We start from the raw sequence: 56,303 nt of genomic DNA on the forward strand, positions 1-56,303 counted from the left end.
AGCCCCCGCCCTTGTTCATCCCGACTCCTGCGATGTCCAGATGCACCCACGGGATGCGGGGTGCGTCCTGGTCATCCGACACCTTCCCGACGAAATGCTGCAGGAACAGGCCGGCGAACAGCGACCCGCCCGCGGGATCGCCCATCTTGGCGTTCTGGAGGTCGGCGATCGGCGAGTCGAGGTCGTCCTGCATGTGCGCGGGAAGCGGTAGCTGCCACGCGAGTTCGCCGACGCGTTCCGACGACTCGAGGTAGGCGCGGACGGCATCGTCGTCGCCCATCACGCCGGCGTGGCGCGTGCCCAGTGCGACGGTGATGGCACCGGTCAGCGTGGCGACGTCGACGATGACATCGGGATGCTCCCTGCTCGCCGCGACGAGTCCGTCGCCGAGCACGAGCCTGCCCTCCGCATCGGTGTTCAGCACCTCGACGGTCGTGCCGTCCAGCATCCGCAGCACATCCCCGGGGCGCGTGGCGCGCCCGGACGGCATGTTGTCGGCGATGCACAGCCATGCCGTGACGCGCACCGGCAGGGCGAGCGTCGCGATGGCTCTCGTGACCGCCAACACGGTGGCCGCCCCGCACATGTCGTACTTCATGCCGACCATGCCGGCAGGCGGTTTGAGCGACAGACCGCCGGTGTCGAACGTGATGCCTTTCCCGACGAGCGCGACGTGACGCTCGGCGCCGGCGGGGGAGTACGAGAGTCGCACGAGTCGCGGCGGGCGGTCCGACCCTTGACCGACACCCAGGATGCCGCCATAGCCGCCCGCTGCGAGCTGGTTCTCATCCAGCACCTCGACCTCGACGGGGAGGCCGGCCACGGCCTCGATCGCGCGCTCGGCGAAATCGGCAGGCCCCAGCCACTCGGCAGGGATCGACACCAGGTCTTTGACCAGCGCGACCGCGGCGGCGGCGGCGGTGACGGCGTCGAGCTCGGCGGGGTCGACGCTCTCCGCGGCGCCGTGCACGGTGACGCGCACCGCGCGTTCTTTCGGAGCCGAGGTCTTGTAACCCTCGAACCGGTAGCCGCCGAGCGTGGCGCCCTCGGCGAGCGCGCGCCACGACGAGGGTTCGGTCGCGGGGGCGGCGACGGCGATATTCGCGAACCCTGTGAGGGTGCGGATGCCGGTGCCCACCGCGGCGCGCAGGGTCGCAGCATCCGGTGCCGGTCCTGTCCCGACCACCGCGAGCGGAAGCGAGGTGCTCTCGGGAGCGAACACGCGGTGGAAGGACGACGCCGCACCGGTGAAGCCGATTCCGAGGAGTGCCTCACGCAGCCCGGGCCAGTCGCCGAGTTCGGCGGCATCGGCGGCGTCGAACGGCGGGAGGGCGAGGACGATCGCGTCGTCCTCCGTCTCTCGAATGGGCAGCGGGCTGTAGACGAGGTCGGGGAACGACATGGTCTCCATCCTAGGTACGCGTGTGTTCGCTGTGAGCGGGATCGTCGCAGCGCCCATGGCGGACGCTGCTCGTAGAGTGGAGGCATGCCGTTGTCCGAGCCACTGTTCGAACGCGTCGCCTCGGCGCCGCCCGTTCCGCGCGGGCTGCCTCTCGTGATCGCGCTCACGGGGTTCACCGACGCCGGCAACGCCGTGGCCCGTCTCGTCGAGTATTTCCGCGACGACCTGTCGCCGTCGACTCTGGCGATCTTCACGAACGATGTGCTGCTGGACTACCGCGCGCGACGCCCCATGGTCTCGTTCGATCAGGACCACCTCACCGACTACCGCCCGCCGCGACTAGAGCTCTCGCTCGCGCACGATGCGCTGGGCCAGCCCTTCGTGCTCCTCGCCGGGTTCGAGCCCGACTTCGCATGGGACGCGTTCGCCCAGACGGTGCTGAGCTTCGCCGATTCGCTCGCCGTGTCATCCGTCACCTGGGTCCACGCCATCCCGATGCCCGTTCCGCACACCCGACCGATCGGCACCACGGTCAGCGGGACGCGCAGCGACCTGACGAGGGCGCACAGCGTCTGGCAGCCGCACACCCAGGTCCCGGCCACCGTGGGCCATCTTCTGGAGTACCGCTTCGCCGAGGCGGGTGCGCAGATCGCCGGCTTCGTGTTGCTCGTCCCGCACTACCTCGGCGACACCGAGTTTCCTGCCACGACGCTGGCCGCGCTGGACGCGCTCACCGTCGCGACCGGTCTCGTCTTCACCGGTGAGGATCTGCGTGAAGAGAATCGCGAGTACCTCGCGAAGGTGCAAGACCAGGTCAGCGGCAGCGAGGAGTTGTCGCGAATGCTTCAGGGCCTCGAAGAACGGTACGACGCGTACATGGCGGGTTCGACGCTCGCGACGCCCATCATCCACACAGGAGATCTGCCGAGCGCCGACGAGCTCGCGGCAGAGCTCGAGCGGTTCCTCGCGAGCCGGCCGTCCGGCGAGGACGACAAGCGCGGCTGAGCGGAATACCCGGTCGCCGTATACCGTTCCATTCATCGTGTCCGTGCGCGGCACGTGTTGTCGTGCGCAGAACCTATGAGATACTGGAAGACCTGACCCGTTGTCAACCTGTTTCGCGAGAGCCCTCGTGGAGCGGGGACTTGACAAGGGTCTTACTAGTGTCCGAACACGACTGATGGGCGTCGACACTCGCCCGCCGGTGAAAGGCGAACCGTGACCGCAGGCACGAAGACGACCACCCGCTCCCGCAGCACCGCAGACGTCGAGACCGTTGAGGTCGTCGATGAGGCGGCCACGACGAAGACGTCGACCAAGAAGGCGCCGGCAAAGACCGCCGCCGCGAAGGCTCCCGCCAAGACCGGCGTTTCGAAGACGGGTACAGCGAAGGCGCCGGCCAAGACCGCCGCTTCGAAGGCAGGCACCGCCAAGGCGCCCGCCGCAAAGGTCACCGCCAAGGGGGCTCCCGCGAAGGGCGCCTCGGCGAAGGCGGACGGCGACGACGTCGACGCGATCGACGACGAGAGCGAGCTCGAAGACGTCGAGGTGGAAGACCTCGAGGTCGAGATCGAGGACGAGGCGCCCGCCGCCCCGGCCGCCCGCGGACGCAAGGCCGCCGAGCCCGAGACTGCCGAGCCCGAGGCCGAGGCATCCGATGATGACGACGACGACGATGACGAGAAGAAGCCGACGTTCTCCGAGCCGCTGCCGACCGGCGCGATCGTCATCTCCTCGAGCGACGACGAAGACGTCCCGGTGTACTCGACGCAGATCACCGGCGCCACGGCCGACCCGGTCAAGGACTACCTGAAGCAGATCGGCAAGGTGCCGCTGCTGAACGCGGCCGAAGAGGTCGAGCTCGCGATGCGTATCGAGGCGGGCCTGTTCGCCGAAGAGAAGCTGTCGCACATGTCGACCGCCGAGAAGGCGAGCCAGATCGGTCTCGACCTGCAGTGGGTCGCCCGCGACGGTCAGCGTGCCAAGTCGCACCTGCTCGGCGCGAACCTCCGCCTCGTCGTCTCTCTCGCCAAGCGCTACACCGGCCGCGGCATGCAGTTCCTGGATCTCATCCAGGAGGGAAACCTGGGTCTCATCCGTGCCGTCGAGAAGTTCGACTACACCAAGGGCTTCAAGTTCTCGACGTACGCGACGTGGTGGATCCGCCAGGCGATCACGCGCGCCATGGCAGACCAGGCGCGCACGATCCGCATCCCGGTGCACATGGTCGAGGTCATCAACAAGCTCGCGCGCGTCCAGCGGCAGATGCTCCAGGACCTGGGCCGCGAGCCCACGCCCGAAGAGCTCAGCCGCGAACTGGACATGACCCCCGAGAAGGTCATCGAGGTCCAGAAGTACGGCCGCGAGCCCATCTCGCTGCACACCCCCCTCGGCGAGGACGGCGACAGCGAGTTCGGCGACCTGATCGAAGACACCGAGGCCGTGGTTCCCGCCGACGCGGTCGGTTTCACGATGCTGCAGCGTCAGCTCGAGTCGCTCCTGGACTCGCTCTCCGAGCGTGAGGCGGGCGTCATCCGCATGCGCTTCGGCCTGGGCGACGGCCAGCCCAAGACGCTCGATCAGATCGGCGACACGTTCGGGGTCACGCGCGAGCGGATCCGTCAGATCGAGTCGAAGACGATGGCCAAGCTCCGGCATCCGTCTCGCTCGCAGTCCCTCCGGGACTATCTCGAGTGATGGCTGAGGCCAACGCAGGCAAAGCTCTCACGATCGAGGTCGACGGCGCGTCGTTCTCGCGCATCCCGATCCGCACGCGGGTCGTGCTGCACGGCGACGAGCTCGATCCGTTCATCACCGAGTACGCGGAGGGCGTCGTCCAGCCGGGCGACATTCTCTTCGTGACGGAGAAGATCGTCGCGATCACACAGGGGCGTTCGTACCCGATCGAGTCGATCCAGCCTCGGCGACTCGCGCGGTTCCTGTCGCGGTTCGTCGTGCGCACGCCGCACGGCATCGGGCTCGGCATGCCCGAGACGATGGAGATGGCGCTCCGCGAGTGCGGGACGCTGCGCATCCTGCTCGCCGCCGCGGTCTCGGCCGTGACGAAGCTGTTCGGGCGCAAGGGCGACTTCTACCGCGTCGCCGGCGACAAGGCGCGTGCGATCGACGGGCCCACGGAGGGCACCATACCGCCCTACGACCGCTCCGTCGTCCTCGGGCCCGATCGCCCACGCGAGGTCGCCGCGCACCTGCAGAGCCTGCTCGGCGTTCAGGCGGAGGTCGCCGTCGTCGACATCAACGACCTCGGCGGCAACATCCTCGGCTCGACCCTCGACCGCGCGGGGGAGCAGCGTCTCGTCCGCATCCTGGGCGACAACCCACTCGGCCAGGGTCGCGAGTCGACCCCACTCGGGATCGTTCGACCCGTCTGATCCGCCGAAAGGCTCGATGATTTTCTTCCGGGTAATCATGTTCTGGGCGTGACCGCTCCACGATCGTTCTGCGGATCGGTTTGCGGGAGCAGCTGTCTCGGGAGTCAGTAGTGGTCGCGGGCTTGCAGGATGATGACGTGGCCGTCGGTGACGTAGTAGACGAGGCGGTTCTTGTCATCGATTCGGCGTGACCACGCCCCGGAGAGAACGTGCTTGAGCGGTTCGGGTTTGCCGATTCCTGAGAAGGGATCGCGCATGACGTCTGCGATCAGTTGATTGATGCGCTTCAAAGTCGTGCGATCCTGCGTCTGCCAGTAGACGTAGTCCTCCCACCCGTTCGGGTCGAAGCCGATCGTTCGCGTCACGCGTCGAGGAGATCGTGCTTTTCGAACTCTCCGCGGCGGGCGCGCTCAATTGAGGCGAGCAGCCGGTCAGCGTTGGCGGGGTTGCGGAGCAGGTACGCAGTTTCGGTCATCGCGTCGTAGTCGTCCTTGGACAGAAGAACGGCGTTTCCATGGCGGGAGACGACCTCGACGGCAGTGTGATCCTCGTTGACCTGCTGGATGAGGCCAAACAGAGTCTTGCGCGCCTCAGTCGCGGTAATTGCAGACATCGAAGCCTCCCTAAGTAGTACGTGAAAGCGTACCATCTCATCCGTCGAGTTCGGCCGACCCAAGTAAGGATCAAGTCGCGCAGGACGATGGCGGACTGCGTCGTCGCGACTATGACTTCACAGGTGTCGAGTTTTGTGACCTCGTCGACCGGCATCCGTCTGCCCAGGACGGTGCTCAAGTTTCTCGAACACCTGGTCTGCCTGTCGGCGGCGCTTGAGAACTCGCCGCTGCGGTGTCGGCCGTGACCAAGCTGTTCGGGCGCAAGGGCGACTTCTACCGCGTCGCCGCCGAGCGACGAGGTGCTGCGGCACGCAGTACCGTCACGATTGCCGACCGGCATCTGACGATTCGCAAATCCGAGGAAGTTGACGGTTCGTGTCGAATTCGGGCTTGCCCGTTCGCTGTAGGGATGAAACGGTTCCCATGACGAAAGGACACGACCGTGAAGTACGTCATCATGTTCACAACCACGCCCGAACTCGAAGCAGCGGTGTCGCCTGAGCACGCCGAGCAGGTCTATCGCCGCACCTACGATTGGTTCGGCACGAACCGCGAGGTGATGACAGAGTCCGGCGCCCAGCTGCAGCCGGTCACCACCGCGACCACGGTCACCCACGGGGCCGACGCGCCGGTCGTGGTCGACGGGCCGTTCTCCGAGGCGAAGGAGGTCATCGGCGGATTCCAGGTGATCGACGTGCCCGACCTCGACGCGGCGATAGCCATTGTCAAGACGTGGCCGCTGCTCGAGCTGCCTGGCGTTTCGGTCGAGATCCGCCCGATCATCGTCTACTGAAGCCACATCGAGCCGTGAACGAAACGGATGCCGCGGCAGCGGAGTCGGAGCGGGCCCGCGCCGCGGCATCCGATCGACTTCTCGCGAGGGTGATCCGCGAGGAGTCCGGGCGGATCGTCGCGGCGCTCACGGGTTGGCTCGGGAGCCTCGACCTTGCAGAGGAGGCGGCCGCCGAGGCGATCGAGGAGGCGGTCCGCCAGTGGCGCACGCGCGGGGTGCCCCCCAATCCCGGGGGATGGCTGACGCAGGCGGCCCGCCACAATGCCCTCGACCGCCTGCGGCGCGAGAAGCGGTACCGCGAGAAGCTGGCCCTGCTCGCCGATCTGGCCGAGGCCGCAGCACTTCGCGGCACCGGTGAGCCCGACGAGCGACTGCCGCTCCTGTTCGGCTGCTGCCACCCCGCTATCTCGACGGACGCGCAGCTCGCTCTGACGCTCCGTGCGATCTGCGGCCTCACGACCGCGCAGATCGCGCGTGCCACCCTGGTTCCGGAATCGACGGTCGCGCAGCGGATCGTGCGGGCCAAGCGAAAGATCGGTGCCGCCGGCATCCCCTTGCGGATCCCCGAGGGATCCGAGCGGGCCGCGCGCCTGGATATCGTCCTGACCGTCGTTTCCGTGATGTACAGCGAGGCCCACCTGGTCGCAGGCGGAGGCGCGGCCGCGGACCGCGACCTCGCCGACGACGCCCTATGGCTCGCGCGCGTCGTCGCACACCAACTGCCGCGCGAGGCGGAGGCGCAGGGACTGCTCGCACTGCTGCTGTTCCACCGAGCACGCGAAGGGGCACGCGCCGTCGATGGAGAGCTTATCCTGCTTGCCGACCAGGACCGGGCGCGGTGGGATCGCCGACTGATCGCCGAGGGACAGGCCGTGCTCGAGAAGGCGGCGATGCTACGACGCCCGGGGCGGTGGCAGCTGCACGCGGCGATCGCCGCATGCCACTCCGACACGGGCGACGGCGGCGACACCGACTGGCTCCAGGTGCTCACGCTCTACGACATGCTGCTGACATACGACCGCTCGCCGATCGTACGGCTGAACCGCACGGTGGCGCTCGCTGAGGTCGACGGACCGCAGGCGGCACTGGAGGAGGTGGACGCGCTCCGACACGCCCTCACGGGCTACCACCTCTGGCACGCCGTGCGCGCGCGGATGCTCCGGCACCTCGGCCGTCGGGACGAGGCGATGGCCGAAGACCTGTGCGCGCTGGAACTCACGGCGAACGCCGCCGAACGGCGCCTGCTGGAGGCGCGGGTCGCTCGCTGAGGCGGGCTCGCCCCGCCGTCGCGGCGCCCGCGCCACTCGGAGGACGTCAGGCCTCGACCCGCGACGGGGCCGCCGATAGCAATCGTTCCCGCATCGTCATGCCATCGCGCGAGCACCCTCGAGGCCAAGGACTTCTGACTGCTCGGCCGCTCAATCCGGTGTTGAAGTTCGGGCGCTTCGAGTCCTTCATGAAAGGCAAATTCGGGCCTGGATGTCGATCTGCCGGCATTTTGTTCGCTGTCACTATGACGGAGTCGGACAGGCCGGCCCGCGACCCAGTACGGGAGGCACTTCCATGACCCAGTACGCGATCCTCATCTACGAAGACCCGGCCTTTTACGAGACCATGGCGCCCGAGGGGTGGGGCGCGGTGGTCGACGCGCACAACACGTTCACCAAGCGAGTATCCGAGCTCGGTGGGTCCCTGACGGGCGGGGGGCGCTCGCGCCCGTGACGACGGCCACCAAGATCGAGGGTGGCACGGTGACGAACGGCCCGTTCGTCGAGAGCAAGGAGGCCCTCCTCGGCTACTAAGTCGTCGAGGCGCGTGACCTCGACCACGCCGTCGAGATCGGCAGCCTGTGCCCGGCCACCGGCGGCGGCATCGAGGTTCGCCCGCTCGTTGACACGGCGACGAACCCGTTCTGATCGCTCCCAGCGACGAGCCGACCGTCGTGCTGTCCGCCACGGGGGCGTAGACCGGGAGCGGTCGCGTTAGCGTGAACGCGTGAATAATGCATTGGATGACGGCCCGTTCTTTCACGGCACGGCAGCTGCCCTGCAGCCCGGGGAGCTTCTCAGTGCCGGGTACCGATCGAACTACCGGCCGGATGTCGTGATGAACCACGTGTACTTCACGGCGCTTCGCGACGGTGCCGGACTCGCTGCCGAGCTCGCAGTCGAGTTGCTCGGCGGTACCGGTGTTCCTCACGTGTACGAGGTCGAACCGACTGGTTCGTTCGAGAATGATCCGAACGTGACCGACAAGAAGTTTCCCGGCAATCCGACGCGGTCCTTCCGAAGCGCAGGGCCGCTTCGAGTAGTGCGCGAGGTCACCGACTGGGTCCGTCTCACGCCGGAGGCGCTGCAGGGGTGGCGCGACCGGCTGATCGCAAAAGCGCCACACGACCGCGGCGACATCGTCAATTAGCGCTCAACGGTCCGCCGGCGGGAACGTCCGGGGCGCAACGTCGGCTGGGCCGGCGACCTCATCAATCGACGACCCGACAAAGGACCGGCTTGCGGGCGCGGTCAGATGTCGTTGAACCCGGGAAGCGTCAGGCGCCGTTGAGGTGCGGCGTGGCCGCTGAATCAGGCCGAATTCCGGGGGGTGGAAATCGGGCTTTGATCAAGTTTTTCGAGCAGATCGGCGACGTCGTCGTAGACAGCCGACGCGCCGGCGCTGAGGAGTTCATCCTCGCTGTAACCACCGGCGAGAACGCCGATGCTTTTCACGCCCGCACGATTGGCCGCCTCGACATCCCACACCGAGTCCCCGATCATCACTGCCTGCTCGGCGGACACGGATGCTCGCTCAAGCGCGATTTGGATAGGACCCGGGTCCGGCTTCGCGGCGCTGACGTCTTCGCCTGATGTCACCTTATCGACCGCCCCGCCTACATCGAGAACACTCAGCAGAACTGCGAGTTCGTCCTTTGGCGCGGAAGTCGCCAGAACCACCGCGTGTCCCCTTCGCGATAACTCCTGAATCAGCTCGCGAGCGCCCTTGATCACTCGAAGACGATCGGTCATCTCCATATACAAACGGCCTTGCTCTGCTTTCACTGCCTCACCCACTGCGGCTGCGTCGTCGCCCAGAAGGCGTTCGATCAGCTTGCCGGAGTCCATCCCGATCGCACGATGAATCCGCCACATCTCGACAGGATGCTCAGCTGCCACGAACGCTCGGTCCCACGCATCGACGTGCAGATAGTTGGAATCCACCAAGGTTCCGTCGATGTCCAGAAGGACGGCACCACGGCGTTCATCACTCGTCATCATGTCCGCCATCAAACCGCATCCTTCCGCGAACGCGATGACCTAGACATCGGGGCCAAATGTGCGTACAGCCCTTCGCAATCATCGTCCCGCGCCGAGCGCTGCTGGGTCCGATGTGTGCTTGCGCGTTCTGAACTGCTCGTCGCCCTCACCTCCGTTGGGCGTGGCACGCTTGAAGAATGACTCGGCTCCCCTTGCGCGCGCGACTGCTGACGGCGTTGGCGGGCGATCCGGATGGCACGCCCTCATGGGTGCGAGTTCTGGCTGAGGGTGATGATCTCGGGTACTTCGCCGACGGCGGAGCTGTCTGGACGGTGCATGCTGGCACGGCGACGTTCGTCGCGGGCATACGGGCTCTTCTCATCCAAGCGCTGCACCCGGGCGCGATGGCAGGCGTCCATGACTTCTCCCGCTACCGCGAGGACCCCATTGGACGCCTCACGGGGACAGTGCGCTGGATCATCTGCGTCACCTACGGGTCAACCGAGCAAGCCCACGCTGAGACGGCCCGCGTGGGTCGCCTTCATCAGAGGGTTGCCGGCACCTACGCGACCGATACCGGATCCCGCACATATTCGGCGTCGGACGCCTCGCTCGTGGAATGGGTCCATCTTGCGTTCACCGAGGCATTCCTCGGCGCCCACCAGCGCTGGGGTGGCCCGATCCCAGGCGGGGCCGACGCGTATGTGCACGAATGGGCGCAGGCTGGTCGACTTATGCGAGTGTCCAATCCCCCCGAGACCGAAGCCGACCTGAGGTCGCGGATGAATGCGTACCTCGACCGCAATGAGCTCCGACATGACGCGCGCGTAACTGAGGTCGTGCAGTTCCTCCGCGACGTCCCCTTCACCGGTTCGATGCGGCTGGCCTACCGCGTTCTGTTCGCCGCTGCCGTCGCGAGCCTCCCCCCGCAATATCGCAAGCTGCTCGGTCTCCGACGAACCATCCTCCCGGTCGTCACCGCGACCCGAATCGTGCTCGCCATCTCATCCCGGGCCCTCGGATCAGGCCTACGCGCCCAAGACTTCGCTCGCCAGCGACATCAACGCCTACAGCACGAAACAGCCGAACCCCTTGCGACAAGCGAGTCGGCAATCCCGTCCGGAGCGGCCCTCGCGATCGATACCGTCGCGGTAGAGCTGCCGTTCATAGACGGCGAGCTGCTCGACACGAGTACGCGAGCGCGCGGCCTCGAGGGCGATGACAGCGCCGGAGCTGAGCCCGACGAGGCGGGTCGCACCCGTGGCGGTCATCGCATCTCTTAAGACGTAAGCGTGAGGGATTGGGCAGATCTCATATGGCGAATTGCCGAGCCGACGGCGACTTCGCGGGGTTGAGCGCACGGACCTGGGCAATGCTCGCCCTCATGGTGGGCGTGTTCTGCGCCGTCATCGCTATCGTGTTAGCGCTACAGCCAGGAACCCAATGGGGCGCAAACCTGCTCCTCGGCTTGGTTTCCATAACTGCGCTAGCGACCGGAATCCGGCAACTAGTCCGGCTGCGACGCGACCGCATAACTCCTCACGACCCCACAGATTGAGCCTTGAGCTCACGCCGACTGGAACGCGATCATGGCGGCGGCCATTCGCACGCTCATCGAATTCAGTGCTCGCCCCGTCTGACTGCTCGGGTTCATAGAGTGCGTTGCCGGGATCGTACGAAACGAAGCGCAAGAGGTAGAGGATCGTCGCCATAAAGCCGCCGGCGATTAGGGCGACGGAAGCCTACACAAACGGGTACCGCTGGGCGAGAACAGCCAACAGCAATCCGGCTACCGCGAGGACGACAAGCAGATCTGGCGCCGAAGCGGGGAAAGCGATGACTACGCATCAGCACGGTCCCGTGGATGACCTGCGGCACCTCGTTACGGAGGGGCTGGTCTCGGAAGACGCGTTCGAGTCCACGACGGGTGTCGATCCCGAAGATTTGTCGTCGTTCCTGACCGGAGCACCGCGGCAGCATTCGGTGATTTCAGTCGCACCAGGGTGCGCTTGCTCGCACGCTGGCGAATAGCCGGAGTTTCAACCAATCGCAGAGTAGCGTCGCCGTGTGTCAGGTGCATGGCGGTCGACGGGTTCATCTACCGACAACCGGCTGAACAGCCAAGGGAGGTCCTTCGCTGCCGTCGCATTCGCACTCTGGATGGCGATGGTCGTCATTGCGCTCGTCGGGTACTGGTGTGTCGGCGGACTGCAGTAATCGTGTCTTCGTGCTGATGTAGTCGCGGGAGATCGTTCTGAATCTGAGAGCCTTCGAGCAGATTGACGACACCGCTCTAGCTCCATGAGCTTGAGAAGCGCTATCACTCGTCGCGCAGCACCTAGGTGAAACGCCGCGCGTTCTCTTCGCGGACCATCGACGGAAGGATGAACAGGTCGACAAGGAGCCAAATACCCCCGGCGATGATGAGCGGGATGCCGATGAGGAATGCTGCGAGGAGCCAGCCGCCCATCCAGAGGCACAGAAGCAGAATCGCCGACCCAGTGCGGCCAAGGTAGAAGCGGTGCGCACCAACTCCGCCGAGAAGGAGGAAGAAGAGGTATGCAATGCCCACTTCCTTGGTTGGGCGGGCAGATTGCGGAGCGTACGGACCCCACGCTCGACCATCCCACCACTGCACCATGCCGCTTGGCCCGGGATACCAGCCGGGGCCGGGTGTCTGAGGGATGCCGTAGCCCGCGATCTGCGCTGGTTGAGCCACAGGGGGATGCGGTCTTGGTGCGATCACCAGTTGACTAGGCGGCGGCAAGTCGGGGGCGAGCGCCATGTACTCAGCCTGCGCATTCGGCGCGCCGATCACGTCGGTAGTCCACTCGAACCCGTTCCAGAACCTCTTTCCGCCACCCGGGACGGAATACCAACCGGCTATCGCGGCGGGAGGGTTGTCCGTCATCGTGATCCTCTTCTCGGAGACGCTTGTGGATCAACCTAGCGCGCTCGTCGACAGCCACATGCGCGTATCGAATAGGGGATGGGACCACCACCAGGACGCCGTGTCTCGCGTGTTCTCAGACGGTGGCGCCTTCGCGCCAGGCTTTGTTACCGTGACGTCATGATCATCGTCACAACGAACGACATTCCCGGATACCGCATCACGAACGTGTTCGGCGAGGTGTTCGGCTTGACCGTCCGCTCGCGCCACCTCGGGTCCAACATCGGGGCGTCATTCAAGTCTCTCGCGGGCGGGGAGCTGAAAGGCATCACGAAACTCTTGCAGGAGACAAGGGAAGAAGCGCTGGCACGACTCTCGGCGGAGGCTTCGCAACGAGGGGGAAATGCTGTCGTCGCATTCCGCTTCGAGACCAACGACTACGGCGACTCCGGCGGTGTCGAAGTGTGCGCGTACGGCACCGCCGTCACGATCGAAGCCGCGGCGTAGCAGTCCGGCCCTGATGTCCCGCAGTTGATCCGCTTCAGGGTCTTACTGTCGTGCGTGTGCCAGGAGGCGTCCGCCACGCTCTGGCAACTGTGCGCCCCCGTGTATCAGAACCCGATCGCCTCGCGATAGCGAGGCTTGTGACCGGTGCGGATGCCGGTGACGCTGGGCTTGTTCTCGTACACGCCCGCGCCCCAGTTTCCCTCGACCAGCACAGGGCCGGTCGGCGTGACGACGATGTCCCAGCCGACGTACTGCACCTGCGGCACGACGCGGGCGACCTGATCGACGAACGACTTCACGTCGTCGATCATCGGCAGCTGGAAGTCACCGATGACGAACCCCGAGTCGGGGTGTGTGCGGTGCACATGACCGTGCGAGTCGTAGCCGGGGCCGACGGCGTGGCCTTCGTCGTCGAGCATCGTGTAGAAGCCGCCGAAGGTCATCTGGTCGCTCACGGCGCCCCGCCCGAACTTCTGCGCCATCGCGAGGATGTGGGTGCGCTCGCCGTCGAAGAACGCCGTCACGCGCGTGGTGTTCACTGTGCCGGGGCACACCGCCGCGAGATCGGGATGCTGGACGATGACCTCTTCGACGAGTAGCTCGCCGCGCGAGAGCAGGTCGGCATGGAATTGCGTCCAGTCGGCGATCTCGGCCGCGTGGTAGCGGTGAACGCCGGTGCCGGCCTGGCCGACCGGCTCCTTCGTCACGATCGTTCCCTGACGCTCCGTGAACGCCCGCAGCTCATCGGCATTGCCGTCCGCGACGACCATCCACTCGCGCTTGAGGAAGTCGGAGAACTCGTGATCGAACTCCACCTTGTCCTGGAACAGGTGGCGGAAATCGGGGTGGTCGTACTTCTGCGACAGCTGGTTCGAGACCGGGTGGGTCATGTACGTCGCCCGCTCAGCGCTGCGCAGGATCGCGAAGTCGTAGTCGATGTAATCCTGGAACCCGACATTGCGCACGCCTGCCTGCCACAGCATGTCGACGACGATTGCCGGCATCCACTTGCCGTGGTCTGCGGATGCTTCACGCGCACGTTCCAGCACCGAACCGACGTTGATGTTCCGGGCGCGGTCGGCGAGGTAATGAAGGCGAGGCGCGAGGCCGAGACCGTTCTGAGGCATGCGTGCTCCGGGGTAGGCAGCGGGGACCCGGATAGTCTAGATGGCGTGATCGAGGCGGAACGCGGGCAGGGTGCGCCCGCCGACGGCATCCGTCCGCGCAGCACTCCGGTCGCCCGCATCGCACTCGACGTGCTCGCCGCCAACGCGTCGGCGCTCGGCGGCACCGGATCCGTGGCCGATCTGCGCGCGGACGCGTGGGGTCACGGTGTCGCCCACGCGGCGCGCGTGATCCTGGACGCCGGTGTTGATTCCGTGATCGTCGACTCCGCCGATCGCGCCGGTGTGCTCGTGTCGGGCATCGATTCGGGCCGCGTGCTGGTCGAAGGGCGAGGCACGATCGACCAGGCCGTCTTGTTCGGGCTCCCCGGCGGGGGAACCGCGCCGGTGATGCGGCTCCGCGGCTCTGTGCTGGGCGTGAAGCCCCTGCGGGCGGGGGAGGGCGTCTCGTACGGGTACGCCCATCGCGCGCCCTCAGACACGCACGCAGCCCTGGTCGCGGGCGGCTACGCGCAGGGGATCGTGCGCGAGCTCGGCGGACTCGTGGATGTCGCGATCCGCGGGGCGCAGCATCCGATCATCGGTCGGATCGCGATGGACGCCTGCGTCATCGATGTCGGCGACGCCGACGTCGACCGCGGCGATGCCGTGTGGTTCTTCGGCGACACAACGGCCGGCGAACCGTCGCTCGCAGACTGGGTCGCTGCGACGGGGTGGACCGCTGCAGAACTCGTGACGGCCGTGGGCCGGCTCACGATGCGGGAGCACACCTCGTGACCGCGCGGCTCGAGGTCGACCTCGACGCCCTGTCTGCGAACCTCGCCCGCGTGCAGGCCGTCGCCGCACCCGCATCGGTGATGCTCGTCGTGAAAGATGACGCCTACGGGCACGGATTGGCACCGGTCGTGCTGCGAGCGTGGGCGGCCGGCATTCGCTGGATCGGTGCGTTCGACGCCCGCACCGGGCTCGCAGTCCGCGCCCTGCTGGGCCCCGACGCGCGCATCTTCGTGTGGATCGCCGCGTCACCCGGCGACGCCCTCGCCGCCGTGGCCGCCGACCTCGACATCGGAGTGGGCGACGCGCAGGTCCTGGAAGAGGTCGCTGCGGCGGCCTTCACCCTCGATGCGCGCGCACGCGTGCACCTGAAGATCGACACCGGCTTGCACCGCAACGGCGTGCGCCCGGAATCGTGGCCGGCGTTCGTCGGTCGGGCGCGGACCCTTCAGGACCAGGGCCGGATCGATGTCGTCGGCATCTGGAGCCACATCGCTGAAGCCTCCGACGCCGACGACGACGCCGCACGCGACGCATTCGAGGATGCTGTCGCCGCGGCGGGTCGCGCAGGCCTCAGCCCCCGGCTGCGGCACCTCGCCGCCAGCGCCGCGTCCTTCGCGCGGCCTGAGTTCCGCTACGACCTCGTGCGCGTCGGCGCGTTCGCGTACGGGATCGCGCCGGCGGGCGGCCCATCGGCCGACGAGCTCGGCATCCGTCCGCTTGCGACCCTTCGCGCAGAGGTGCTCGATACCCAGGGCGAGATCGCGCGCATCGGGGTGGGCGCGCTCGATGGTCTGCCCTCCGTGCTCGCGGGTCGCATCGTGGTCGGCACGCCATCCGGTGCGCGGCCGCTCATCGACATCGGCGAACGTGAGAGCACCGTCGGCAGCTGGCCCGGCGCTGCGATGGGCGACACCGTCACGATCTATGGTCCGGCAGATGCGGCGCCGTACTCCGCCACCGCCCTCGCGGAAAAGATCGGCACGATCGGCGAGGAGATCGCCGTGCGGATCAGCCCGGGCGTGACCCGCGTGTACCGCGGGCTCTGAGGCTACGCCGGCTCGCTCAGTCGGGGCGTCTCGTCGTGCCAGCTGGTGGCCACGCTCCGGAGCTTCTCTTCGTACTTGCGCCCGTGGTGGGCGCAGAAGAGCAGCTCGCTGCCGTTGACCTCGGCGGCGATGTAGGCCTGAGCGCCACAGGAATCGCAGCGATCGGCGGCCGTGAGACGGTAGGTGAAGGGGGCGGCGGTCTCGTCGGGTGTCGTCAGTGTGTTCATGTCAGGTGCCTCCTCGGTCATCGCGTCCACGTCCGGATGCATCACATACAACCACGCAGATGTTTCGTGAATGCCGCGAATCCATGACATTTCGCTGTGCGCGTACGTTGCGATGAGCCGCCGAGTGTCTTCCGCCGTCGTGTATGTGCCCGCGGTTACTGTTGAGGATTGTGACCTCCGAGTATTCCGCCCATCACCTGCAGGTGCTCGAAGGGCTCGAGGCGGTCCGCAAGCGGCCCGGCATGTACATCGGCTCGACCGACTCGCGCGGCCTGATGCACTGCCTGTGGGAGATCATCGACAACTCCGTGGACGAGGCTCTCGGCGGCTTCGGTTCGCGCATCGACATCGTCCTGCACCCCGACGGCAGTGTGGAGGTCCGCGACCGCGCGCGCGGCATCCCCGTCGACATCGAGCCTCGCACAGGGCTTTCGGGCGTCGAGGTGGTCTTCACCAAGCTGCACGCCGGCGGCAAGTTCGGCGGGGGGTCGTACGCGGCCTCGGGCGGACTCCACGGAGTCGGCGCATCCGTGGTCAACGCGCTCTCGGAGCGGTTGGATGTCGAGGTCGACCGCGGCGGGAAGACCTGGGCGATGTCGTTCCACCGTGGCGAACCCGGCACGTTTGCAAACGGCGCGCCCGATTCGACGTTCACGCCGTTCGACAAGAGCTCCGAGCTGCGTGTCACCGGTCGGGCGGCGAAGGGCGTGACAGGCACCCGCATCCGCTACTGGGCCGACCCGCAGATCTTCACCAAGGATGCGGCGTTCAACCTCGAGGAGCTCGAGCAGCGCGCCCGTCAGACGGCGTTCCTCGTTCCCGGCCTCGAGATCGTCGTCCGCGACGAGCGCACTTCGCGGGGGTCGTCTGCCGAGGGGCCGATCGAGACCACCTACCGCTTCGACGGCGGCATATCGGAGTACGCCGACTTCCTCGCCCCTGATGCCGCGATCACCGACACCTGGCGTCTCACCGGCGCGGGAACGTTCACTGAGACGGTGCCGGTACTTCAGCCCACCGGTGCCATGGTTCCCACCGCTGTCGAGCGCGAGTGCGTCGTCGACGTCGCGCTGCGGTGGGGGACCGGGTACGACACCGTGACGCGCTCCTACGTCAACATCATCGCGACGCCCAAGGGCGGTACGCACCAGCAGGGCTTCGATGCCGGTCTGATGAAGGTGGTCCGCACCCAGGTCGAGCAGAATGCGCGGCGACTGAAGGTCGGGAACGACAAGCTCGAGAAGGATGACATCCTCGCAGGTCTCACCGCCGTGCTCACCGTGCGCGTGCCCGAGCCGCAGTTCGAAGGCCAGACCAAAGAGGTCCTCGGCACTCCGGCAGTCCGCCAGATCGTCGCCAACGTCGTCACGCGCGAGCTGACGGCGCGGTTCGCCTCGTCCAAGCGCGACGACAAGTCGCAGACCGCCCTCCTCCTCGACAAAGTCGTCTCCGAGATGAAGGCGCGCATCTCGGCGCGCACCCACAAAGAGACCCAGCGTCGCAAGAACGCGCTCGAATCGTCGTCGCTGCCGACCAAGCTCGCCGACTGCCGCACCAACGACGTCGCCGACTCGGAGCTGTTCATCGTCGAGGGCGACTCGGCGCTCGGCACCGCCAAGCTCGCGCGCAGCAGCGAGTATCAGGCGCTGCTGCCCATCCGCGGCAAGATCCTCAACGTGCAGAAGGCGTCGATCAGCGACATGCTGTCGAATCTCGAGTGCGCCTCGATCATCCAGGTGATCGGCGCGGGTTCGGGTCGCTCGTTCGACCTCGACGCCGCGCGCTACGGCAAGATCATCCTGATGAGCGACGCCGATGTCGATGGTGCGCACATCCGCACGCTCCTGCTGACGCTCTTCTTCCGCTACATGCGTCCCCTCATCGAAGACGGCCGGGTGTATGCGGCCGTCCCCCCGCTGCACCGGGTGATCGCGATCAACGCCGGCAGCAAGCCGAACGACACGATCTACACCTACAGCGAGCAGGAGCTGCACGCCCTGCTGGCCAAGCTCACGAAGGCCGGCAAGCGCTGGCACGAGCCCATCCAGCGCTACAAGGGGCTCGGCGAGATGGATGCCGAGCAGCTCGCGGTCACCACCATGGACCGGGCGGGGCGGGCCCTGCGCCGCGTGCGTGTCGCAGACGCCGAGTCGGCGTCCGCGGTGTTCGAGCTATTGATGGGCAATGAGGTCGCGCCGCGCCGCGAGTTCATCGTCGACTCGTCGGCCCACCTGTCCCGAGAGAGCATCGACGCCTGAGCCAGACGGCGTTCGGTCGGCTCAGCGGACGGGCTCGCCGATCGCGCCGATGACCCCGTCGAGGGGCTGACCCGAGGCATCCCGCTTCGCACCGCTCTCGGGCAGCGCGCGCACCGCGCCATCCGGACCGACGGCACGCGCAGGACCCTGGCCGACCCATGCGGCGGTGAGCGTGTCTTCGCCCTTGAGAAACCGCTGGGCGCGCACGCCACCCGTTCCGCGTCCCTTGGGCGGGAACTCGTCGTAGGGCGACACCTTCGCCGAGCCGGGATCTGCCCCGGCGATCGCCTGTGTGCGTCCGGCGACCGTGACCACGAGGGCATCGGATGCCTCGGCTCCGACGACCCCGAAGAACACCGTGCTCTCGCCGGGCGCGAGCCGCATGCCCGCCATGCCGCCGGCCGACCGGCCCTGGGGGCGCACCGACGACGCATCGAAGCGCAGCAGCTGAGCGTCGGAGGCGACGAACACGAGCTCCGCACCATCGGGGGTGGGCGCGGCGCCGACCACCCGGTCGCCCGGTTTGAGGGTGATCAGCTCGATGTCGTGCTTCGGCCCGAGCTCGGTCGCCGCCACGCGCTTCACGACACCCTGAGCGGTGCCCAGGGCCACGGGCGGCTCTGCGACGAGCGGCACGATCGCCAGCACGTGCTCGCCGCTGGGGAGACCCAGATACTGGTCGGCCCGCGCCCCCGCCGACAGCTGCACCGAGTTGCCCGGCACCGACGGCAGATCGACGGGTGAGAAACGGACGATCCGGCCGGCGCTGGTCACCGCACCCAGATCCGCCCGGGTCGTCGTGTCGACGGACGAGCGCACCGCGTCGTGCTTCGAGCGGCGCGTGGGCGTGATGACGCCGCCGTTCGCCGCATCCGCACTCAATTCCGCACGCACCATCCGACCGGTCGCCGAGAGGTAGACGCGGCAGGGCGAATCGGCGATCTGCAGGTCGGCCGGAGCGGCGCCGGACCGGGAGGGGCGGGCGGTGACGGGGCCCCCGTTCAACAGGAGCGTCCGCCGGGGAGTGCCGTACGTGTCGGCAGCCGCCTCCAGTTCACGGGCCACCTGCGCGTGCAGGAGCGACTCGCTGCCCAGGAGTTCTTCGAGCTGCGCGATCTCGGTCATCAGCGCATCGCGCTCGGACTCGAGCTCTACGCGCGAGAACCTGGTCAAGCGGCGCAGTCGCAGCTCGAGGATGTACTCGGCCTGCGCGTGCGACAGGTCGAACACGTCGATCAGCCGCGCGCGTGCCTGCTCGGCGTCATCGGAGGTGCGGATCACCTGGATGACTTCGTCGATGTCGACGATCGCGATCAGCAGACCCTCCACGAGGTGCAGTCGCTCCCGGCGGCGCGCCAGCCGGAACTCGCTCCGCCGCGTGACGACACGGATGCGGTGATCGATGTAGACCCGCAGGAGCTCCTTCAGCCCGAGAGTCTGCGGCTGCCCTGCGACCAGCGCGACGTTGTTGATGCTGAACGAGTCTTCGAGCGGGGTGAGGCGATAGAGCTGCTCCAGCACGGCCTGCGGGTCGAAGCCGGTCTTGATGGCGATCACGAGCCGAAGTCCATGATGGCGATCGGTCAGATCGTTGACATCGGCGATGCCCGTCAGCTTCTTCGCGTTGACGGCATCCTTGATCTTCTCGATGATGCGTTCCGGACCGACGAGGTACGGCAGCTCGGTGACGACGAGGCCGGTGCGCCGCGGACCCAGCGATTCGACGGCGACCTTGGCGCGGGTGCGGAAGCTGCCGCGCCCGACCGAGTACGCGTCCTTCACACCGTCGAGCCCCACGATGACGCCGCCGGAGGGCAGGTCGGGGCCGGGGACGAATTCCATGAGGTCTTCGACCGTCGCGGCCGGATTCTGCAAGAGGTGAATCGCGGCGGCAACGACCTCGATGAGGTTGTGCGGGGCCATGTTCGTGGCCATGCCGACCGCGATGCCGGTCGCGCCGTTCACCAGCAGGTTCGGATATGCCGCGGGCAGCACTTCGGGCTGCTGGAACTGTCCGTCGTAGTTCGGGATGAAGTCCACGACGTCTTCGTCGAGGTTCTCGGTGAGCGCGAGCGCCGCCGGGGCGAGCCGCGCCTCGGTATAGCGGGGGGCGGCGGGGCCGTCATCGAGCGAACCGAAATTGCCGTGCCCGTCGACCAGCGGAACACGCAACGAGAACGGCTGCGCGAGACGCACGAGCGCGTCGTAGATCGGCGCGTCGCCGTGGGGATGGAGCTTGCCCATCACCTCGCCGACGACGCGGGCGCTCTTGACGTGTCCGCGGTCGGGCCGCAGGCCCATCTCGGCCATCTGGTAGAGGATGCGGCGCTGGACCGGCTTCAGACCGTCACGTGCATCGGGGAGCGCACGGGAGTAGATCACCGAGTAGGCGTACTCGAGGAACGAGCCCTGCATCTCGGTGGCGACGTCGACGTCTTCGATGCGCTCCTCTGCACGCGCGGAGCCGGGAGTCTGAGGGGGAGTTGCGGGCATGCGGCTTCCGTGCGTCGGGTGAACAGAAGGGCCCGCCCGCCATATGCGAGACTGGCCCCGATGTCGCTCAGCCTACCGGCGGACCCTCCGCGCGCCCGGAGCCTCACCGGTGTGCTCCCAGAGCTCATCGCCGCTCTGGACGGGTCTTCGTCTTGGTTTCCGCCGGCCTCCAGCGCCATCGCGGTCGTCGTCGACGGCCTCGGTGCGCGCAATCTCGCGGCGCGCTCCGGTCACGCCAGGTTCCTCGCGCCGCGGATGACGAAGAATCACGTGGCGCGAACGGTCTTCCCCTCGACGACTGCCGCGGCCCTCACCAGCCTGCTGACCGGAGCCTCGCCTGGTACGCACGGCATCGTCGGCTACCGCATACGCGTCCCAGGCACCGACCTCGTGCCCAATCAGCTGCACGGCTGGGAGACGGACGGGCTCGATCCGCACACCTGGCAACGCGCGCAGCCGCTGATCGAGCGCGAGGCAGCCGCCGGGCGGCCCTGCTTCGTCGTCTCTCGCGCGGATTACGTGGGTTCGGGTTTCACCGAGGCGACCCTTCGAGGTGCGACGTTCCTGAGCGCGACCGGATTCGAAGAACGGGCGATCATCGCCGCCGACCTGGCGGCCCAGCATCCCGGCGCCCTGATCTACCTCTACGCGCCCGAACTGGACGGTGTGGGCCACCGGCACGGGTGGGAGTCGGACGAATGGTCGGCTGCCCTCGAGAGCACGGATGCCGCGATCGCCGCGCTGTCGGCGCGCCTGCCACCCGCCGTGGGGGCCGTGGTCACCGCCGACCACGGGATGGTCGACGTGGCGCGGCACCGCCAGCTGCTGCTCGGCGAGGGCGACGCACTCGTGGACGGCGTGCGTCTCATCGGCGGAGAGCCGCGGATGCTGCACCTCTACGCCGAAGACGGTGCGGCCGCGCAGGTGCTCGAGGTGTGGCGGCGTTCCGAGGCGGGGCGCTCGTGGGTGATGTCACGCGACGAAGCCCTTCACGCGGGTCTCTTCGGTCCGGAGGTCGATGCGGCCGTCCTCCCGAGGATCGGCGATGTCGTGGTCGGTGCGCGGGCCGCGGTCGCCTACTACGACGATCGACTCGCCGATAAGGGCTCGCAGCGCATGGTCGGGCAGCACGGATCGCTGACCGACGAAGAGCGCACCGTGCCGCTCATCCCGCTGGGCGCGTTCGCCTGAAGACGCTCAGTTCTCGGGGTACTCAGTTCTCATCGGTGCGAGCACCGAACACGATCTCGTCCCACGAGGGCATGGAGCTGCGGCCCTTACGGCGATTGCCCGAGTCGTTCGCGGCGACCTGATCCATCGAGGCACGCTCGATGGGCACGGGGCCGGACTCGTAGCCCGACTCGCCCTCGTACCCGGGCTCGAGGGCGTCGAACAGCGCCATGGGCGACTGACCGCGCGACGGCTCTCGTGTAGACAGTTCTCGTGAAGACGGTTCCCGCGAAGATTCCGTGGCATCGAGTCCGGGAAGCGGCTCGCGCTGGCCCCTACGACGGCGCAGCGCCTCCAGGAGGTCGGCGGTCTCGGTCGAGGTCACCGCGGCGTCGGGTGCGCGTTTGATCGCAGCCTGGGAAACAGCGGGGGCGGTCGGCGCCGGCACCTCGGGGCTCGCGAGATCCGCTTCCGGATCGGGCACTCGACGCGGGCCGAAGGCACCGCTGTCGAATCGGCTGTCGTCCTTGGCGGTCGGCGTGTCCAGTGCACGGAGGCGGGGGATGAGCCCCTCGGGCAGCGACCCCTGCCGGGAAAGCTGGGTCGCATCACCGTTGAGGGGCGACAGGATCGTGCGCCGCGGGTCGAACCCCCACCGGGCGTCGTGCTCCACGTCGGCCGCAGAGAACTCGAGCTTGACGATCCAGCCCGATGCTTCCTTCCAGCTCGTCCAGCGCTCCGCGGTCGCCCCTGCCTCTGCGAGCTTCGCGCGAACCGCCGCGCCGAAGGTGGGGAGGGCGTCGTGCTCGAAGTCGCCCCCGAGCAGAACGGGTACGGACAGCGCCTGGCTCACGATGTGCTCGCGCTCCGCAAGCACCGGGCCCTCGAAACGTGCGACGTCCTCGACCCGCGCGTTCAGGAGCGCAGCGACCTCGGCGGTCGTGAGGCCGGAGCGGATGTGCGCCTGTATCTCACGAGGACTCGGGTGGGCGGCCCGCTGGTCGTCGTCGCGGTCGTGGCGGGCGCGGCGCAGTTCGCCGCGCAGCACGTCATCGACGGCGAGCGAAAAACGCTCTCCCGATTCGGTCACCAGGACGAGCACATCGTCTTCGGTGCCGACGACTTTGAGCTGTTCCATGCGAAACGCCTCTCCGATCCTGCGGTGTGCGGCCATGTTCGCACAGCGCGGGCCAACCTCCGGGAATATCGCGGGCGTGCCGTGAGTTTCACGCATCGCAGACCGGGAAATCCGCCGCAGCGAGTGGCGCATTTGCGAAATGGACGAAGGTCATGCAAACTATCGCCGCCCGCAGGGGCGGACGCACACGCACTTTGGGAAGTTGAGACGTTTACGCAATGGCCACCGATTACGATGCCCCACGCAAGACCGAGGACGACAGCGAGTCGATCGAGGCCCTGAAAGAGCGTGTTCCTGACAAGCTCTCGGGCTCGGTCGACGTCGAAGACGCCGACAACCCCTCGGGATTCGAGCTGCCGGGCGCCGATCTGTCGGACCTCGAGCTCGACGTGGTGGTTCTGCCCGCCCAGGAGGACGAGTTCACGTGCGTCAACTGCTTCCTCGTGAAGCACCGCTCGCAGCTCGACCACGAAACCTCGGATGGGCCTATCTGCGTGGAGTGCTCGGCCTGAGCTGAGCTCCGCTGATCGCCGCCGCCAGACGGTCGGGGGTCCGCGTGGACAGCGCCCAGAAGGGCACGGGGTCGTCGGGGTCATCCACCGCGACGACCACCACCCCGTCGATTCCGCCACGGAACAGGTGCCACGCTCGCGGGTGGAGTCCGGGTCCGCGCGCATTCCGCGCATCGTCTCCTACGAAGGTCTGGGTCTCACCCAGGAACGACAGTTCGATGCGAGCGCGGCCCGCGCGAAGCCAGCCGTCCGAGACCTCGACGGTGGGTGAAGCCGCGACCATCAGCACGACCACGCCGATCCCGGCGATAGCGCCGAAGATGAGCGCGAGCGTCGTGTCGATGGGGGTGAACACGAGCGCCACCATGGGTCCGCACAGCGCGGCGCTGACCAGCGCCCACAGCGAAGGGCTCAATCGCTCACGGAACACGACGCCCGTCTCACTCCGAATGCTGCTCACTGTCTTCTGCATTACCCTCGTTGCGTGACCGAAACCGTGGACGTCCTCATTATCGCCCCCGAAGTTCCGGCTTACGCCCACCCCGGCGATGCGGGGGCCGACCTCGTGTCGGCGGAAGCGCTGACGCTTCCCCCTGGCGGAAGAGCGCTGGTGGGTACCGGAGTGCGCATCGCGCTGCCGGACGGATACGTCGGCTTCATCGTTCCGCGCAGCGGACTGGCCACCAGACACGGGATCACGATCGTGAACTCACCGGGAACCGTGGATGCCGGATACCGCGGCGAACTCAAGGTCACGCTGCTGAACACCGACACCGAATCCGCCTACGACATCGCGGTCGGCGATCGCATCGCCCAGCTGATCGTCATGCCCGTCCCGAGGGCGCGATTCATCCCGGTCGAGGTGCTCCCGGACAGTGTCCGGGGCGAGGCGGGCTTCGGCTCCACCGGCTATCAGACAGACAGAGGAAGCAACGCATGACAGACGCAACACCCGCCGACGACGAGGCCGTCATCGCCGCGTCCTCCGCTGACCGCGCCACCACCGGGCCGTTCGACGAGACCGAGGCCAATCCGGTGCGCCCCTACATCGATCTCGGCGGAATCAAGATCCTGCCCCGCGAGGGGCTCAACCTGCGCCTCGAGGTCGAGGAGCAGACCAAGCGGATCGTGGCGGTGGGCCTTGACTACGCCGACTCCACACTTCAGGTGCAGCCCTTCGCGGCGCCGCGATCCTCAGGTCTGTGGGAGGAGACCCGCGATCAGATCCGCGGCCAGATCCGCCAGCAGGGCGGCCGCGTCGAAGAGCGCCAGGGCCCCCTGGGGCCTGAGCTGCTCGCCGAGGTTCCGGTGTCCGGCACCGACGGCACGGCCGGTAAGCGCCTGGCGCGCTTCATCGGCGTCGACGGACCACGGTGGTTCCTGCGCGGAGTCATCGGCGGCGCAGCCGCGGGCGACGTGGATGCTGCGGCCAAGGTCGAAGACCTGTTCCGCTCGATCGTGGTGGTGCGGGGGACGACCCCGATGCCGCCCCGCGACCTGATCCCGCTGCGGATGCCGGCCACGCCGGGCGTCGCGTGAGCGATCCGGTTCCGCAGGACGCGGATCGCAGCGCAGCGCCCGAGCCCGCGGAGACATCGACCGCCGACGTGCTCGGCGCGGCGCTGGGCAGCGCCGCCCGACGAGCAGGGCTCGACCCGGCGGACGGCCGCGGCACGGGGCACGTGGTGTGGCGTGCGATGGGCGGCTGGCGCGGCATCCTGGAATCGGTCCTCCCCAGCCTCATCTTCGTCGTCGTGTTCACCGTCACCTACGATCCGGCGACCGGTGCAGGCAACCTCCCCCTCTCGCTGGGTCTCTCAGTGGGGCTCGCGGCCGTATTCACCGTGGTGCGTCTCGCGACCCGCTCACCCGTGTCGGCCGCGCTCGGCGGGCTGATCGCCACGGTCGGCGCGGCGCTGCTGTCGCTGTGGACCGGCCGCGGTCAGGACAACTTCCTCTGGGGCTTCGTCACGAATGCGGCCTACGGCACGGCGTTCCTGGTGTCTGCCCTGATCGGGTGGTCACTCATCGGCCTCGCCGCCGGCTATCTCATGGGCGAGGGAACCGCGTGGCGCACCGATAAGCGCAAGCGGCGCGCGTTCTTCTGGCTCGCGATCGCCTGGGCGGGGCTGTTCGCTGCGCGACTCATCGTCCAGCTTCCGCTGTACTTCGCGGGCGACGTCACGGCCCTCGGCACGTTCAAGCTCATCATGGGGCTACCGCTGTTCGCGCCGCTCGTCGCGGTCACGTGGCTGGCGGTCCGCGCCCTCTATCCGCGCCCCGATGCCCGGCCATCCAAGTGATACATTTATCTTGACGTCAAGATAAATTTGGCCGTCGTCGCGGTTAGGTGAACCTCACTGGCCCGCGCGCGCCGGTACGGGAAAGATGGGGATGCCGAGCCTCGCGGCCGGTACCCGCCGTCGAAGAAGGAGACGCACGTGTCCACGGTTGACAGCTTCGGTGCCAAGAGCACCCTGACGGTCGGCAGCACCGACTACGAGATCTTCCGCATCGACAAGGTCGCCGGGTACGAGAAGCTCCCGTTCAGCCTCAAAGTGCTGCTGGAGAACCTGTTGCGCACCGAAGACGGTGCCAATGTGACCAAGGCGCAGATCGAGGCGCTCGGGTCATGGATCCCCGAGTCCGAGCCCGACACCGAGATCCAGTTCACCCCTGCGCGCGTGGTCATGCAGGACTTCACCGGCGTCCCCTGCATCGTCGACCTGGCCACGATGCGCGAGGCCGTCGAGGCGCTGGGCGGCGACGCGAAGAAGATCAACCCGCTGTCGCCGGCCGAGATGGTCATCGACCACTCCGTCATCGCCGACCTGTTCGGCACCGAGAGCGCTCTCGAGCGCAACGTCGAGATCGAGTACGAACGCAACGGCGAGCGATACCAGTTCCTCCGATGGGGCCAGACCGCGTTCGACGACTTCAAGGTCGTCCCGCCGGGGACGGGCATCGTCCACCAGGTCAACATCGAACACCTCGCAAAGGTGATCTACGACCGGGTCTCGACAAGCTCTGCCACCGGAGAATCCGTCCTGCGCGCGTACCCCGACACGTGCGTGGGCACCGACTCGCACACCACCATGGTGAACGGGCTCGGAGTGCTCGGCTGGGGCGTCGGCGGAATCGAGGCCGAGGCCGCGATGCTCGGCCAGCCCGTCTCGATGCTGATCCCGAAGGTTGTCGGCTTCAAGCTCGCCGGCGCCATCCCGACCGGCGTCACCGCGACCGACGTGGTGCTCACGATCACCGAGATGCTGCGCCAGCACGGCGTCGTCGGCAAGTTCGTGGAGTTCTACGGCGAGGGCGTCGCCTCAGTGCCACTGGCCAACCGCGCCACGATCGGCAACATGAGCCCCGAGTTCGGTTCCACCGCCGCGATCTTCCCGATCGACGATGTGACGATCGACTACCTGCGCCTCACGGGTCGGAGTGACCAGCAGCTGGCACTGGTCGAGGCGTACGCGAAGGAGCAGTCGCTGTGGCACGACGCCGCACGCGAGCCCGTGTTCAGCGAATACATGGAGCTCGACCTGTCGACGGTCGTCCCCTCCATCGCCGGTCCGAAGCGGCCCCAGGACCGCATCGAGCTCTCGCGCTCGAAGGAGCAGTTCGAAGTGGACCTGGTGGACTACGCCGGGGTCGATCACGACCTCGTCGACCTCGAGGGCGCGGAGTCGTTCCCGGCATCCGATCCGCCGAACAACTCGCCGGAAGAGGAATACAGCCACCACACTCACCATCACCACAGCCACGCGCCGCGGACGGTTTCCAAGCCCTCGCCCGTCACTCTCGCCGACGGGCAGGAGTTCGTCCTCGACCACGGTGCGGTCACCATCGCGGCCATCACCTCGTGCACGAACACATCGAACCCCTCCGTGATGCTCGCCGCGGGTCTCCTCGCGCGCAATGCCGTCAAGAAGGGCCTGAAGGCCAAGCCGTGGGTCAAGACCACCCTCGCGCCCGGCTCGAAGGTCGTCACCGACTACTACGAGAAGGCCGGACTCACCAAAGACCTCGAAGACCTCGGCTTCTTCACCGTCGGCTACGGCTGCACGACGTGCATCGGAAACTCCGGGCCCCTCATCGAGGAGGTCTCGGCCGCGATCAACGAGAACGATCTGGCCGTCACCGCCGTCCTCTCGGGCAACCGCAACTTCGAGGGTCGCATCAACCCCGACGTCAAGATGAACTACCTCGCCAGCCCGCCACTGGTGATCGCGTACTCCCTGGCCGGTTCGATGAACTTCGATTTCGAGACCGACGCCCTCGGCAAGGACACCGATGGCAACGATGTGTTCCTGAAGGACATCTGGCCCGACGCCGCCGAGGTGCAGTCGACGATCGACTCGTCGATCAACAAGGAGATGTTCACGCACCAGTACGCCAGTGTCTTCGAGGGCGACGAGCGCTGGCAGACGCTGCCCACGCCGACCGGCGCCGTGTTCGAGTGGGACGACGCCTCGACCTACGTCCGCAAGCCCCCGTACTTCGATGGCATGACCATGGAGTTGACGCCGGTGGCCGACATCGAGGGCGCACGCGTGATGGCGACGCTCCTGGATTCGGTGACCACCGACCACATCAGCCCGGCCGGCAACATCAAGGCCGACAGCCCCGCGGGTCACTACCTCGCCGAGCACGGCGTCGACCGCAAGGACTTCAACTCCTACGGCTCGCGCCGAGGCAACCACGAGGTCATGATCCGCGGGACATTCGCGAACATCCGCCTGAAGAACCAGATCGTCCGCTCGGTCAACGACGGCGCAGAGGTCGAGGGCGGCTTCACTCGGGACTTCACCCGAGAGGGCGGCCCCCAGGCGTTCATCTACGACGCGAGCCGGAACTACCAGGCCGAAGGCACTCCGCTCGTGATCTTCGGCGGCAAGGAGTACGGGTCCGGATCGTCGCGCGACTGGGCGGCCAAGGGCACGAGCCTGCTGGGCGTGAAGGCCGTCATCACCGAGAGCTTCGAGCGCATCCACCGCTCGAACCTCATCGGAATGGGCGTCGTTCCCCTGCAGTTCCCGGCGGGCGAGAGCTGGGGTTCGCTCGGACTCGACGGCACCGAGATCGTCTCGATCACCGGCCTCGAACAGCTCAACGAGGGCCTCACCCCGAAGACCGTGCACGTCACCGCCGCACCGAGCGAATTCTCGGCCGAGGGCAAGCCGACCGTCGAGTTCGATGCGATCGTCCGCATCGACACGCCCGGTGAAGCCGACTACTACCGCAACGGCGGCATCCTGCAGTACGTGCTGCGTTCGCTGGTCTAGCCGGCGGCAGGAGTGAGAGGCTTCGGATGCCGCGCCAGCGGATCCGGAGCCTCTCTCGTTCGTCCACACGGGTTTCCGAGGTGTGCGACCGGTAGAATCGAAAGACTCTCGGAAAGGGGTGCGGATGTCGCGACTGCCGTCGATCAGCGGACCCCGCGACCTCGATGCTCTCAGCATCCGTGAACTCCACGAGCTCGCCGAGGAGATCCGCGGTTTCCTCATCGAGAACGTGTCCAAGACGGGCGGCCATCTCGGCCCGAACCTCGGCGTCGTGGAGCTGACCATCGCCCTGCACCGGGTCTTCGACTCGCCGAACGACCCGGTGATCTTCGACACCGGCCACCAGTCCTACGTGCACAAGCTGCTCACCGGCCGGCAGGATTTCTCGGGGCTCCGCACGCGCGATGGCCTGGCCGGCTACCCGCAGCGGTCCGAGAGCATCCACGACGTGGTCGAGTCCTCGCACGCGTCGAGCTCGCTGAGCTGGGCCGACGGCGTCTCCAGGGCCCTCGCCCGCACGGGCCGCGCCGACCGGCACGTCGTCGCCGTCGTCGGCGACGGCGCCCTCACGGGTGGCATGACGTGGGAAGCCCTGAACAACATCTCCGACGACAACGACCGCAAGCTGGTCATCATCGTCAACGACAACGGCCGCTCCTATGCTCCGACGATCGGCGGGATGGCCCGGTACCTCAACCGTGTGCGCACCGGCGAGGCATACCGCACCCTCTACGAGAGCTCCGGCACGCTGTTCGCTCGCCTCGGTCCGGCTGCGCGCGCGGTGTACCGCGGCGTCCGCGGTGGCACCCACGGATTCCTCTCCAGATTCACGAACAACGCCGCGCTGTATTCCAACCTCGACATCAAATACCTCGGGCCGGTCGACGGACACGACCTGGAGGCGATGATCGAGACGCTCGCCCTGGCCAAGAGCTACGGCGCACCCGTGATCGTCCACGCGATCACCGAGAAGGGCCGCGGTTACGCGCCCGCACGCGAAGACGAAGCCGACCAGTTCCACGCGGTCGGCAAGATCGACCCGATCACCGGCGAGACGATCGGCGGCTCGACCAGCGCGGCATGGACCGACGTGTTCGCGCAGTCGCTCGTGCAGATCGGCGAGGAGCGCGACGAGGTCATCGCCATGACCGCTGCGATGCTCCGACCGACCGGGCTGCTCCCGTTCGCACAGCGGTTCCCCGATCGCGTCTATGACGTCGGCATCGCCGAGCAGCACGCTGTCGCGTCGGCCGCGGGCATGGCCTTCGGGGGCGTCCACCCTGTGGTGGCGATCTACGCGACCTTCATGAACCGCGCGTTCGATCAGGTGATGATGGATGTCGGACTCCACCGCGCCGGCGTCACCTTCGTCCTTGACCGGGCCGGCGTCACGGGGCCCGACGGTCCGAGCCATCACGGCATCTGGGACCTGGCGATGCTGCAGCTCGTGCCCCACATCCGGATCGCCGCCCCCCGGGATGCGATCCGGCTGGATGAGGCCCTCCGCGAGGCCGTCGCCGTGGACGATGCTCCGACGGTGATCCGCTTCCCCAAGGGTCCGGTAGGAGCGGAGCTTCCCGCACTCGAGCGCCTGCACGACGGCACCGACGTGCTGTGGCGCAGCGAATCCGAAGACGTGCTGCTCGTCGGCATAGGTCCGATGGCTCACCTCGCGGTCGATGTGGCGGGGCGCCTCCGCGATCAGGGCATCGGTGCCACGGTCGTCGACCCTCGGTGGGCGGTGCCGGTCAATCCGTCGATCGTCGCCCTCGCCGCGCGCCATCGCCTGGTGATCACGATCGAGGACGGCATCCGCGTCGGGGGAGTGGGCACCCGCGTGCGTCAGGTGCTGCGCGAGGCGGGCGTCGACACGGCCGTCGACGAACTCGGTCTCCCCGACGAGTTCATCGCCCACGCGACCCGCGAGCAGATCCTGGAGGATGCCGGGCTGACCGCCGCCAAGATCGCACAGGACGTCGTCGCCCAGGTGCTCGGCACCCGCATCCCGGTGGCCCGCCCGGCCAAGGACGACAACCCCTGGCTGGTGTCCGACATAACACCCTCGCACGGCGTCGAGCGCGCCGGCGACTGAGACTCCGCAGCGCCTGCCGAGACGAAGCCGCCGCGGGCGCTGCGGGTGGGATGCACGAGGGGCGGATGCCGCAGCATCCGCCCCTCTTTTCGTCACCGGATCTCGGTACGCTCGCTGGCGCTCGCTACTCGATCACCGAATCGCGCTACCGCGCGAAGAACTCAACGGATGCCCAGGATCTCGGGGGTATGGAACGTGCCGCCGAACACGCGCTCGGATGCACCCTCGCGATCGAGGTAGGGCGAGGCCCCGCCGTCGATGAACGGCCAGCCGGCACCGAGGATCAGGCACAGGTCGATGTCTTCGACTTCCGGCACCACACCCTCGTCGAGCATGAGCTTGATCTCGTGCGCCAAGCCGTCCTGCACGCGCGCCAGGATGTCGGCTTCGCTCGTAGGGGTCGATCCGACCTCGCCCTTCAGCACTTTCTCCGCGGCCTTCGACCAGCCGGTGACTCTGCCGCTCTTGTCCTTTTCCACGACGTCGGGCAGCTCGGCGAGCTTGTGGAAGTTCTCGGACGCGAAGAAGCGGTCGGGGAAGGCGTGGGCCATCGTGTCCTGCACGTGGGCTGCGACCTTCCAGCCGACCAGGTCGATCAGCTGGAACGGCGTCATCGGCAGCCCGAGCGGCCCGAACGCCTTCTCGACGGTCAGCAACGGGGTGCCCTCGTAGACCGCGCGCGCCGCCTCGCCCATGACCTTGGCCAGCAGGCGATTGACGACGAAGCCCGGCGCGTCGGCCGTGAGCACCGCGTTCTTGCCCAGGCCCTTCGCGACGACGAACGCCGTCGATAGCGCGGCGTCGTTCGTGACCGGTGTCTTGACGATCTCGATCAGCGGCATCACGGCGACCGGGTTGAAGAAGTGGAAGCCCACCAGACGCTCGGGATGCTCGAGCCGGGACCCGATCTCCTCGACCGACAGCGACGAGGTGTTGGTCGCGAGGATCGCGTCTGACGCGATGATCTTCTCGATGTCGCCGAACACCTGCTGCTTGACGCCCACCTCTTCGAAGACGGCCTCGATGACGAAGTCGCAGTCCGCGTACTCCGACCGGTCGGTCGTCCCGTGGATGAGGCCGCGGAGCTTGTTCGCCTGATCACCGTCGATGCGACCCTTGGCCTCGAGCTTGCCGATCTCGTCACGGATGTACGCGAGGCCCTTGTCGACCCGCTCCTGGTCGAGATCCGTGATCAGCACCGGCACCTGCAGGCGGCGCACGAACAGCAGGGCGAACTGGCTCGCCATGAGGCCCGCTCCGATGATGCCGACCTTGGTCACCCGCTTCGCGAGCGCTTTGTCGGGGGCGCCGACCGGTCGCTTTGCGCGCTTCTGCACCAGATCGAACGCATACATCGAGGCGGCGAACTGGTCGCCCGTGACGAGGTCGGCCAGAGCCTCATCCTCACGCGCGAAGCCCTCTTCTTTGGTGCCCGACTTCGCCTTGTCGAGAAGCTCGAGCGCGGCGTACGGCGACTTCGGCACGGTGCCGATGCGGCTCTCCAGCATGCCGCGCGCCATCCTGATCGCAATCGGCCATTTGGTCAGTCGCTCGATCTTGCCCGGCTCGTTCTTGCGCGTCACCTTCACGGTGCCGTCGAGCACGTGATCGGCCCAGCGCAGCGAGTCTTCGAGGTAGTTCGAGGCGGGGAAGATCGCGTCGACGATCCCGTAGTCGAACGCCTGCTGGGGCTTCAGCATCCGGTTCTGCTTCAACGGATTCGAGATGACCACTTCGAGCGCGTTCTCGATCCCGATGAGGTTCGGCAACAGGTATGCGCCGCCCCACCCGGGAATGATCCCGAGGAACACCTCGGGGAGCGCGATCGCGGCGGCCGAGGCATCCACGGTGCGGTAGGTCGAGTTCAGCGCGATCTCGAGTCCGCCGCCGAGGGCGAGTCCGTTCACGAAGGCGAACGAAGGGACACCCAGCTCCGAGAGCTTGCCGAGCACGTGGTGCCCGAACTGAGCGACGAGACGGGCGTTGTCCTTCGAGCCGACCTTCGTGATGTCACTCAGGTCGGCGCCTGCGGCCAGGATGTACTGCTTGCCGGTGATGCCGACGGCCTGGATCTCGCCGGCCGCCGCTCGCGCCCTCAGCCCATCGAGAGTCTCGCTGAGCTCCTTGAGCGTGGCAGGACCGAGCGTATTGGGCCGGGTGTGGTCACGCCCGTTGTCGAGGGTGATCAGGGCGAGCACCTTGCCGGAAGGGAGGCTGATGTCTCGCACGGGGGAGTGCGTGATCACTTCACCGTCGGTCATCGCGAGGATCGGGCTGAAGTCGACTTCTTCGTAGTTCGTCATCCGTCGAGCCCTACTTCCGCTTGCCGTTGTAGTGGGGGTTCTCCCAGATGACCGATCCGCCCTGCCCCAGGCCCACGCACATCGCGGTGAGGCCGTAACGAACATCGGGACGCTCGGCGAACTGCGCGGCGAGCTGGATCATGAGGCGCACTCCGGAGGCCGCGAGCGGGTGCCCGAGGGCGATCGCGCCACCCCACTGGTTCACGCGAGGGTCGTCATCGGCGATGCCGAAGTGATCCAGCAGCGAGATGACCTGGATCGCGAACGCCTCGTTGAGCTCGAACAGCCCGATGTCGTCGATCGTGAGGCCGGCCTTCTTGAGGGCCTTCTCGGTCGACGGGATCGGGCCGATGCCCATGATCTCGGGCTGCACGCCGGCGAAGGCGAACGAGACGAGCTTCATCTTGGGCGCGAGACCGAACTCCTTCACGGCTGCCCCACCGGCCAGCAGGCTCACGGTGGCACCGTCGGTCAGCGGCGAGGAGGTGCCCGCCGTGACACGGCCGTGCGGACGGAACGGAGTCTTCAGGCTCGCCAGACCCTCCATCGTGGTCTCGGGACGCCGCCCCTCGTCCTCCGTGGCGAGACCCCACGCGCCGTCGGCGCCCTTGATCGCGACCGACACGAGGTCGGGCTGGAACTTTCCGGCGTCATACGCCGCCTGGGCCTTGTGCTGACTCAGCATGCCGAACCGGTCGGCGCGCTCCTTGGTCAGCTCCGGGAACCGGTCGTGGATACGCTCGGCCGTGAGGCCCATGTTGAGCGCGTCGGGGCTCACGAGCTTCTCCGAGACGAATCGGGGGTTCGGGTCGACGTTGCTGCCGTCCAGCGGGTGACGGCCCATGTGCTCCACACCGCCGGCGAGAGCGAGGTCGTACATGCCGATCCCGATCGCACCGGCCATCGTCGTGACGCTGGTCATGGCGCCCGCGCACATGCGATCGATCGCGAAACCGGGCACCGTCAAGGGGAGCCCCGACAGGATCGCCACGGATCGCCCCAGAGTCAGGCCCTGATCACCCGTCTGCGACGTCGCGGCCAGCGCGTAGTCGTCGATGCGCTCACCGGGCACCTTGGGGTTGCGCTCGAGCAGCCCGATGGTCGCTTTGACCGCCAGGTCATCGGATCGGGTGTTCCAGTACTGACCTTTTTCGCCGGCACGCCCGAAAGGCGTGCGCACTCCATCGACGAAGAAGACGTCCGAGATCTCGGCCACTCTGCCTCCAAAACTAGGGTTGGATTCCAGCCTAGGTTCGGCGCGCGCACGCCCAGCATCGGTTGGGCTGAACCTACGAATCGCCCTCCGGGGGCCCGGAAGGGCTTTGCAGGGATTCCACAAAGGCATCGGCGATCCTCTGTGAGGTTTCCTCAATCTGCCAGCGCCGAGCGCCGAGCTCTGCGAGTGCCTCGCCGATCTGCTGCGCGGTGGCCTCGGCCGGGGGTACCCACGCCACCCGCCTGAGCAGATCGGGGGTCAGCAGGTTCTCGGTCGGCATGTGCAGCTCTTCGGCCCGTGCCTCCACCGCGATGCGTGCGGCCTTCAGGCGCGCATCGGCCTCCGGATTGCGATCGGCCCACGCGCGGGGCGGGGGCAGCGTGTCGCCGCCCGATGCGCGCTCGGACGGCAGCTCGGCGGTCGTCCTCCCCGACTCGATCGCCGCCCACCACCGGTCGAGCTGACTGCGGCTGGCACGACCGGTGAAGTCCTTGAGCTGCGAGAGCTCGTGGCGCGACTTCGGGTCGGCGAGCACGGCGGCGATCAGCGACCGGTCGGGAACGAGCCGGCCGGGAGAGACATCCTCCTGCCTGGCGTATTCCTCGCGCGCGATCCACAGGGCGCGTGCGATCGCCAGGGAGCGGCGACCGCGCACCGTGTGCAGGCCGCTCAGGCGACGCCATGGGTCATCTCGCGTCGGGCGGGGCTGACGGGTGCGGACGGCCTCGAACTCTTGCGCGGCGATCTCGACCTTGGACTGCTCTACCAGTTCGGCCGCCAGCGCGTCGCGCACGTCGACCAGGTGCTCGACGTCCAGTGCGGCGTACTCGAGCCACGACTGGGGGAGCGGCCGCGTCGACCAGTCGGCGGCCGAATGCGCTTTGGCCAGAGTGATCCCGAGGGTGTCTTCCACGACGGCGCCGAGCCCCACCCGTTCGTGCCCGAGCAGGCGCGCCGCGAGTTCGGTGTCGAAGATCGACGGCGGTTCGAGGTCGAGCTCTCGGAGCGAGGGCAGATCCTGGCTGGCTGCGTGCAGGACCCACTCGACATCCCCGATCGCCGCCTGCAGCGCCGTGAAGTCGCCGATCGGCGGAGGGTCGAAGAGGAAGAACCCCGAGCCGCGGCGGAAGACCTGGATGAGGTAGGCCCGCTGCGAATAGCGGAAACCGGACGCGCGTTCGACGTCGACGGCGACGGGTCCGCTTCCCGCCGCGAGGAGTGCCGAGGCTTCGCGCAGGCCGTCGGCGTCGGCGATGACGGTGTATCCGGAAACGGGGTGATCAGTCACGCGTCGCCCTCTGGGGTCCGAGCAGGGCGATGCCCTCGGAGCCGGGTGGCAGCCCGCCGAGCATGCAGACCAGTTCGGCCCATGCTTCGACGTGGCCGGTCATGCTCCCGGACGGCGACCACGATGCGCGCAACTCGATCTGAGCCCCGTCGCCCTCCTCGGCGAGCGACCCGAACCCTTTCGAGAGGGTCTTGGTCGCCGTCCCGGATGCCGAGTGATAGGCGGCTCCGCGTGAGTCGAGGGCATCGATGAGCCATGACCACGCGACGTCGGCCAGGAGAGGATCCGTGCCGATCTCGGATTCGAGGGGCGCCTGCGCGAAGCACACGATCCGCCATGATCCGTTCCACGCCGCGGGCTCGGCGGGATCGTGCAGGAGGATGAATCGGCCCGTGCCGTACGGCGAATCGTCGCCCTCGACCTCCGGTCGGATGTCGCCGGCGAGGGCGAACGCCTCGGGGGCGATGCCGGTGGGCGCGGGAATCTGGCGCACGACGAGATCGTCGCGGAAAGCGGTGCGCCGCACCTCGTCGGACGCGTGGGCGAACGAGAGAGGAGCTGCCGGGAGACGATGGTCAGCCACGTCGACAGACTAGAGTGAGGCCTCGATGCTCGTCCCCAGGCGCGCCGCGACGCGCGGCGCCACTCCCCAGTTCATCGCCGGCGTGAGAGCGGCGCTGACTGTCCTCAGCGCCGCCTTCATCGCCGTGCTCGCGGCGCTCACCTTCACCTCGGTTCGGGTCGCCCGCAAGGTCGTGACCCCCGCAGGGCGCATCCCCGACACGCGCATCTTGGCGCTGGACACCGCGGCTCAGACGATCACGCTCTCGCGCAATCCCGACTCACGCCTCCCGGGCCGCTACGGACTGTTCACGACCGGCAGCGAGCAGTACGTCAAGCTCGGCTCGGTGCTCGCCGAAGACGCGACGACGGTCAAGCGGAAGCTTCTCACCCACATCGGCACCGATTCGCATCTCGCACAGGATGCTGCCTTCAGCGGCTGGTACTTCGCCCGCCCCGAAGAGCTGCACCTGCCCTTCACGTCCCCGCTGATCGGATCACCCTCGGGTCCGTGCCCGGCGTGGCTGTTCCCTGCCGCCGTCGATACGGACGTCTGGGTGATCCAGGTGCACGGGCGGGGCACGACGCGGTCCGAGTGCCTGCGCGCGGTACCGGTCTTCCACGAGCTCGGCATCACGTCGCTCGTGGTGTCGTACCGCAACGACGGCGAGGCGCCGCGGAGCCGTGCGGGCACGTATGCGCTCGGCGCGACCGAGTGGCGCGACATCGAGGCCGCGTTGGTGTTCGCACGCCGGGGCGGTGCCCGGCGCGTGATCATCATGGGCTGGTCGATGGGTGGCGCGATCGCGCTGCAACTGGTCTTGAATTCGCCCCATCGTGATCTGGTCGCAGGCCTCGTGCTCGATTCGCCCGTCGTGGACTGGCGCGTGGTGCTGACCTATCAGGCGAAGCAGCTGCACCTGCCGAGCCCGGTGACGGGTCTGGCCCTGGGTGCACTCGGAGCGGACTGGGCCACTGCGGTGACCGGCACCGGCGCCCCGATCCCGTTCGATCGGCTGGATGTGGTCGCGAGGGCAGCCGAGCTGCAGCATCCGATCCTCATCCTGCACAGCGACGACGACGGCTTCGTCCCCTCGGACGCCTCACACGAACTCCTGCTGGCCCGCCCCGATCTGGTCGAACTCGAGGTGTTCGAGATCGCGCGCCACACGAAGCTCTGGAACTACGACCAGGAGCGCTGGAGCGACAGCATCCGCTCGTGGGTGCTCCGTCAGGGCCTCACTCCCGCGCGCGCAACCGCAGATAGCTGAAGCCCGCCTCGTCCACGAGCATTCCCGAGACCTCGGTGCGGGGGCGGGCACCGTCGGACACGCGCAGGAAGGGCGCGGGCGCGGGCCCGATCACCGGGGCGACGGTCACGCAGTACTCGTCGATCACCCCCGCCTCGGAGAACTGCGCGGCCAGGCTGGGGCCGCCCTCGCAGACGACACGTGAAAGGCCCCGAGCCGCCAGAGCGTCCAGGATCGCGCGCGGAGACAGGCGAGGGCCGCCGGGCACCGGCACCACGGTTGCGCCGTAGGGCGCCGCTCGTTCGGCGACCTCATCGGCGACACCGGCCGGGCAGACCAGCAGCACGCGATCGGGCTCCGCGCCGTGTTCGAGCGACAGCCGATGCCCGGTGAGGCGCCCCGATGACGTGACGACCGCGAGCCGCGCAGTGCGGGGAACGACGTACCCCTCCGCTCGCACACTCTGCGCGCCGACGACGACCACGTCTGCGTCACGCCGGATGACTCCCAGGATGCTGCGATCGATGCGGCTCGTGAGCGTCTCGCTCGTGCCGTCTTCGCCTGCGGCCGAGCCGGTGAGGCTCGTGACCATGTTGAGCCGGACGTACGCGCCGTCCCGCGCGTAGCGTTCGCGCAGCCAGTCGCGGCCTTCGGGCGTCGCGACATCTCCCGAGCCGAGAGTGCGCGGCACGACCTCGGTGACCGTGAGCGGTGCGTCGAGCATGGGCCGGTCTCAGGCGGCCATCTTCGCGCGCACGTGGCGCTTGGCCCGCATCAGCATCCCCGTCATGCCCGAGATGCGCAGGGGAGACACGGCCCGGGTCAGCCCGATGCTCTGCGGGAAGTCGTCAGGGATCGCGAGCACCTCGTCGGCGCTCAGACCCGTGATGCCCTGCGCCAGGATGCTGGCGAACCCGCGAGTCGTCGGCGCCTCCATGGGCGCCGTGGCATGCATCGCGACGATCCCGTCGGCATCCACGTCCACGACGATGTACACCGGCGACTGGCACTCAACGACGCGTTCGCACAGTTCGGGATGCCCGTCGTACTCCGCAGGGATCGGCGGCAGCTCGTACGCGAACTCGAGCAGCAGCTGCAGCCGATCGGGTTCGGCAAGCGCGAGGAAATCGTCGCGGATCTCGGCGAGGGAGTCGGGAAGGGTGGTCTCGGTCATCCCGGACATCATCCCACGATGCCGGGTAGTGCGGCCGGGCGGATTCAGTGGGGGACCGGGGCCGGTCCCGGCTCGGATCCGGTCACGATCGGCACGCGCACGGCGCTACCCCACTCGGTCCACGATCCGTCGTAGTTGCGCACGTTCTCGAATCCGAGCAGATGGTTCAGCACGAACCACGTGTGGCTCGAGCGCTCTCCGATCCGGCAGTAGGCGATGATGTCGTCGCCGTCCTTCAGCCCGGCGCCGTCGCGGTACACGGCATCCAGCTCGGCGCGGCTCTTGAAGCCGCCGTCCTCGCCGACCGCCTTGGCCCATGGCACGTTCTGGGCCGAGGGGATGTGCCCGGCGCGCAGAGCGCCCTCCTCGGGATAGGCCGGCGCGGTAGTCCGCTCGCCGGAGAACTCCTCGGGGGAGCGCACGTCGATCAGCGGGTCGCCGAAGTGCGCGAGCACGTCGTCTTTGTAGGCGCGCAGCACGCTGTCGTCCCGGTCGACGACCGGGTACTCGGTCGCCGGCCGGGTCGAGGCATCCGTCGTCACAGGGCGACCCTCGGCGATCCACTTGTCGCGGCCGCCGTCGAGCAGCCGCACGTCTTCGTGGCCGAACAGCGAGAACACCCACAGCGCGTAGGCGGCCCACCAGTTGTTCTTGTCGCCGTAGATCACGACCGTGTCGTCGCGCGAGATGCCCTTGCGGCTGAGCAGCTCGGAAAAGCCCGCGCCGTCGACGTAGTCGCGCACGACCGGATCGTTCAGCTCGGTATGCCAGTCGACCTTCACCGCACCGGGGATGTGCCCGGTCTCGTAGAGCAGCACGTCTTCGTCGGACTCGACGACCACGAGTCCCGGCTCGCCGAGCCGCTTTTCGAGCCACTCGGAGGTGACGAGTCGCCCAGGCTCGGAATACTCGGCGAACTTGGCGGATGTGGTGTCGAAGTCGACGGACACTGGGGCTCCTCGGGTCAGATCGCCGGTTCGGGATCGCTGACGGCGACGGCGTAGGGTTGAGACCGTCCCTACGACCCTAGATTCCCACGTCGGGGCACGCACCCGCCCCGTAAGACTGCGACACAGGATTCCGCCATGACCTCGACAGCCGCAGCGACCGGCATCGTGCACATCGGCGAACGTGCTCCGCAGGTGTCGGGCACCGACATGGTGGCGGCCCTCGTGCCGCCGCCCCAGTTCGACGGGGCGACCTTCGAGTCGTACCGGGTCGATCCCGCCTTCCCGTCCCAGCAGGAGGCGAAGGAGAAGCTCCTGGCGTTCTCCGCACCCGCGGCCGCCCCCGAGCGGGGCGGATTCTTCCGCCGCCCCAAGCGCGCACCCGAGGCCAAGCCCGGGGTGTACCTCGACGGCGGGTTCGGAGTCGGGAAGACCCACCTGCTGGCCGCGATCTATCACGCGATGCCGGCACGGCGGAAATACTTCGGGTCGTTCATCGAGTACACGGCGCTGGTCGGCGCGCTGGGCTATCAGAAGACGGTCGAACTCTTCCGAGGCTCCGACCTGCTCTGCATCGACGAGTTCGAGCTCGACGACCCGGGCGACACCATGGTCATGACCCGCCTGCTCGGTGAACTGGTCTCCAGCGGCACCCGGCTGGCCGCGACATCCAACACTCCGCCCAATGCCCTCGGCGAGGGGCGCTTCGCCGCTCAGGACTTCCTCCGCGAGATCCACGCGATGAGTGCGAGCTTCGAAACGATCCGCATCGACGGCACCGATTACCGTCAGCGCGCCCTCGATGGGCACGCCGCGGTGCTGACCGACTCCGAGTACGAACGCGCGGTGACGGATGCTGCGGCCGACGGGCTCGCGTCGGACGATGCGTTCTCCGTGCTCATCGAACACCTGGCGCAGGTGCATCCCAGTCGCTACCTGCGGCTGCTCGACGGTCTCGCGCTGATCGGGATCCGGGGTGTCGCACAGCTGGAAGACCAATCCTCGGCGCTGAGATTGGTCGCATTCGTGGATCGCGCCTACGACGCGCAGATCCCCGTGCGGGCGACGGGACTGCCGCTGGACCAGGTCTTCGCCGACGAGATGCTCGCGGGCGGCTACCGCAAGAAGTACCTGCGGGCCATCTCACGACTGATCGCCCTCACGCACTCCTGAGTGCAGATCCGCTGCTTCTTCACGGCGGCTCCGATGCGTCACGAAACGCGATGTTTACACGCGGGGGCCAGGCGTAACCGTCTGGAAACATGCTTCCGACCATCGCGGTAACCCGCGCTGTACACACTGGGGTCACCCGACGCTCAATTCCTGCGTCCCTGCAGAGAGGTTCTCCCCGAGATGGATCAAGGCAACACCGCATTCATCCTGCTAGCCGCAGCGCTCGTGCTGCTCATGACACCAGGCCTGGCCTTCTTCTACGGCGGGCTGGTGAAAGCGAAGAGCGTTATCAGCATGATGATGCTGAGCTTCGGCGCCATGGGCCTGATCGGAGTGCTCTGGGTTCTCTACGGCTACTCGATCGCGTTCCCCGCAACCTCCGTCGGCACCATCCAGTCGCCGTGGGCCATCGACCCGGCCGAGTTCGGACTCGAGTCGCTCCTGACGACGCCTGAGGGCGCGGCATACCCGCCGCTCGCCTTCGTCGCGTTCCAGGCCACCTTCGCTATCATCACCGTGGCGCTCATCTCGGGCGCCATCGCCGACCGCGCCAAGTTCGGGGCGTGGCTCGTCTTCGCCACCGCGTGGGCGACGATCGTCTACTTCCCGGTCGCCAGCTGGGTGTTCAACTTCGGACTCAACGCCGATACAACCGGCCCCGGAGATGTCTTCAGCTACGGCGGATGGATCACGTACGGTCTGCAAACGTGGATCGGAGTGGGTGCGATCGACTTCGCGGGTGGTACCGCGGTGCACATCAACGCCGGTGCCGCAGCCCTCGCGCTGGCGCTCGTGCTCGGCAAGCGCGTCGGATTCCAGAAGGGCATCACCGTCCCGCACAACCCGCCGTTCGTGCTCCTCGGCGCCGGCCTCCTGTGGTTCGGCTGGTTCGGCTTCAACGCCGGCTCGGAGCTTGCTGCGGACAACACGGCCGCTGTCGCGTTCGTCAACACCATTGCTGCTCCTGCGGCGGCGCTGCTGGCGTGGCTGATCGTCGAGAAGATCCGCGACGGCAAGCCCACCTCAGTAGGGGCCGCATCGGGTGCAGTCGCCGGTCTGGTCGCGATCACGCCGGCGTGCGCGGCGCTGAACCCGATCTGGGCGATCCTGCTCGGCGTCATCGCCGGCGCGGTCTGCTGCCTCGCCGTCGACCTGAAGTTCAAGCTCGGCTTCGACGACTCGCTCGACGTGGTGGGCGTCCACCTCATCGGTGGTCTCATCGGAACCCTGTACATCGGCTTCTTCGCCAACAACACCGGCCTGTTCCTCGGTGGTGACGGCAGGCAGCTGCTCGCTCAGGCGATCGCCGCGTTCTCCGTGCTGATCTACTCGTTCGTTCTCGCCTTCGCCATCGGCTGGGTCATCGAGAAGACGATGGGCTTCCGCGTCAAGAACGAGGACGAGATCGCCGGAATCGACACCGTGGTGCACGGTGAAGAGGGCTACGTCCTGACCGACGCTCGGGCTTGATCCGCGCGTAGCAGGTCATCGGAGGGGCGCCGCGACCACTCGCGGCGCCCCTTCGCCGTGCACGGCGCCGCGGGGCGCCGCACCGAGACAGGACAAATCCCCGAGACAGGTCGATTCGCGGCGGATGCCCCTGTTCTCGTGCGATCTCCTGCGCTGGTGCGCCACCCTTCGTGGGTATCGTGGCCGTGTGACCGAACGAACGGGCTTCTGGGGATTCCTTACGCGAATGGTCGGCTCACGGCCGTCGCCGTCGCCTTCGCGGGCGAGGTCTTCGACGGTGCCGCACGAGGGCCGCAGCGGGTCCACCGCGACGATCGAGATCGTTCCCCCTCCCGCATCCGCGCTGCGAATCTCGTACGCGCCCCAGATCGACGGCGACCCCGATGCCGGCGAGATCATCTGGACCTGGGTTCCCTACGCCGAGAACGATGGCCGGGGCAAAGACCGGCCGGTGCTCGTGATCGGACGCGAATCGGCCGACCGCGTCTACGCAGTCCGCCTGACGAGCAAGGCGCACGGCGGCGACCGCGACTTCCTGCCGATCGGCTCAGGAGCATGGGATGCGCAGGGTCGGTCGTCGTGGATCGACATCGAGCAGCTCTACAGCGTGCACTCGGCGGGCATGCGCCGCGAGGCATCCGCTCTCGACCTCGAACGTTTCGTCCGCGTCGCGAACGCACTCCACACGCGGTATGGCTGGGCCGTCGGCAACTGACAGCTCGAGTGGTCCGACAGAATGAGGACATGGACCACGCGACTCCGGACGGCTCACTCGAACCCGCGGCCGAGCACCTCGACGTGGCGATCGCCGTGCGGCCCGGAGCGTCGGGAACCAAGACTCTTCGAACACTCGTGAACTTCGCGCTGGCCGCCGTCACCGGAGATTCCGCCCCCCTGGTCGCCACCCAGCACGACCTGGTCGTGACTCGCCGGGAGACCGGCGGCGAGGTTCTGCGCGCTGCCGCCGGCTCGCTCAGCGAGGCTGACGCACTTCTCCAGCGGGTGCGCCGAGACCTCGAGACGAAGAGCGTCGGCGAGTTCCTCTCCGAATGGCGGCTGCCGGACGAGCCAGCCGAGTGAGAGGCAGAAGCTGAAGCGCAAGCTGAAGCTGAGGGTGGGCGATGCCGGACTCGAACCGACGACCTCTTCCGTGTGAAGGAAGCGCGCTACCAACTGCGCCAATCGCCCCAAGGCCGTGAGGCCGGTTACCGATATTACCGGATCACGGAGGATGCCACGAACCCGCGGCACCCGACACGCGAGCCCGCGCGCGGTTTGGCGAGGCGCCGTGGATCGGCTAAAGTCTTACGAGTGCCCGGAGCAATCCGGAGCATGCGGATGTAGCGCAGTTGGTAGCGCACAACCTTGCCAAGGTTGGGGTCGCGAGTTCGAGTCTCGTCATCCGCTCGAGTGAAGTGTTCCTCCTCTGGGAGGATCGTGACACGTGGGGTCAAACCACACAACACGGTGGCGTGGCCGAGCGGCTAGGCACCGGCCTGCAAAGCCGTTTACACGGGTTCGAATCCCGTCGCCACCTCCAGCACTGCCACTTCTACTCTCCTGAACTGAATAGCCCGAAACGGGCGCGATTGGCGCAGCGGTAGCGCGCTTCCCTGACACGGAAGAGGTCACTGGTTCGATCCCAGTATCGCGCACACACGAAATACCAGATCAGGACCGGTTTTCCGGTCCTTTTCTGTTTCCACTACCGCGCCGTTACCAATTGGTACGCGATTCCAGGAGTCATTCGGCCCCCCGAAAACATGAGGTCTCGTACAAACTTCGTTTCTGCAATGCTCTATCGACGGGATCGAAAGGAACTCACTTGGCAAAGAGCGGCGTCAAGGTTAAAACCGGCTGCCGCGACTGCGCGCTTTGCACGGGCAACGCGTTCACGGGCGTGGGACGAAACATGAGCCGTGGGATGGCCAATATTGCGACCCTGGGCATAGCTGCGGCAGCCCGTAAGAAGTGTGGGCTGTGCGATCACCCTATGAGTGAGCATGAGGAGTGGGTGCGCCAGCAAGCGGCGAGCAATCCCCCGCGTTGGGTCTACTTCAACGGCGTGTATCGGTGGTTCGATGGCACAGCAACGACCAACTATCAGGCGCCTAGCGAGCAGGCGCCGCCGCCGCTCGTCGGTCAGGGCGCGCAGTGGTTTCGCGTGGGCGCGGACACTTTTCAGTTCTGGACTGGGTGGGATTGGAAGGCATGGTACGCCGACCACGCGAATGCGGCATACCCGGATCCGTCAGCGCCCGCATCGTGGCTCCCAGGCTGGTACGCGGAAGGAACTCGATATCGGTATTGGTCGGGCGCGACGTGGACCGACGACTGGAGCGATGGTGAGCGCACAGGGCGGCCGTCTTCCGCTGAGCGAGTCCGCTCCCGTTCCGAGCCCGCCCAAGCGAGCTTCTCAGCTGAGGAGCTCATGAAGTTTGTTGAGATGCACCGCCAAGGCATTCTCAGCGACGCTGAGTTCGCTGCGGTCAAAGCTCGCCTTCTAGGGACGTAGCGGTGAATCGTACCGATTTTCATTTTGGGCATGGTAAAGCGCCCCTTCTGGCTGTTGATCGTCAGCGTGATACGGCTGTACAACCAATTGGCAATCCGTTCCGTTCCACTTGGCTCTACTCAGATCCAGTGGTAAATGCCTGGTCAGGTGCCATTTTACGGGACTTTCCGCGGGAATATGTGAGATAGCCAGCTCTCTTTCGATCCCTGTATCGCGCACACACCACATCCCCCGGATTCCGCACCCCTGGAGACGACGAAGCCCCCGGCGTTCAGGCCGAGGGCTTCTAGTCGAGAGTGGGCGTGGCTACGGGGTGTAGAACACCTCGTCGGCGATGAACCCTGGCTGAGCGCGAACAAGGAAGGGCTCGTTATCAGCAACCAGGTAGGCCGCTGAGCCGGTCACCGATCCACCAGGGAAGAGCTCGTCCAACCCAAACGAGTCCTCGAGGATGACGATGTTGTCGTAGCTGTCGACGACGTTGCCGGACGCAGTGACGACATCAACCTGGACTTCGGCGGCGTACCCCGATTTGGTGCCGATGTAGGTGTTCGTCCAGTTGACGATGATGTAGTGCGACCCGGCAGGCGGGGCCTCGTTGAAGCTGTTCCCTGCGGTGACCGTCGCGTTTCCGTCCTGGTTGACGCTGTTGACGACGACAGTCCAGTCGGCGCTGCTCACCGACGTACCGAGTGGGATCGGGTTATCGCGTGTTCCGGCCGCCGCGGCGGGCTGCTCGGCGGCCGGTGCGTCGGCGGGCTGGCTGGGCTGGGCACCGATGTTCGTGTCGTCGCTGACCGCGGCGCTGAATGCAGCTGCCGCGACGGCGAAGAAGACGACGAACGCGACGATGGTGCCGACGATCGAGACGATCAGTCCGGCGATGCCGAGGCCCTTGCCTTTGCCTGCGAGGAACAGGGACACGATGCCGAGGATGAACCCGATCGGCAGGAGGATCCAGCCGACGATCAGTGCGCCGGGGATGCAGGCGAATATGAACCCGATCCCAGCTGTGATCAGGGAGATGAGTCCGACGACGTTGAGCGCCTTCTTCGGCGTGGGCGGTGGCGCGGGTGGAAGAGTCTGTGTCGGCGCCCCGTATGCGGGCTGCTGGTAAGCGGGCTGCTGGTAGACGGGCGGTTGCGGATATTGCGGCGAGGGATCCTGCTGGCCGCCCCCCAGCGGCTCTGATGTACTCATGGTCATGATCATAGGGAGCACACAGGCAGTTGCTAGAAGTATTGGCAATCCGCATTCTCAAATTTGCCCGCGTAAGTTCGGAGAGCGATCAAACTGCTGCCGCCACTGCTGCCCAGGAGATCCAATTGGCCCTCGGGATCGCGCCAGGACACGCCCGACTCCAGGGGCGTGTGCAGTCCTCGCAGCCACCGCCACAGCCCAGGCTGGTCGAGGGGCAGCACACGACGGGCTCTTGGGAGAATGGTGGGGAAGCGGCCGGAACTGAACGTCGATCCGCGCCGCCGGCTCTCGGTCAGTGCGGGTTCCTCGCCGGCTCGAACTGTTTACATGTCAAATACGCGCGCCTACGGTGGATCCATGAGCGTTGGGGGAGCGGGCGGGGCTGACCTCGCGGCATCCATCCGCACGTCTCTGCGGGCCGCTGCCGACCCCGTGCGGGCTCCGGGCCAGCAGGCGTACATGAAATCGGCAATGCCATTCCTCGGCGTCACCGTGCCAGACGCCCGCCGGATCGCACGAGCGGCTTGCAATGGCGTGACGGATGCCGCGGTCCTGCGCGCCGCTGCCCTCGCGCTCTGGGACCACGCCGAATACCGCGAAGAGCGATACGCCGGCATGGCCGTGCTCGCGGTGCGCCCGGCATCCGACGATCTGGACGTGCTCCCCGTCATCGAGCACATGGTGCGGACCGGCCAGTGGTGGGACTTCACCGACGAGCTCGCCCACCGGGTGGCCGACCTGCACGACCGGTTCCCCATCGAAACGGCCACGGTCGTGCGTACCTGGAGCACCGACGACGATCGCTGGATCCGGCGGATCGCGATTCTGTCGCAGCTCGGGCGGCGGGACCGCGTAGATGCCGAGCTGCTGAGCGAGGTCGTGGAGCCCAACGTCAGCGACCCCGAGTTCTTCGTTCGCAAGGCGATCGGCTGGGCGCTGCGCGAGTACGCCCGAGTCGACCCGGATTGGGTGGTCGCGTTCGCAGACAGCCACGAGCTCAGTCCGCTCAGCCGGCGCGAGGCACTGAAGCACCTGTGACAGCCTGCCCCAGGCGAACTCAGCGCACCGTGCCGAGCGAGACCCCCAGCGTGATCAGTGGGCCGGCGTTGACGGCGACGCCGCTGGAGCGCGAAGCGACGCGGTCAGCGGATGGGTTCGCCGTCCGGAGCCATCACGTACCAGGCGCCTCCGTTGAGCGTCGTGGCCTGGCCGCGGGCGTCGCCGGGGGAGCGGTCGGCGTCGTAGCGGTACAGCGGCCAGCCGTTGTACGTGATGACCTCGCCCCCACCGGGGTTCGGCAGCGTCGCGAGCAGGCCGGCATCGACGCCGCCGGTCGCGGCGGGAGTGCTCTCTGCGACCGCGTCGAGCGGTGGCCAGTTCGTGGTGCAGGTGAACGTGCAGGTGACGGCCGAGGCCTGATCCGGCTCGAACACGTAGAGCACGCTCCCTTTTCCGTCGACGAGCACGTCGCCGAGTCCGTCGATCTCGATCGTGGACAGGGATGCTGCCCGCGCCGCCTGTTCGTCGGGATCAGGCGCCGCGCAGCCGGCGAGGGCGACGAGACTAGCGAGGAGTACCGCGGCCGCCGCACGGCGGAGGATGCCAGAGGTCACTTCACGCTCACTTTCTGAATGGGTCGATTCTCACGAGAACAGCGTCTGCCCGATCCAGCCGTCGGCGCCCGAGACGCCCGGGAGCATCAGGAACATCGAACTCGCCGTCGCGAGGGTGAACGCGCCCATTGCGTCGCGCTCCGCGAGCCGCTGCTGCACGGGAATGAAGCTCGTCCGCGGATCGCGGTGATAGGCGAGAAAGAGCAGTCCGGCATCCTCTTCGCCGGTCGTCGTCTGTCCGTCGCTGTAGGAATAGGAGCGCCGCAGCATCTCCTCGCCGGCACCGACGACCGGTTTGGCCAGCCGCACATGACTGTCGACCGGGATGACGGGCTGACCATCGCGTCCGATCGCGTCGAGGTCGAGTGGGTCGGATTCCCGCTCTTCGCCGAGGGGCGCACCCGTCGCCTTGTGCCGACCGACGGCGCGCTCCTGCTGCGGGAGTGGGGTGCGCTCCCACGCGTCCAGCAGCATCCGGAATCGCCGCACGGCCAGGTAGCTGCCGCCGACCGCCCACGAGGGGCCGTCCGAGATCCACGCCGGACCCTCGAAGGCCTGCGGATTGACCGCGATGTTGTCGGTGCCGTCGATCTGGCCCATCAGATTGCGCGGATTGGTGTTCGTTGCAGATGCGGCGGCACCTCGAAACCCGGAAAGCTGCCAGCGCGCCACGGCGGTATCGACGGCGGTGCTGCGCAGTGCGCGCGCCGCCGCGGCGAGATAGAGCGGATCGTCGGCGCACAGCTGGATGAGGAGATCGCCCCCGCTGAGCCCGGGTTGGAGCGCATCACCGGGGAAGGCCGGAAGATCGACGAATGCCTCGGGGCGGGTCACCCCCAGCCGCGCGACGAGGCCGGCGCCGACGCCGACCGTGATCGTGAAGGCGGAGGGCGGTGTGCCGGAGGCGACGGATGCCGCGCCTATGTCGGCCGGATCCGCGGCATCGCCCACGGCCAGCCTCCGCCCGAGGCTGCTCCACTCGCGCAACAGTGCCGCGATGTCCACCGGCGCCGCCGCGGGCCGCACGTCGAACGCGAGCAGCACCAGGTGTTGCTGCGGAGGAGTCGCGATCCCGGCCTGATGGATGCCGGTGAACTCGACGGTCGCGGCCAGCGGGTCCGGCCCCGGGTCGGCGACGCGGGCCGACTCAGGGGATTCGAGCGTGCGTGCGACTCCGAGCGCGGATGCCGTCACCGCGGCTCCGACCACAGCCGAGCCGCCGAGGGCGAAGAATCCTCGCCGGCTCAGCCGCCCGCCGGGGTCGGCATCCGCTTCATCGGGTGTCACCGAATGACCTCGGGCAGTTCATGGGATGCGACACGGCGTCCGGTGAAGAACGGCACTTCTTCGCGGACGTGACGGCGAGCGTCCGTCTGACGAAGGTGCCGCATCAGATCGACGAGATCGATGGGGTCGTCTGCTTCGAGCGGCAGCAGCCATTCGTAGTCGCCGAGCGCGAACGAGGCGACGGTGTTGGTGAGCACCGATCGGTAGGCCGCTCCCTTGCGTCCGTGTTCGGCGAGCATCGCGCGGCGCTCTTCGTCGGGCAGCAGATACCACTCGTAGCTGCGCACGAAGGGATACAGCGTCAACCAGCCCGCCGGAGCGATCCCGCGCAGGTAGGCGGGCACATGGCTGCGGGTGAATTCGGCTTCGCGGTGCACGCCCATCGCATTCCACGTCGGGTGCAGGGTACGCAGCAGGTCGGTGCGGCGAAGCTCGCGGAGCGCGCGCTGCAGACCCGCGGGTCCGCCGCCGTGCAGCCACACCAGCACGTCGGCGTCGGCGCGCAGGCCCGACACGTCATAGAAGCCACGCACGGTGACGCCGTTCGCCTCGACACCGGCGATGGCGCGGTCGAGGTCGGCCGCGGCGATCGCGTCATCACCCCACCCCGGTTCGCCCAGGGGGTCTCGGCGCCACACGGCCCAGAGACTGTAGGCGTCATCGAGCGTGTAGTCGGGCGCGGGGGTATCGGCGTGCGGATGGGGAGCGGGGTGCGACATGGCGGAGCTTTCGGGGTCGGGGTCAGTCGGTGACATCGCGGTTGCGGAACAGAGCAGTGACGGCGGTGAGGATGACCGCCAGCACGACGATCGTCGCGACCAGCGCACGGAGGTAATCGGGTCCGTTCGTGCCCGAACTCGCGACGGTCGCGAACGCGGACGCGGGCAGGATGCCGTCACCGACCGGCGCCGCCGCGTTCAGCGCCGTCTCGAACAGCGCGTAGACGATGGCGACTCCGAGTGCGGGCGCGGCCGATCGCAGCCACACGGCCAGCACGCTTCCGGCGAGGGCATAGGCGATCATGCCCAGACACAGATTGGCCAGGCTGACCGCGGTAGCCCCGATCGCCTGGGGTGTTGTCCACTGCGACGTGTCGACGTCGTATGCCGCCGCGGCGATCCACGTGGTCGCGAGCGCCGCGATGCCGGCGGCGATGGTCATCCCCACGGTGAAGACGGTGAGCGCAAGCCACGTGCCGGCGAGCCAGCGCCGCCGGTCGGGCATCCGCACCAGCTGCACACGGATCGATCCGCTGCTGAACATCGTCGCCATGTGGATCGCGGCGACGGCAAGGGCAAGGATGCCGATGATCATGATGGGCCGGGCGACCATGACGGCGGGGGAGGTCGGATCGGACAGAGATTCCAGCGTGAGACGAGGGTCGGTGAGGCGTGACCCGCCCGGCTGCGACGCCGAGAAGAACGTGATGGCGATGGTCATCACCGAGAAGACGAGAATCGCTCCGAGCGTCGGCCAGAGCAGCAGCGGACGACGCAGGAACAGCCAGGCCGCGCGGTAGGCGCGCAGCATCAGCGCACCTGCCCGAGCGTTGACACCGGCACGCGCCGACCGCGTGGCGCATCGGCGGTCGCGGCATCCGCGACAACGTCTTCGGTCTGACCGGGATCGCCGGTGAGCGCGAAGAACGCATCTTGCAGCGAAGGGCGCACGACACGCAGTTCGGTGAGGGTGATGCCCGCGCTCGCGGCGAGGGCGTTCAGCTCGCCGCTGCGTGAACCCGGTGCGAGTACGTCGATGCTGAGTTCGGTTCGTGGCTGCACGTGGGTTCCGTCTCGTTCGATCAGAGAGATGAGAGTGGCCCGCTCGCCGGGCGTTGCGACGCCGCAGACGACGTGCTCGGGCTCTTCGGCGACGAGCGCTGATGGTGAGCCTTCGAAGACCACCGAACCCTCGCTCATCACGATGAGGTGATCGCAGATCGCCTCGATGTCGGCGAGCACGTGGCTCGAGACGACGATGGTGCGCCCGGCTTCGGCCTGAGCGGTCAGGAATTCCCGCAGCTGTGCGGCCCCCTGCGGGTCGAGTCCGTTGGCGGGCTCATCGAGAATGACGAGGTCGGGGGCGCCGAGCAGCGCGGCGGCCAGGCCGATGCGCTGCCGCATACCGAGCGAATAGGTGCTGACCGAGGATCGCGCGCGCTCGGTGAGGCCGACCTGTGCGAGGACGGTGTCGACGGTGGTGTCGGGCCACCCTGCGAGCCGGGCGAGCACCAGCAGGTTGTCGCGACCAGAGAGCGAACCGACGAAAGCGGGTCCGTCGATCAGGGCGCCGACGCGCGGAAGCGCGAGGTGGAGTTCGTCAGCGCTGCGGCCGAGCACGTCGAGGTCGCCGCTCGTGGGGTGGGCGAGCCCGACGAGCATGCGCAGGATGGTCGTCTTTCCGGCACCGTTCGGGCCGATGAGCCCGGTGATCCGGCCACGCGGCACCGAGAACGCAAGGGGGCCGATCTGCCGCTCGGGTGTATAGCGCTTGACGAGCCCCGTGGCGAAGGCCGCGCTGTCGGGCTGCGGGGTGGCGAACTCTTGAGCCGGTCGTCGAAGGGGCGGGCGCTCGGGAGGCACCGACGCCTCGAGCGCCTCGCGACGCCGGACGCGCCGCGTACGGGCGACGGCGAGCAGACCGCCGATGCCGGGGATGACGGCGAGCCACTTCGCTCCGCGGGGGATCGGCAGGATCAGCGCGAACACGATTGTGGAGACGTAGAACAGACCGTGCACCGGACCACCGGTCGACGTGATCACGGGCAGATGGATCGTGAAGCGATTGAGCAGGATGATCGCGAGCGAAAGAGTTTCGACGATGGAGACGAGTTGGAAGAGTCTGAGGCCGCGCACGAGCGCCTTTCGGGAGACGGGTGCGTCCGAGCCGACGCAAGTTTCAGTCGTACTGATTATATATGCGGAATCACGCAGACCGAGTTCCCGCGCACGTGATTCGTCCGCTCGCCGGGCCGCGGTAGCCTGGAATTCGAGCCCCTTCTTGGAGAGATCTTTTGACTGACGTCACCCCCCCGTCGGATGCGGCCTACCCCGCCGACGGATTCACGCTCTTCCCCGATCGCTCCGTGATCGCGCTCCGCATCAACGGCGAGCTCAAAGACCTCGCGACGGTCGTGACGCAGGCGGATGCTGTCGAGCCGGTCTCGATCGAGAGCCCCGAGGGGCTGAGCATCCTGCGCCACTCGACCGCGCACGTGCTAGCGCAGGCCGTGCAGCGCATCAACCCGCAGGCGAACCTGGGCATCGGGCCGCCGATCACCGACGGCTTCTACTACGACTTCGGGGTGGATGAGCCGTTCACCCCCGAAGACATCAAGGCCATCGACAAGGAGATGCAGCGCATCGTCCGCGAGGGCCAGCGCTTCGTGCGTCGGGTCGTGACGGCCGAAGAGGCGCGCGCCGAGATGGCGGCCGAGCCGTTCAAGCTCGAGCTCATCGACCTCGCCGGGGGTCCGGGCTCGGGGGCGGATGCTGCCGAGGGCGCCGGCGCCGAGATCGGCGCGGGCGAGCTGACCATCTACGACAACGTGACCCGCGACGGCCAGACCGTCTGGAAAGACCTCTGCCGCGGTCCGCATGTGCCGAGCACCCGCATGATCGGCAACGGCTGGGACCTCACTCGCATCGCCGCGGCGTACTGGCGGGGGAGCGAGAAGAACCCTCAGCTGCAGCGCATCTACGGCACCGCGTGGGCGAGCAAGGACGACCTGCGGGCCTATCAGGAGCGCCTCGCGGAGGCCGCCAAACGCGACCACCGCCGGTTGGGCAAAGAGCTCGACCTCTTCTCATTCCCGGAGGAGATCGGCTCCGGTCTGTCGGTCTGGCACCCACGCGGAGGAATCGTCCGCCAGGAGATGGAGCAGCACGCGCTGCGCAGACACAAGCGCGCCGGGTACACCTACGTCTACACCCCGCACATCACCAAGAAGGATCTCTTCATCGAGTCGAACCACCTCGTCACCTACAAGGAGGGCATGTTCCCGCCCATCCGCATGGACGAGGAGCGCGACGAGCAGGGCGAGATCACCAAGCAGGGCATCGACTATTACCTGAAGCCGATGAACTGCCCGATGCACATCCTGATCTACCGCGAGCGTGCCCGCAGCTACCGCGACCTGCCGATGCGGCTGGCCGAGAACGGCACCGTCTATCGCAACGAGCTTTCCGGTGCCCTCCATGGCCTGACCCGCGTGCGCGGGTTCACCCAGGACGACGCCCACCTGTTCGTCACCCCCGAGCAGCTCGAGGGCGAGGTGGCGAACGTGCTCGAATTCGTGCTGTCGCTGCTGCGCGACTTCGGGCTGAGCGACTTCGAACTCGAGCTGTCGATGCGCGACGACGAGAAGTCGAAGTGGATCGGCGACGAGCAGCACTGGGCGGAGGCAACCGATGCGCTGCGCCGCGTGGCCCTCGCGAGCGGACTCAAGCTCACCGAGGTCGCCGGCGAGGCCGCGTTCTACGGCCCGAAGATCGACCTGAAGGTCAAGGATGCGATCGGCCGGGTCTGGCAGCTGTCGACCGTGCAGCTCGACTTCAACCTGCCCGAGCGGTTCGGCCTCGAGTTCACCGATCGCGACGGCCAGAAGAAGCGCCCCGTGATGATCCACCGCGCGCTGATGGGTTCGATCGAGCGCTTCTTCGCCATCCTGCTCGAGCATTACTCCGGCGATTTCCCGGTGTGGCTGTCGCCGGTCCAGGTGGTGGGTGTCCCCGTGGCCGACGACTTCGCCGACTACCTCGACGGCGTCATCGCGACGCTCCGCGGCGAAGACGTGCGCGCCGAACTCGATGCCTCCGACGACCGGATGCAGAAGAAGATCCGCACGCACACCACCGGCAGGGTCCCGCTCATCCTCATCGCGGGCGCGCAGGATCGGGATGCCGGAACCGTGTCGTTCCGCTTCCGTGACGGCACGCAGGAGAACGGTGTGCCGGTCGCCGACGCCGTGCGCCGCATCCGTGCCGCCATCGACTCGCACGCGCTGATCCACACGGCGGATGACTTTGACTGACGATTCCTCCCACGAGGACGAACGCCTCGTCGACGCCGCGACTCTGCCGGGGGTCCCCGACGAGTTCCAACGGCTGTGGACCCCGCACCGGATGGCCTACATCACTGCGGGGCCGCAGCCACTGCGCGACGAGTGCCCATTCTGCGCGGCCCCTGGCAAATCCGACGAGGAGGGGCTGATCGTCGCGCGCGGCGAGACGGCCTACGTGCTGCTGAACCTGTTCCCGTACAACTCGGGCCATCTGCTGGTGTGCCCCTACCGGCACTACGCGACCTACGACGAAGCGACACCCGAAGAGGTGGCCGAGATCGGTGCGCTCACCCAGCAGGGCATGCGGACACTGCGATCCGTGTCACGCTGCGACGGGTTCAACCTCGGCATGAACCAGGGTGCGATGGCGGGCGCCGGCGTCGACGGGCACCTCCATCAGCACATCGTGCCGCGCTGGGCGTCCGACGCGAACTTCTTCCCGATCATCGCCAAGACCAAAGCGCTGCCGCAGCTGCTGGGCGATGTCCGCAAGACCGTCGCCGACGCGTGGTCGGCTGTCTGACTCAGCGCACGCGGCGCGGGGTGAACTGCATGCGCGGATGCGCGTACGACTCCTGCGCCTCGACGAGTTGCAGCTCGCGTTGCCCCGACTCGTGCGTCCGCTCGAGCAGGTCGTAGACGCTGGAGGCGGTGCGGGCAAGCGCCGCGGCGGCATCCCCACTCGAGACGAAGTGGGCGGTGAACAGGGCAGCAGTCACATCCCCCGAGCCGTTCGCCTTCATCGGCAGCCGGGGGGTCTGCACGATCCAGGCGCCGTCGTCGGTCACGACGAGCATCTCGATCGTGTCGGGTTCGCGATCGGGGCGCTCGACGCTGGTCACGAGCACCGTCCGGGGGCCCATGGCCCTGGCGAGGTCGGCCGAGACGAGGGTCGATTCCAGCGTGTCGGGCTCGGTGCCGGTGAGGTAGCCCAGTTCGAACTGGTTCGGGGTGATGATGTCGGCGGCGGGTACGACGCGCTCACGCAGCAGGACGGGAATCGCCGGAGCCACGAAGCATCCCGATTTCGCGTTCCCCATGACCGGGTCGCACGCGTACACGGCTGACGGGTTCGCGGCCTTCACGCGGGCCACAGCATCCAGGATCACGTCGCCGATGCCCTCGCCGCCCTGATAGCCCGAGAGGACGACATCGATCTCGGGGAGCACGCCGCGCTCCTGGATGCCGGTGATCACGTCGCGGACGTCGTCCGGGCTGATCAGGGGCCCGCGCCATGCCCCGTAGCCCGTGTGATTCGAGAAGTTCACGGTGTACACCGGCAGCACCTCCACCCCGATGCGCTGCAGGGGGAAGACGGCGGCGGAATTGCCGACGTGCCCGTACGCCACGGCCGACTGGATCGAGAGGATCTTCACGCTCTCATCATTTCACCGGTCGATCAGCCACCGGCCGTCGGGTGGCATGGCATCCGACGGTTCACGCCCCAACTAGAATCAGACGTTATGACTGAAAGCACCCCCACTGACTCGCTGACCGGTTCGAGTCGGGTCAAGCGCGGCCTCGCCGAGATGCTCAAAGGCGGCGTCATCATGGACGTCGTCACTGTCGAGCAGGCCAGGATCGCGGAGGATGCCGGAGCGGTGGCCGTGATGGCACTCGAGCGGGTGCCGGCCGACATCCGCGCGCAGGGCGGGGTGTCGCGCATGAGCGATCCCGACATGATCGACGGCATCATCGCGGCCGTGTCGATCCCGGTGATGGCCAAGGCCCGCATCGGTCACTTCGTCGAGGCGCAGGTGCTGCAGCAGCTCGGCGTCGACTACATCGACGAGTCCGAAGTTCTCTCGCCGGCGGACTACGTCAACCACATCGACAAGTGGAAGTTCACCGTTCCCTTCGTCTGCGGTGCGACCAATCTCGGCGAGGCGCTCCGACGCATCAACGAGGGCGCCGCGATGATCCGCTCCAAGGGCGAGGCCGGTACCGGCGACGTATCCGAGGCGACCAAGCACATCCGCAAGATCTCCAGCGAGATCAATGTCCTGAGGTCGATGACGAAAGACGAACTGTACGTCGCGGCCAAGGAGCTGCAGGCTCCCTACGACCTCGTCGCCGAGGTCGCAGCGACGGGCACGCTTCCGGTCGTGCTGTTCGTCGCAGGCGGCGTGGCGACCCCCGCGGATGCCGCCATGATGATGCAGCTCGGCGCCGACGGTGTGTTCGTGGGCTCGGGCATCTTCAAGTCGGGAAACCCCGCCGAGCGCGCCGCCGCGATCGTGAAGGCGACGACGTTCTACGACGACCCGAAGGTC

At 67.5% G+C, this 56,303-nt stretch carries 53 protein-coding genes and 4 tRNA genes (2 of these 57 running past the window's edge); 32 read left to right on the plus strand and 25 right to left on the minus strand.

The annotated features are described in order from the left end of the window. Nucleotides 1-1,402: the 5' portion of a leucyl aminopeptidase gene (locus tag ACFE6Z_RS03555; protein WP_375384289.1), read on the minus strand. The gene continues 89 nt to the left of window position 1, outside the view; only the first 1,402 of its 1,491 coding nucleotides appear in the window; it begins with the start codon at nucleotides 1,400-1,402; its stop codon lies beyond the left edge, outside the window. Nucleotides 1,403-1,486: 84 nt separating this feature from the next. Here ACFE6Z_RS03555 and ACFE6Z_RS03560 point away from each other — a divergent pair, with 84 nt between their 5' ends. The 3 genes from ACFE6Z_RS03560 to ACFE6Z_RS03570 all read left to right on the plus strand — a co-directional run bounded on the left by ACFE6Z_RS03560 (nucleotide 1,487) and on the right by ACFE6Z_RS03570 (nucleotide 4,794). Further along, on the plus strand, nucleotides 1,487-2,407 hold the full coding sequence (locus ACFE6Z_RS03560) for a proteasome assembly chaperone family protein (RefSeq protein ID WP_375384290.1): 921 nt from the start codon (nucleotides 1,487-1,489) through the stop codon (nucleotides 2,405-2,407). A gap of 213 nt (nucleotides 2,408-2,620) precedes the next feature. Next, entirely contained in the window at nucleotides 2,621-4,099 is a 1,479-nt protein-coding gene (locus ACFE6Z_RS03565) for an RNA polymerase sigma factor (RefSeq protein ID WP_375384291.1), read from the plus strand. Next, entirely contained in the window at nucleotides 4,099-4,794 is a 696-nt protein-coding gene (locus tag ACFE6Z_RS03570) for a coenzyme F420-0:L-glutamate ligase (protein ID WP_375384292.1), read from the plus strand. The genes ACFE6Z_RS03565 and ACFE6Z_RS03570 overlap by 1 nt, the downstream gene beginning before the upstream one ends. A gap of 104 nt (nucleotides 4,795-4,898) precedes the next feature. On the opposite strand, the gene ACFE6Z_RS03575 is transcribed toward ACFE6Z_RS03570, so the two are convergent. After that, on the minus strand, nucleotides 4,899-5,159 hold the full coding sequence (locus ACFE6Z_RS03575) for a Txe/YoeB family addiction module toxin (RefSeq protein ID WP_375384293.1): 261 nt from the start codon (nucleotides 5,157-5,159) through the stop codon (nucleotides 4,899-4,901). Then, the gene (locus ACFE6Z_RS03580; RefSeq protein WP_375384294.1) at nucleotides 5,156-5,407 is read right to left on the minus strand and encodes a type II toxin-antitoxin system Phd/YefM family antitoxin; all 252 of its coding nucleotides are present in this window, start codon (nucleotides 5,405-5,407) and stop codon (nucleotides 5,156-5,158) included. Before ACFE6Z_RS03580 ends, ACFE6Z_RS03575 begins: the two co-directional genes overlap by 4 nt. Before the next feature lie 242 nt (nucleotides 5,408-5,649). Here ACFE6Z_RS03580 and ACFE6Z_RS03585 point away from each other — a divergent pair, with 242 nt between their 5' ends. The 5 genes from ACFE6Z_RS03585 (at nucleotide 5,650) to arr (ending at nucleotide 8,619) form a co-directional block, all read left to right on the plus strand. Beyond that, nucleotides 5,650-5,835, plus strand: coding sequence for a hypothetical protein (locus ACFE6Z_RS03585; protein WP_375384295.1), 186 nt, complete (start codon nucleotides 5,650-5,652; stop codon nucleotides 5,833-5,835). A 15-nt stretch (nucleotides 5,836-5,850) separates the two neighbouring features. Continuing rightward, the gene (locus ACFE6Z_RS03590; RefSeq protein ID WP_375384296.1) at nucleotides 5,851-6,201 is read left to right on the plus strand and encodes a YciI family protein; all 351 of its coding nucleotides are present in this window, start codon (nucleotides 5,851-5,853) and stop codon (nucleotides 6,199-6,201) included. A 14-nt stretch (nucleotides 6,202-6,215) separates the two neighbouring features. Beyond that, nucleotides 6,216-7,469 (plus strand): RNA polymerase sigma factor, encoded by a 1,254-nt coding sequence (locus ACFE6Z_RS03595; protein WP_375384297.1) that lies wholly within the window; start codon nucleotides 6,216-6,218, stop codon nucleotides 7,467-7,469. Between the two features lie 295 nt (nucleotides 7,470-7,764). After that, nucleotides 7,765-7,923 (plus strand): hypothetical protein, encoded by a 159-nt coding sequence (locus tag ACFE6Z_RS03600; RefSeq protein WP_375384298.1) that lies wholly within the window; start codon nucleotides 7,765-7,767, stop codon nucleotides 7,921-7,923. A gap of 273 nt (nucleotides 7,924-8,196) precedes the next feature. Then, nucleotides 8,197-8,619 (plus strand): NAD(+)--rifampin ADP-ribosyltransferase, encoded by a 423-nt coding sequence (gene arr / locus ACFE6Z_RS03605; RefSeq protein ID WP_375384299.1) that lies wholly within the window; start codon nucleotides 8,197-8,199, stop codon nucleotides 8,617-8,619. A gap of 161 nt (nucleotides 8,620-8,780) precedes the next feature. On the opposite strand, the gene ACFE6Z_RS03610 is transcribed toward arr, so the two are convergent. Then, nucleotides 8,781-9,479, minus strand: a complete 699-nt coding sequence (locus ACFE6Z_RS03610) for an HAD family hydrolase (protein WP_375384300.1) — start codon at nucleotides 9,477-9,479, stop codon at nucleotides 8,781-8,783. Nucleotides 9,480-9,646: 167 nt separating this feature from the next. Here ACFE6Z_RS03610 and ACFE6Z_RS03615 point away from each other — a divergent pair, with 167 nt between their 5' ends. Continuing rightward, nucleotides 9,647-10,732: an oxygenase MpaB family protein gene (locus ACFE6Z_RS03615; protein WP_375384301.1), complete on the plus strand. Its 1,086-nt coding sequence runs from the start codon at nucleotides 9,647-9,649 to the stop codon at nucleotides 10,730-10,732. Between the two features lie 1,055 nt (nucleotides 10,733-11,787). On the opposite strand, the gene ACFE6Z_RS03620 is transcribed toward ACFE6Z_RS03615, so the two are convergent. Continuing rightward, nucleotides 11,788-12,360 (minus strand): TM2 domain-containing protein, encoded by a 573-nt coding sequence (locus ACFE6Z_RS03620; RefSeq protein WP_375384302.1) that lies wholly within the window; start codon nucleotides 12,358-12,360, stop codon nucleotides 11,788-11,790. A 159-nt stretch (nucleotides 12,361-12,519) separates the two neighbouring features. On the opposite strand from ACFE6Z_RS03620, the gene ACFE6Z_RS03625 reads away from it, so the two are divergent. Further along, the gene (locus ACFE6Z_RS03625) at nucleotides 12,520-12,846 is read left to right on the plus strand and encodes a YbjQ family protein (protein ID WP_375384303.1); all 327 of its coding nucleotides are present in this window, start codon (nucleotides 12,520-12,522) and stop codon (nucleotides 12,844-12,846) included. A 104-nt stretch (nucleotides 12,847-12,950) separates the two neighbouring features. On the opposite strand, the gene ACFE6Z_RS03630 is transcribed toward ACFE6Z_RS03625, so the two are convergent. Continuing rightward, a complete protein-coding gene (locus ACFE6Z_RS03630; protein WP_375384304.1) occupies nucleotides 12,951-13,973 on the minus strand; it encodes a sugar-transfer associated ATP-grasp domain-containing protein in 1,023 nt (340 codons plus the stop codon). Between the two features lie 45 nt (nucleotides 13,974-14,018). Here ACFE6Z_RS03630 and ACFE6Z_RS03635 point away from each other — a divergent pair, with 45 nt between their 5' ends. Beyond that, on the plus strand, nucleotides 14,019-14,747 hold the full coding sequence (locus ACFE6Z_RS03635; protein ID WP_375384305.1) for an alanine racemase C-terminal domain-containing protein: 729 nt from the start codon (nucleotides 14,019-14,021) through the stop codon (nucleotides 14,745-14,747). After that, a complete protein-coding gene (locus ACFE6Z_RS03640; protein WP_375384306.1) occupies nucleotides 14,744-15,793 on the plus strand; it encodes an alanine racemase in 1,050 nt (349 codons plus the stop codon). The genes ACFE6Z_RS03635 and ACFE6Z_RS03640 overlap by 4 nt, the downstream gene beginning before the upstream one ends. A gap of 2 nt (nucleotides 15,794-15,795) precedes the next feature. On the opposite strand, the gene ACFE6Z_RS03645 is transcribed toward ACFE6Z_RS03640, so the two are convergent. Then, nucleotides 15,796-16,020 carry a hypothetical protein gene (locus ACFE6Z_RS03645; protein WP_375384307.1) on the minus strand — a complete coding sequence of 75 codons (225 nt, stop codon included), beginning with the start codon at nucleotides 16,018-16,020 and terminating at the stop codon, nucleotides 15,796-15,798. Between the two features lie 143 nt (nucleotides 16,021-16,163). Here ACFE6Z_RS03645 and ACFE6Z_RS03650 point away from each other — a divergent pair, with 143 nt between their 5' ends. Beyond that, on the plus strand, nucleotides 16,164-18,278 hold the full coding sequence (locus tag ACFE6Z_RS03650; RefSeq protein WP_375384308.1) for a type IIA DNA topoisomerase subunit B: 2,115 nt from the start codon (nucleotides 16,164-16,166) through the stop codon (nucleotides 18,276-18,278). A gap of 21 nt (nucleotides 18,279-18,299) precedes the next feature. Here ACFE6Z_RS03650 and ACFE6Z_RS03655 read toward each other — a convergent pair whose 3' ends face one another. After that, nucleotides 18,300-20,771: a DNA topoisomerase (ATP-hydrolyzing) subunit A gene (locus ACFE6Z_RS03655; RefSeq protein ID WP_375384309.1), complete on the minus strand. Its 2,472-nt coding sequence runs from the start codon at nucleotides 20,769-20,771 to the stop codon at nucleotides 18,300-18,302. Between the two features lie 60 nt (nucleotides 20,772-20,831). Here ACFE6Z_RS03655 and ACFE6Z_RS03660 point away from each other — a divergent pair, with 60 nt between their 5' ends. After that, complete coding sequence (locus ACFE6Z_RS03660; protein WP_375384310.1) at nucleotides 20,832-21,962, plus strand: alkaline phosphatase family protein; 1,131 nt, start codon at nucleotides 20,832-20,834, stop codon at nucleotides 21,960-21,962. A gap of 22 nt (nucleotides 21,963-21,984) precedes the next feature. On the opposite strand, the gene sepH is transcribed toward ACFE6Z_RS03660, so the two are convergent. Beyond that, the gene (sepH, locus tag ACFE6Z_RS03665; RefSeq protein ID WP_375384311.1) at nucleotides 21,985-23,079 is read right to left on the minus strand and encodes a septation protein SepH; all 1,095 of its coding nucleotides are present in this window, start codon (nucleotides 23,077-23,079) and stop codon (nucleotides 21,985-21,987) included. A gap of 218 nt (nucleotides 23,080-23,297) precedes the next feature. Here sepH and ACFE6Z_RS03670 point away from each other — a divergent pair, with 218 nt between their 5' ends. After that, entirely contained in the window at nucleotides 23,298-23,591 is a 294-nt protein-coding gene (locus tag ACFE6Z_RS03670; protein ID WP_375384312.1) for a DUF4193 domain-containing protein, read from the plus strand. On the opposite strand, the gene ACFE6Z_RS03675 is transcribed toward ACFE6Z_RS03670, so the two are convergent. Continuing rightward, nucleotides 23,566-24,051 carry a DUF3093 domain-containing protein gene (locus ACFE6Z_RS03675; protein ID WP_375384313.1) on the minus strand — a complete coding sequence of 162 codons (486 nt, stop codon included), beginning with the start codon at nucleotides 24,049-24,051 and terminating at the stop codon, nucleotides 23,566-23,568. The genes ACFE6Z_RS03670 and ACFE6Z_RS03675 overlap by 26 nt on opposite strands. 24 nt (nucleotides 24,052-24,075) lie before the next feature. On the opposite strand from ACFE6Z_RS03675, the gene dut reads away from it, so the two are divergent. The 5 genes from dut (at nucleotide 24,076) to dxs (ending at nucleotide 30,971) form a co-directional block, all read left to right on the plus strand. Next, nucleotides 24,076-24,531 (plus strand): dUTP diphosphatase, encoded by a 456-nt coding sequence (dut, locus tag ACFE6Z_RS03680; protein ID WP_375384314.1) that lies wholly within the window; start codon nucleotides 24,076-24,078, stop codon nucleotides 24,529-24,531. Further along, nucleotides 24,528-25,130, plus strand: coding sequence for a DUF3710 domain-containing protein (locus ACFE6Z_RS03685; RefSeq protein ID WP_375384315.1), 603 nt, complete (start codon nucleotides 24,528-24,530; stop codon nucleotides 25,128-25,130). Before dut ends, ACFE6Z_RS03685 begins: the two co-directional genes overlap by 4 nt. After that, nucleotides 25,127-25,894, plus strand: coding sequence for a DUF3159 domain-containing protein (locus ACFE6Z_RS03690; RefSeq protein ID WP_375384316.1), 768 nt, complete (start codon nucleotides 25,127-25,129; stop codon nucleotides 25,892-25,894). The genes ACFE6Z_RS03685 and ACFE6Z_RS03690 overlap by 4 nt, the downstream gene beginning before the upstream one ends. 138 nt (nucleotides 25,895-26,032) lie before the next feature. Beyond that, nucleotides 26,033-28,879 (plus strand): aconitate hydratase AcnA, encoded by a 2,847-nt coding sequence (gene acnA, locus ACFE6Z_RS03695; protein WP_375384317.1) that lies wholly within the window; start codon nucleotides 26,033-26,035, stop codon nucleotides 28,877-28,879. Nucleotides 28,880-29,003: 124 nt separating this feature from the next. Continuing rightward, nucleotides 29,004-30,971, plus strand: a complete 1,968-nt coding sequence (gene dxs, locus ACFE6Z_RS03700) for a 1-deoxy-D-xylulose-5-phosphate synthase (RefSeq protein WP_375384318.1) — start codon at nucleotides 29,004-29,006, stop codon at nucleotides 30,969-30,971. A gap of 161 nt (nucleotides 30,972-31,132) precedes the next feature. On the opposite strand, the gene ACFE6Z_RS03705 is transcribed toward dxs, so the two are convergent. The 4 genes from ACFE6Z_RS03705 to ACFE6Z_RS03720 all read right to left on the minus strand — a co-directional run bounded on the left by ACFE6Z_RS03705 (nucleotide 31,133) and on the right by ACFE6Z_RS03720 (nucleotide 36,361). Next, entirely contained in the window at nucleotides 31,133-33,274 is a 2,142-nt protein-coding gene (locus ACFE6Z_RS03705) for a 3-hydroxyacyl-CoA dehydrogenase NAD-binding domain-containing protein (protein ID WP_375384319.1), read from the minus strand. A gap of 10 nt (nucleotides 33,275-33,284) precedes the next feature. Then, entirely contained in the window at nucleotides 33,285-34,490 is a 1,206-nt protein-coding gene (locus ACFE6Z_RS03710; RefSeq protein ID WP_375384320.1) for a thiolase family protein, read from the minus strand. Between the two features lie 73 nt (nucleotides 34,491-34,563). After that, nucleotides 34,564-35,778, minus strand: a complete 1,215-nt coding sequence (locus tag ACFE6Z_RS03715) for a ribonuclease D (RefSeq protein WP_375384321.1) — start codon at nucleotides 35,776-35,778, stop codon at nucleotides 34,564-34,566. After that, entirely contained in the window at nucleotides 35,771-36,361 is a 591-nt protein-coding gene (locus tag ACFE6Z_RS03720; RefSeq protein WP_375384322.1) for a DUF3000 domain-containing protein, read from the minus strand. The genes ACFE6Z_RS03715 and ACFE6Z_RS03720 overlap by 8 nt, the downstream gene beginning before the upstream one ends. Nucleotides 36,362-36,386: 25 nt before the next feature. Here ACFE6Z_RS03720 and ACFE6Z_RS03725 point away from each other — a divergent pair, with 25 nt between their 5' ends. Further along, nucleotides 36,387-37,610 carry an alpha/beta hydrolase family protein gene (locus tag ACFE6Z_RS03725; RefSeq protein ID WP_375384323.1) on the plus strand — a complete coding sequence of 408 codons (1,224 nt, stop codon included), beginning with the start codon at nucleotides 36,387-36,389 and terminating at the stop codon, nucleotides 37,608-37,610. Here ACFE6Z_RS03725 and ACFE6Z_RS03730 read toward each other — a convergent pair. Genes ACFE6Z_RS03730 through ACFE6Z_RS03740 form a run of 3 tightly spaced genes read right to left on the minus strand, consistent with a single transcriptional unit; the run spans nucleotide 37,579 to nucleotide 39,713 of the window. After that, nucleotides 37,579-38,313, minus strand: a complete 735-nt coding sequence (locus ACFE6Z_RS03730) for a dihydrofolate reductase family protein (protein ID WP_375384324.1) — start codon at nucleotides 38,311-38,313, stop codon at nucleotides 37,579-37,581. The two genes, ACFE6Z_RS03725 and ACFE6Z_RS03730, sit on opposite strands and share 32 nt — an antisense overlap. A gap of 9 nt (nucleotides 38,314-38,322) precedes the next feature. Continuing rightward, nucleotides 38,323-38,763 carry a SufE family protein gene (locus ACFE6Z_RS03735; protein WP_375384325.1) on the minus strand — a complete coding sequence of 147 codons (441 nt, stop codon included), beginning with the start codon at nucleotides 38,761-38,763 and terminating at the stop codon, nucleotides 38,323-38,325. Nucleotides 38,764-38,807: 44 nt separating this feature from the next. Continuing rightward, nucleotides 38,808-39,713 (minus strand): sulfurtransferase, encoded by a 906-nt coding sequence (locus tag ACFE6Z_RS03740; protein ID WP_375384326.1) that lies wholly within the window; start codon nucleotides 39,711-39,713, stop codon nucleotides 38,808-38,810. 135 nt (nucleotides 39,714-39,848) lie between these two features. Here ACFE6Z_RS03740 and zapE point away from each other — a divergent pair, with 135 nt between their 5' ends. From zapE to ACFE6Z_RS03760, 4 genes are all read left to right on the plus strand, one after another. Further along, a complete protein-coding gene (gene zapE / locus ACFE6Z_RS03745; protein WP_375384327.1) occupies nucleotides 39,849-40,883 on the plus strand; it encodes a cell division protein ZapE in 1,035 nt (344 codons plus the stop codon). Nucleotides 40,884-41,063: 180 nt separating this feature from the next. Further along, nucleotides 41,064-42,353 (plus strand): ammonium transporter, encoded by a 1,290-nt coding sequence (locus tag ACFE6Z_RS03750; RefSeq protein WP_375384328.1) that lies wholly within the window; start codon nucleotides 41,064-41,066, stop codon nucleotides 42,351-42,353. A 187-nt stretch (nucleotides 42,354-42,540) separates the two neighbouring features. Continuing rightward, nucleotides 42,541-43,068, plus strand: a complete 528-nt coding sequence (locus tag ACFE6Z_RS03755) for a type II toxin-antitoxin system PemK/MazF family toxin (protein ID WP_375384329.1) — start codon at nucleotides 42,541-42,543, stop codon at nucleotides 43,066-43,068. Between the two features lie 29 nt (nucleotides 43,069-43,097). Next, a complete protein-coding gene (locus tag ACFE6Z_RS03760; RefSeq protein ID WP_375384330.1) occupies nucleotides 43,098-43,433 on the plus strand; it encodes a hypothetical protein in 336 nt (111 codons plus the stop codon). 35 nt (nucleotides 43,434-43,468) lie between these two features. Here the strand turns inward: ACFE6Z_RS03760 and ACFE6Z_RS03765 are convergent. Beyond that, nucleotides 43,469-43,541, minus strand: a tRNA-Val gene (locus tag ACFE6Z_RS03765). A gap of 146 nt (nucleotides 43,542-43,687) precedes the next feature. On the opposite strand from ACFE6Z_RS03765, the gene ACFE6Z_RS03770 reads away from it, so the two are divergent. From ACFE6Z_RS03770 to ACFE6Z_RS03780, 3 genes are all read left to right on the plus strand, one after another. After that, a tRNA-Gly gene (locus tag ACFE6Z_RS03770) sits at nucleotides 43,688-43,760 on the plus strand. A 59-nt stretch (nucleotides 43,761-43,819) separates the two neighbouring features. Beyond that, nucleotides 43,820-43,893 (plus strand) — tRNA-Cys (locus ACFE6Z_RS03775). 43 nt (nucleotides 43,894-43,936) lie between these two features. After that, nucleotides 43,937-44,008, plus strand: a tRNA-Val gene (locus tag ACFE6Z_RS03780). Nucleotides 44,009-45,174: 1,166 nt separating this feature from the next. Here the strand turns inward: ACFE6Z_RS03780 and ACFE6Z_RS03785 are convergent. Beyond that, nucleotides 45,175-46,068: a hypothetical protein gene (locus tag ACFE6Z_RS03785; RefSeq protein WP_375384331.1), complete on the minus strand. Its 894-nt coding sequence runs from the start codon at nucleotides 46,066-46,068 to the stop codon at nucleotides 45,175-45,177. 357 nt (nucleotides 46,069-46,425) lie between these two features. Here ACFE6Z_RS03785 and ACFE6Z_RS03790 point away from each other — a divergent pair, with 357 nt between their 5' ends. After that, nucleotides 46,426-47,106: a DNA alkylation repair protein gene (locus ACFE6Z_RS03790; protein WP_375384332.1), complete on the plus strand. Its 681-nt coding sequence runs from the start codon at nucleotides 46,426-46,428 to the stop codon at nucleotides 47,104-47,106. A gap of 104 nt (nucleotides 47,107-47,210) precedes the next feature. Here ACFE6Z_RS03790 and ACFE6Z_RS03795 read toward each other — a convergent pair whose 3' ends face one another. The 5 genes from ACFE6Z_RS03795 to ACFE6Z_RS03815 are packed head-to-tail and all read right to left on the minus strand — an operon-like array spanning nucleotide 47,211 to nucleotide 51,823. Beyond that, nucleotides 47,211-47,681, minus strand: a complete 471-nt coding sequence (locus ACFE6Z_RS03795) for a hypothetical protein (protein WP_375384333.1) — start codon at nucleotides 47,679-47,681, stop codon at nucleotides 47,211-47,213. A gap of 30 nt (nucleotides 47,682-47,711) precedes the next feature. Next, the gene (locus tag ACFE6Z_RS03800; RefSeq protein WP_375384334.1) at nucleotides 47,712-48,968 is read right to left on the minus strand and encodes a Dyp-type peroxidase; all 1,257 of its coding nucleotides are present in this window, start codon (nucleotides 48,966-48,968) and stop codon (nucleotides 47,712-47,714) included. Continuing rightward, nucleotides 48,965-49,687, minus strand: a complete 723-nt coding sequence (gene hemQ, locus ACFE6Z_RS03805) for a hydrogen peroxide-dependent heme synthase (RefSeq protein WP_375384335.1) — start codon at nucleotides 49,685-49,687, stop codon at nucleotides 48,965-48,967. Before hemQ ends, ACFE6Z_RS03800 begins: the two co-directional genes overlap by 4 nt. A 22-nt stretch (nucleotides 49,688-49,709) precedes the next feature. Next, nucleotides 49,710-50,498: a hypothetical protein gene (locus ACFE6Z_RS03810; RefSeq protein WP_375384336.1), complete on the minus strand. Its 789-nt coding sequence runs from the start codon at nucleotides 50,496-50,498 to the stop codon at nucleotides 49,710-49,712. After that, on the minus strand, nucleotides 50,498-51,823 hold the full coding sequence (locus ACFE6Z_RS03815; protein ID WP_375384337.1) for an ABC transporter ATP-binding protein: 1,326 nt from the start codon (nucleotides 51,821-51,823) through the stop codon (nucleotides 50,498-50,500). The genes ACFE6Z_RS03810 and ACFE6Z_RS03815 overlap by 1 nt, the downstream gene beginning before the upstream one ends. A gap of 158 nt (nucleotides 51,824-51,981) precedes the next feature. Here ACFE6Z_RS03815 and thrS point away from each other — a divergent pair, with 158 nt between their 5' ends. Then, a complete protein-coding gene (gene thrS / locus ACFE6Z_RS03820) occupies nucleotides 51,982-54,000 on the plus strand; it encodes a threonine--tRNA ligase (RefSeq protein ID WP_375384338.1) in 2,019 nt (672 codons plus the stop codon). Continuing rightward, nucleotides 53,987-54,553: an HIT domain-containing protein gene (locus tag ACFE6Z_RS03825; RefSeq protein ID WP_375384339.1), complete on the plus strand. Its 567-nt coding sequence runs from the start codon at nucleotides 53,987-53,989 to the stop codon at nucleotides 54,551-54,553. Before thrS ends, ACFE6Z_RS03825 begins: the two co-directional genes overlap by 14 nt. Nucleotide 54,554: 1 nt before the next feature. On the opposite strand, the gene pdxY is transcribed toward ACFE6Z_RS03825, so the two are convergent. Further along, the gene (pdxY, locus tag ACFE6Z_RS03830) at nucleotides 54,555-55,406 is read right to left on the minus strand and encodes a pyridoxal kinase PdxY (RefSeq protein WP_375384340.1); all 852 of its coding nucleotides are present in this window, start codon (nucleotides 55,404-55,406) and stop codon (nucleotides 54,555-54,557) included. Between the two features lie 87 nt (nucleotides 55,407-55,493). On the opposite strand from pdxY, the gene pdxS reads away from it, so the two are divergent. Then, nucleotides 55,494-56,303 carry the 5' portion of a pyridoxal 5'-phosphate synthase lyase subunit PdxS gene (gene pdxS / locus ACFE6Z_RS03835; RefSeq protein ID WP_375384341.1) on the plus strand. The gene runs 96 nt beyond the window's last position, so the window shows 810 of its 906 coding nt (coding positions 1-810); it begins with the start codon at nucleotides 55,494-55,496; its stop codon lies off the right edge, out of view.

Source organism: uncultured Microbacterium sp., assembly GCF_964244775.1.
In the GTDB taxonomy this organism is placed as follows: Bacteria; Actinomycetota; Actinomycetes; order Actinomycetales; family Microbacteriaceae; genus Microbacterium.

Bases quoted from the DNA above. Each gene is read 5' to 3' on its own strand.
- ACFE6Z_RS03560 (WP_375384290.1), top strand. From the start codon at position 1,487: ATGCCGTTGTCCGAGCCACTGTTCGAACGCGTCGCCTCGGCGCCGCCC.
- ACFE6Z_RS03570 (WP_375384292.1), top strand. From the start codon at position 4,099: ATGGCTGAGGCCAACGCAGGCAAAGCTCTCACGATCGAGGTCGACGGC.
- ACFE6Z_RS03580 (WP_375384294.1), bottom strand. From the start codon at position 5,407: ATGTCTGCAATTACCGCGACTGAGGCGCGCAAGACTCTGTTTGGCCTC.
- ACFE6Z_RS03600 (WP_375384298.1), top strand. From the start codon at position 7,765: ATGACCCAGTACGCGATCCTCATCTACGAAGACCCGGCCTTTTACGAG.
- ACFE6Z_RS03610 (WP_375384300.1), bottom strand. From the start codon at position 9,479: ATGGCGGACATGATGACGAGTGATGAACGCCGTGGTGCCGTCCTTCTG.
- ACFE6Z_RS03615 (WP_375384301.1), top strand. From the start codon at position 9,647: ATGACTCGGCTCCCCTTGCGCGCGCGACTGCTGACGGCGTTGGCGGGC.
- ACFE6Z_RS03620 (WP_375384302.1), bottom strand. From the start codon at position 12,360: ATGACGGACAACCCTCCCGCCGCGATAGCCGGTTGGTATTCCGTCCCG.
- ACFE6Z_RS03625 (WP_375384303.1), top strand. From the start codon at position 12,520: ATGATCATCGTCACAACGAACGACATTCCCGGATACCGCATCACGAAC.
- ACFE6Z_RS03630 (WP_375384304.1), bottom strand. From the start codon at position 13,973: ATGCCTCAGAACGGTCTCGGCCTCGCGCCTCGCCTTCATTACCTCGCC.
- ACFE6Z_RS03645 (WP_375384307.1), bottom strand. From the start codon at position 16,020: ATGAACACACTGACGACACCCGACGAGACCGCCGCCCCCTTCACCTAC.
- ACFE6Z_RS03650 (WP_375384308.1), top strand. From the start codon at position 16,164: ATGTGCCCGCGGTTACTGTTGAGGATTGTGACCTCCGAGTATTCCGCC.
- ACFE6Z_RS03655 (WP_375384309.1), bottom strand. From the start codon at position 20,771: ATGCCCGCAACTCCCCCTCAGACTCCCGGCTCCGCGCGTGCAGAGGAG.
- ACFE6Z_RS03660 (WP_375384310.1), top strand. From the start codon at position 20,832: ATGTCGCTCAGCCTACCGGCGGACCCTCCGCGCGCCCGGAGCCTCACC.
- sepH (WP_375384311.1), bottom strand. From the start codon at position 23,079: ATGGAACAGCTCAAAGTCGTCGGCACCGAAGACGATGTGCTCGTCCTG.
- ACFE6Z_RS03670 (WP_375384312.1), top strand. From the start codon at position 23,298: ATGGCCACCGATTACGATGCCCCACGCAAGACCGAGGACGACAGCGAG.
- ACFE6Z_RS03685 (WP_375384315.1), top strand. From the start codon at position 24,528: ATGACAGACGCAACACCCGCCGACGACGAGGCCGTCATCGCCGCGTCC.
- dxs (WP_375384318.1), top strand. From the start codon at position 29,004: ATGTCGCGACTGCCGTCGATCAGCGGACCCCGCGACCTCGATGCTCTC.
- ACFE6Z_RS03705 (WP_375384319.1), bottom strand. From the start codon at position 33,274: ATGACGAACTACGAAGAAGTCGACTTCAGCCCGATCCTCGCGATGACC.
- ACFE6Z_RS03725 (WP_375384323.1), top strand. From the start codon at position 36,387: ATGCTCGTCCCCAGGCGCGCCGCGACGCGCGGCGCCACTCCCCAGTTC.
- ACFE6Z_RS03730 (WP_375384324.1), bottom strand. From the start codon at position 38,313: ATGCTCGACGCACCGCTCACGGTCACCGAGGTCGTGCCGCGCACTCTC.
- ACFE6Z_RS03735 (WP_375384325.1), bottom strand. From the start codon at position 38,763: ATGACCGAGACCACCCTTCCCGACTCCCTCGCCGAGATCCGCGACGAT.
- zapE (WP_375384327.1), top strand. From the start codon at position 39,849: ATGACCTCGACAGCCGCAGCGACCGGCATCGTGCACATCGGCGAACGT.
- ACFE6Z_RS03750 (WP_375384328.1), top strand. From the start codon at position 41,064: ATGGATCAAGGCAACACCGCATTCATCCTGCTAGCCGCAGCGCTCGTG.
- ACFE6Z_RS03760 (WP_375384330.1), top strand. From the start codon at position 43,098: ATGGACCACGCGACTCCGGACGGCTCACTCGAACCCGCGGCCGAGCAC.
- ACFE6Z_RS03785 (WP_375384331.1), bottom strand. From the start codon at position 46,068: ATGAGTACATCAGAGCCGCTGGGGGGCGGCCAGCAGGATCCCTCGCCG.
- ACFE6Z_RS03790 (WP_375384332.1), top strand. From the start codon at position 46,426: ATGAGCGTTGGGGGAGCGGGCGGGGCTGACCTCGCGGCATCCATCCGC.
- hemQ (WP_375384335.1), bottom strand. From the start codon at position 49,687: ATGTCGCACCCCGCTCCCCATCCGCACGCCGATACCCCCGCGCCCGAC.
- ACFE6Z_RS03810 (WP_375384336.1), bottom strand. From the start codon at position 50,498: ATGCTGCGCGCCTACCGCGCGGCCTGGCTGTTCCTGCGTCGTCCGCTG.
- ACFE6Z_RS03825 (WP_375384339.1), top strand. From the start codon at position 53,987: ATGACTTTGACTGACGATTCCTCCCACGAGGACGAACGCCTCGTCGAC.